52 protein-coding genes, 1 tRNA gene and 3 pseudogenes are annotated in these 44,719 nt (G+C 70.9%); 14 read left to right on the forward strand and 42 right to left on the reverse strand.

Annotation, left to right across the window (positions count from 1 at the left end):
• The 15 genes and pseudogenes from QIT00_RS34630 to QIT00_RS34700 all read right to left on the reverse strand — a co-directional run.
• Nucleotides 1–191, reverse strand: a 191-nt coding sequence (locus QIT00_RS34630) for a helix-turn-helix domain-containing protein (RefSeq protein WP_282539461.1), incomplete at its 3' end; no start/stop codon positions are given.
• A gap of 180 nt (nucleotides 192–371) precedes the next feature.
• Nucleotides 372–1,520 (reverse strand): DUF3631 domain-containing protein, encoded by a 1,149-nt coding sequence (locus QIT00_RS34635; protein ID WP_282539462.1) that lies wholly within the window; start codon nucleotides 1,518–1,520, stop codon nucleotides 372–374.
• Nucleotides 1,517–1,795, reverse strand: coding sequence for a hypothetical protein (locus QIT00_RS34640; protein ID WP_282539463.1), 279 nt, complete (start codon nucleotides 1,793–1,795; stop codon nucleotides 1,517–1,519). Before QIT00_RS34640 ends, QIT00_RS34635 begins: the two co-directional genes overlap by 4 nt.
• Before the next feature lie 80 nt (nucleotides 1,796–1,875).
• Entirely contained in the window at nucleotides 1,876–2,787 is a 912-nt protein-coding gene (locus QIT00_RS34645) for a bifunctional DNA primase/polymerase (RefSeq protein ID WP_282539464.1), read from the reverse strand.
• A 360-nt stretch (nucleotides 2,788–3,147) separates the two neighbouring features.
• Nucleotides 3,148–3,312 (reverse strand): hypothetical protein, encoded by a 165-nt coding sequence (locus QIT00_RS34650; protein WP_282539465.1) that lies wholly within the window; start codon nucleotides 3,310–3,312, stop codon nucleotides 3,148–3,150.
• Nucleotides 3,313–3,323: 11 nt separating this feature from the next.
• Complete coding sequence (locus tag QIT00_RS34655; RefSeq protein WP_282539466.1) at nucleotides 3,324–3,779, reverse strand: hypothetical protein; 456 nt, start codon at nucleotides 3,777–3,779, stop codon at nucleotides 3,324–3,326.
• Nucleotides 3,780–3,982: 203 nt separating this feature from the next.
• The gene (locus QIT00_RS34660; protein ID WP_282539467.1) at nucleotides 3,983–6,103 is read right to left on the reverse strand and encodes an FtsK/SpoIIIE domain-containing protein; all 2,121 of its coding nucleotides are present in this window, start codon (nucleotides 6,101–6,103) and stop codon (nucleotides 3,983–3,985) included.
• Nucleotides 6,104–6,208: 105 nt separating this feature from the next.
• A complete protein-coding gene (locus QIT00_RS34665; RefSeq protein WP_282539508.1) occupies nucleotides 6,209–6,511 on the reverse strand; it encodes a hypothetical protein in 303 nt (100 codons plus the stop codon).
• Between the two features lie 2 nt (nucleotides 6,512–6,513).
• Nucleotides 6,514–6,693, reverse strand: coding sequence for a pRL2-8 (locus QIT00_RS34670; RefSeq protein ID WP_282539468.1), 180 nt, complete (start codon nucleotides 6,691–6,693; stop codon nucleotides 6,514–6,516).
• The gene (locus QIT00_RS34675; RefSeq protein ID WP_282539469.1) at nucleotides 6,687–7,004 is read right to left on the reverse strand and encodes a hypothetical protein; all 318 of its coding nucleotides are present in this window, start codon (nucleotides 7,002–7,004) and stop codon (nucleotides 6,687–6,689) included. Before QIT00_RS34675 ends, QIT00_RS34670 begins: the two co-directional genes overlap by 7 nt.
• A gap of 25 nt (nucleotides 7,005–7,029) precedes the next feature.
• Entirely contained in the window at nucleotides 7,030–7,272 is a 243-nt protein-coding gene (locus tag QIT00_RS34680; RefSeq protein ID WP_282539470.1) for a hypothetical protein, read from the reverse strand.
• Between the two features lie 28 nt (nucleotides 7,273–7,300).
• Nucleotides 7,301–7,684 (reverse strand): RRQRL motif-containing zinc-binding protein, encoded by a 384-nt coding sequence (locus QIT00_RS34685; protein WP_282539471.1) that lies wholly within the window; start codon nucleotides 7,682–7,684, stop codon nucleotides 7,301–7,303.
• A 445-nt stretch (nucleotides 7,685–8,129) separates the two neighbouring features.
• Nucleotides 8,130–8,799, reverse strand: a pseudogene (locus QIT00_RS39095) (protein spdB); the annotation flags it as partial.
• Nucleotides 8,796–9,242, reverse strand: a complete 447-nt coding sequence (locus QIT00_RS34695) for a Pycsar system effector family protein (RefSeq protein WP_282539473.1) — start codon at nucleotides 9,240–9,242, stop codon at nucleotides 8,796–8,798. The pseudogene QIT00_RS39095 and the gene QIT00_RS34695, both read right to left, overlap by 4 nt.
• Nucleotides 9,239–9,508, reverse strand: a complete 270-nt coding sequence (locus QIT00_RS34700; RefSeq protein WP_282539474.1) for a DUF6284 family protein — start codon at nucleotides 9,506–9,508, stop codon at nucleotides 9,239–9,241. The genes QIT00_RS34695 and QIT00_RS34700 overlap by 4 nt, the downstream gene beginning before the upstream one ends.
• Nucleotides 9,509–10,254: 746 nt before the next feature.
• Here QIT00_RS34700 and QIT00_RS34705 point away from each other — a divergent pair.
• Nucleotides 10,255–11,388: a helix-turn-helix domain-containing protein gene (locus QIT00_RS34705; protein WP_282539475.1), complete on the forward strand. Its 1,134-nt coding sequence runs from the start codon at nucleotides 10,255–10,257 to the stop codon at nucleotides 11,386–11,388.
• Here the strand turns inward: QIT00_RS34705 and QIT00_RS34710 are convergent.
• Nucleotides 11,372–12,166, reverse strand: coding sequence for an NUDIX domain-containing protein (locus QIT00_RS34710; RefSeq protein WP_282539476.1), 795 nt, complete (start codon nucleotides 12,164–12,166; stop codon nucleotides 11,372–11,374). The genes QIT00_RS34705 and QIT00_RS34710 overlap by 17 nt on opposite strands.
• Before the next feature lie 387 nt (nucleotides 12,167–12,553).
• Between QIT00_RS34710 and QIT00_RS34715 the strand changes: the two genes are divergently transcribed.
• From QIT00_RS34715 to QIT00_RS34745, 7 genes and pseudogenes are all read left to right on the forward strand, one after another.
• Nucleotides 12,554–13,477 (forward strand): DUF2797 domain-containing protein, encoded by a 924-nt coding sequence (locus tag QIT00_RS34715; protein WP_282539477.1) that lies wholly within the window; start codon nucleotides 12,554–12,556, stop codon nucleotides 13,475–13,477.
• Nucleotides 13,478–13,623: 146 nt separating this feature from the next.
• Nucleotides 13,624–14,001, forward strand: a complete 378-nt coding sequence (locus QIT00_RS34720) for an antibiotic biosynthesis monooxygenase family protein (RefSeq protein ID WP_282539478.1) — start codon at nucleotides 13,624–13,626, stop codon at nucleotides 13,999–14,001.
• 61 nt (nucleotides 14,002–14,062) lie between these two features.
• Complete coding sequence (locus tag QIT00_RS34725; protein WP_282539479.1) at nucleotides 14,063–14,929, forward strand: amidohydrolase family protein; 867 nt, start codon at nucleotides 14,063–14,065, stop codon at nucleotides 14,927–14,929.
• A 158-nt stretch (nucleotides 14,930–15,087) separates the two neighbouring features.
• Nucleotides 15,088–15,834, forward strand: a complete 747-nt coding sequence (locus tag QIT00_RS34730) for a response regulator transcription factor (protein WP_282539480.1) — start codon at nucleotides 15,088–15,090, stop codon at nucleotides 15,832–15,834.
• Between the two features lie 251 nt (nucleotides 15,835–16,085).
• Nucleotides 16,086–16,541, forward strand: a pseudogene (locus tag QIT00_RS34735) (ArnT family glycosyltransferase); the annotation flags it as partial.
• Nucleotides 16,542–16,858: 317 nt separating this feature from the next.
• Nucleotides 16,859–18,334 carry an MFS transporter gene (locus QIT00_RS34740; protein ID WP_282539509.1) on the forward strand — a complete coding sequence of 492 codons (1,476 nt, stop codon included), beginning with the start codon at nucleotides 16,859–16,861 and terminating at the stop codon, nucleotides 18,332–18,334.
• Nucleotides 18,335–18,459: 125 nt separating this feature from the next.
• Entirely contained in the window at nucleotides 18,460–19,239 is a 780-nt protein-coding gene (locus tag QIT00_RS34745; protein WP_282539481.1) for a TetR/AcrR family transcriptional regulator, read from the forward strand.
• Nucleotides 19,240–19,617: 378 nt separating this feature from the next.
• Here the strand turns inward: QIT00_RS34745 and QIT00_RS34750 are convergent, their stop codons facing one another.
• The 3 genes from QIT00_RS34750 to QIT00_RS34760 all read right to left on the reverse strand — a co-directional run bounded on the left by QIT00_RS34750 (nucleotide 19,618) and on the right by QIT00_RS34760 (nucleotide 23,654).
• Nucleotides 19,618–20,436: a YceI family protein gene (locus tag QIT00_RS34750; protein WP_282539482.1), complete on the reverse strand. Its 819-nt coding sequence runs from the start codon at nucleotides 20,434–20,436 to the stop codon at nucleotides 19,618–19,620.
• A 238-nt stretch (nucleotides 20,437–20,674) separates the two neighbouring features.
• Entirely contained in the window at nucleotides 20,675–23,170 is a 2,496-nt protein-coding gene (locus QIT00_RS34755) for an MFS transporter (RefSeq protein ID WP_282539483.1), read from the reverse strand.
• Between the two features lie 13 nt (nucleotides 23,171–23,183).
• Complete coding sequence (locus QIT00_RS34760) at nucleotides 23,184–23,654, reverse strand: MarR family winged helix-turn-helix transcriptional regulator (protein WP_282539484.1); 471 nt, start codon at nucleotides 23,652–23,654, stop codon at nucleotides 23,184–23,186.
• 189 nt (nucleotides 23,655–23,843) lie between these two features.
• On the opposite strand from QIT00_RS34760, the gene QIT00_RS34765 reads away from it, so the two are divergent.
• Nucleotides 23,844–24,071: a hypothetical protein gene (locus QIT00_RS34765; protein ID WP_282539485.1), complete on the forward strand. Its 228-nt coding sequence runs from the start codon at nucleotides 23,844–23,846 to the stop codon at nucleotides 24,069–24,071.
• Nucleotides 24,072–24,081: 10 nt separating this feature from the next.
• On the opposite strand, the gene QIT00_RS34770 is transcribed toward QIT00_RS34765, so the two are convergent.
• The 9 genes from QIT00_RS34770 to QIT00_RS34810 form a co-directional block, all read right to left on the reverse strand.
• Complete coding sequence (locus QIT00_RS34770; protein WP_282539486.1) at nucleotides 24,082–24,822, reverse strand: hypothetical protein; 741 nt, start codon at nucleotides 24,820–24,822, stop codon at nucleotides 24,082–24,084.
• A 125-nt stretch (nucleotides 24,823–24,947) separates the two neighbouring features.
• Nucleotides 24,948–25,799, reverse strand: a complete 852-nt coding sequence (locus QIT00_RS34775) for an RNA polymerase sigma factor SigF (RefSeq protein WP_282539487.1) — start codon at nucleotides 25,797–25,799, stop codon at nucleotides 24,948–24,950.
• Nucleotides 25,800–26,163: 364 nt separating this feature from the next.
• On the reverse strand, nucleotides 26,164–27,024 hold the full coding sequence (locus tag QIT00_RS34780) for an RNA polymerase sigma factor SigF (RefSeq protein WP_282539488.1): 861 nt from the start codon (nucleotides 27,022–27,024) through the stop codon (nucleotides 26,164–26,166).
• 206 nt (nucleotides 27,025–27,230) lie between these two features.
• Nucleotides 27,231–27,395, reverse strand: coding sequence for a hypothetical protein (locus QIT00_RS34785; protein ID WP_282539489.1), 165 nt, complete (start codon nucleotides 27,393–27,395; stop codon nucleotides 27,231–27,233).
• Between the two features lie 463 nt (nucleotides 27,396–27,858).
• A complete protein-coding gene (locus QIT00_RS34790) occupies nucleotides 27,859–28,098 on the reverse strand; it encodes a hypothetical protein (RefSeq protein WP_282539490.1) in 240 nt (79 codons plus the stop codon).
• A 139-nt stretch (nucleotides 28,099–28,237) separates the two neighbouring features.
• Nucleotides 28,238–28,325, reverse strand: a tRNA-Ser gene (locus QIT00_RS34795).
• A gap of 68 nt (nucleotides 28,326–28,393) precedes the next feature.
• Nucleotides 28,394–28,822 carry a tRNA adenosine(34) deaminase TadA gene (gene tadA, locus QIT00_RS34800; protein ID WP_282539510.1) on the reverse strand — a complete coding sequence of 143 codons (429 nt, stop codon included), beginning with the start codon at nucleotides 28,820–28,822 and terminating at the stop codon, nucleotides 28,394–28,396.
• 67 nt (nucleotides 28,823–28,889) lie between these two features.
• Nucleotides 28,890–29,447: a tRNA adenosine deaminase-associated protein gene (locus tag QIT00_RS34805; RefSeq protein WP_282539491.1), complete on the reverse strand. Its 558-nt coding sequence runs from the start codon at nucleotides 29,445–29,447 to the stop codon at nucleotides 28,890–28,892.
• Nucleotides 29,448–29,645: 198 nt separating this feature from the next.
• Nucleotides 29,646–29,825, reverse strand: coding sequence for a hypothetical protein (locus QIT00_RS34810; RefSeq protein ID WP_282539492.1), 180 nt, complete (start codon nucleotides 29,823–29,825; stop codon nucleotides 29,646–29,648).
• 222 nt (nucleotides 29,826–30,047) lie between these two features.
• On the opposite strand from QIT00_RS34810, the gene upp reads away from it, so the two are divergent.
• A complete protein-coding gene (gene upp / locus QIT00_RS34815) occupies nucleotides 30,048–30,683 on the forward strand; it encodes a uracil phosphoribosyltransferase (protein WP_282539493.1) in 636 nt (211 codons plus the stop codon).
• A gap of 24 nt (nucleotides 30,684–30,707) precedes the next feature.
• Here upp and QIT00_RS34820 read toward each other — a convergent pair whose 3' ends face one another.
• Both QIT00_RS34820 and QIT00_RS34825 read right to left on the reverse strand, forming a co-directional pair.
• Nucleotides 30,708–31,334 carry a LytR C-terminal domain-containing protein gene (locus QIT00_RS34820; RefSeq protein ID WP_282539494.1) on the reverse strand — a complete coding sequence of 209 codons (627 nt, stop codon included), beginning with the start codon at nucleotides 31,332–31,334 and terminating at the stop codon, nucleotides 30,708–30,710.
• 343 nt (nucleotides 31,335–31,677) lie between these two features.
• The gene (locus tag QIT00_RS34825) at nucleotides 31,678–31,974 is read right to left on the reverse strand and encodes a type II toxin-antitoxin system VapB family antitoxin (protein WP_003955420.1); all 297 of its coding nucleotides are present in this window, start codon (nucleotides 31,972–31,974) and stop codon (nucleotides 31,678–31,680) included.
• Between the two features lie 390 nt (nucleotides 31,975–32,364).
• Here QIT00_RS34825 and QIT00_RS34830 point away from each other — a divergent pair, with 390 nt between their 5' ends.
• On the forward strand, nucleotides 32,365–33,903 hold the full coding sequence (locus tag QIT00_RS34830; RefSeq protein ID WP_282539511.1) for a helicase HerA-like domain-containing protein: 1,539 nt from the start codon (nucleotides 32,365–32,367) through the stop codon (nucleotides 33,901–33,903).
• A gap of 25 nt (nucleotides 33,904–33,928) precedes the next feature.
• Here the strand turns inward: QIT00_RS34830 and QIT00_RS34835 are convergent, their stop codons facing one another.
• The 6 genes from QIT00_RS34835 to QIT00_RS34860 form a co-directional block, all read right to left on the reverse strand.
• Nucleotides 33,929–34,093 carry a hypothetical protein gene (locus tag QIT00_RS34835; protein WP_282539495.1) on the reverse strand — a complete coding sequence of 55 codons (165 nt, stop codon included), beginning with the start codon at nucleotides 34,091–34,093 and terminating at the stop codon, nucleotides 33,929–33,931.
• A gap of 447 nt (nucleotides 34,094–34,540) precedes the next feature.
• Nucleotides 34,541–35,479, reverse strand: a complete 939-nt coding sequence (locus QIT00_RS34840; RefSeq protein WP_408909913.1) for a 2-hydroxy-3-oxopropionate reductase — start codon at nucleotides 35,477–35,479, stop codon at nucleotides 34,541–34,543.
• Between the two features lie 59 nt (nucleotides 35,480–35,538).
• Nucleotides 35,539–36,132, reverse strand: coding sequence for an HhH-GPD-type base excision DNA repair protein (locus QIT00_RS34845; protein ID WP_282539497.1), 594 nt, complete (start codon nucleotides 36,130–36,132; stop codon nucleotides 35,539–35,541).
• The gene (locus QIT00_RS34850) at nucleotides 36,129–36,788 is read right to left on the reverse strand and encodes a TetR/AcrR family transcriptional regulator (protein WP_282539498.1); all 660 of its coding nucleotides are present in this window, start codon (nucleotides 36,786–36,788) and stop codon (nucleotides 36,129–36,131) included. Before QIT00_RS34850 ends, QIT00_RS34845 begins: the two co-directional genes overlap by 4 nt.
• An 83-nt stretch (nucleotides 36,789–36,871) precedes the next feature.
• The gene (locus QIT00_RS34855; protein ID WP_282539499.1) at nucleotides 36,872–37,420 is read right to left on the reverse strand and encodes a MarR family winged helix-turn-helix transcriptional regulator; all 549 of its coding nucleotides are present in this window, start codon (nucleotides 37,418–37,420) and stop codon (nucleotides 36,872–36,874) included.
• A 17-nt stretch (nucleotides 37,421–37,437) separates the two neighbouring features.
• Nucleotides 37,438–38,136 (reverse strand): TetR/AcrR family transcriptional regulator, encoded by a 699-nt coding sequence (locus QIT00_RS34860; RefSeq protein WP_282539500.1) that lies wholly within the window; start codon nucleotides 38,134–38,136, stop codon nucleotides 37,438–37,440.
• 193 nt (nucleotides 38,137–38,329) lie between these two features.
• On the opposite strand from QIT00_RS34860, the gene wrbA reads away from it, so the two are divergent.
• Complete coding sequence (gene wrbA, locus QIT00_RS34865) at nucleotides 38,330–38,929, forward strand: NAD(P)H:quinone oxidoreductase (RefSeq protein WP_282539501.1); 600 nt, start codon at nucleotides 38,330–38,332, stop codon at nucleotides 38,927–38,929.
• Here the strand turns inward: wrbA and QIT00_RS34870 are convergent.
• From QIT00_RS34870 to QIT00_RS34880, 3 genes are all read right to left on the reverse strand, one after another.
• The gene (locus QIT00_RS34870) at nucleotides 38,907–39,044 is read right to left on the reverse strand and encodes a hypothetical protein (RefSeq protein WP_282539502.1); all 138 of its coding nucleotides are present in this window, start codon (nucleotides 39,042–39,044) and stop codon (nucleotides 38,907–38,909) included. The two genes, wrbA and QIT00_RS34870, sit on opposite strands and share 23 nt — an antisense overlap.
• Nucleotides 39,045–39,118: 74 nt before the next feature.
• Nucleotides 39,119–40,585, reverse strand: a complete 1,467-nt coding sequence (locus QIT00_RS34875; protein WP_282539503.1) for a flavin-containing monooxygenase — start codon at nucleotides 40,583–40,585, stop codon at nucleotides 39,119–39,121.
• Nucleotides 40,586–40,644: 59 nt separating this feature from the next.
• Nucleotides 40,645–41,712, reverse strand: coding sequence for an EamA family transporter (locus QIT00_RS34880; RefSeq protein WP_282539504.1), 1,068 nt, complete (start codon nucleotides 41,710–41,712; stop codon nucleotides 40,645–40,647).
• Between the two features lie 129 nt (nucleotides 41,713–41,841).
• Here QIT00_RS34880 and QIT00_RS34885 point away from each other — a divergent pair, with 129 nt between their 5' ends.
• The gene (locus QIT00_RS34885; RefSeq protein WP_282539512.1) at nucleotides 41,842–42,693 is read left to right on the forward strand and encodes a LysR family transcriptional regulator; all 852 of its coding nucleotides are present in this window, start codon (nucleotides 41,842–41,844) and stop codon (nucleotides 42,691–42,693) included.
• A 14-nt stretch (nucleotides 42,694–42,707) separates the two neighbouring features.
• On the opposite strand, the gene QIT00_RS34890 is transcribed toward QIT00_RS34885, so the two are convergent.
• Together QIT00_RS34890 and QIT00_RS34895 are read right to left on the reverse strand one after the other, a co-directional pair.
• Nucleotides 42,708–43,124, reverse strand: a complete 417-nt coding sequence (locus tag QIT00_RS34890) for a VOC family protein (protein ID WP_282539505.1) — start codon at nucleotides 43,122–43,124, stop codon at nucleotides 42,708–42,710.
• A 186-nt stretch (nucleotides 43,125–43,310) separates the two neighbouring features.
• Nucleotides 43,311–43,634, reverse strand: a complete 324-nt coding sequence (locus tag QIT00_RS34895) for a hypothetical protein (protein ID WP_282539506.1) — start codon at nucleotides 43,632–43,634, stop codon at nucleotides 43,311–43,313.
• A 6-nt stretch (nucleotides 43,635–43,640) separates the two neighbouring features.
• Here QIT00_RS34895 and QIT00_RS34900 point away from each other — a divergent pair, with 6 nt between their 5' ends.
• Nucleotides 43,641–43,868 carry a hypothetical protein gene (locus QIT00_RS34900; RefSeq protein ID WP_282539507.1) on the forward strand — a complete coding sequence of 76 codons (228 nt, stop codon included), beginning with the start codon at nucleotides 43,641–43,643 and terminating at the stop codon, nucleotides 43,866–43,868.
• Nucleotides 43,869–44,494: 626 nt separating this feature from the next.
• Here QIT00_RS34900 and QIT00_RS34905 read toward each other — a convergent pair.
• Nucleotides 44,495–44,719: pseudogene (locus QIT00_RS34905) on the reverse strand (hypothetical protein); the annotation flags it as partial.

Consider the following 44,719-nt stretch of genomic DNA (forward strand, 5'->3'; position numbering starts at 1 on the left):
GCTTCCTCCAATTGATCGCGCAGGAAAGCGCGGACGCTGTCGACCGGGATGCGGCGGGCGCGCCCGATCTTGATGCTGGGGAGTTCGTTCGAGCGGATGAGGTCGTAGACCTTGAAGCGGCTGAGGCGCAGGGCCTTCATGACCTCAGGAACGGTCAGGGCTTCGGGAGTTGTGGGTACGGCGGTGAGCACGCAGACCTCCAGGAGGGGAAGGGGCCCGCCCGGGCCCCTTGAAGTCCGCTACTTCCGCTACCTCCGCTACCTCGCAGGTCAGGGGCCTGTCGGAGGTAGCGGGAAGGGGTAGCGGTAGCGGATGGGTAGCGGCGCGGTAGCGGGAAGCGGGGTCGCTTCCCGCTACCGGATCGCTGCTGGTCAGGCCGTGTTTTCGGTGCCTGGTAGCGGAGGTAGCGGACCTTCCGGGGGCGGCGGGCAGTAGCGCGCCCACGCGTCGGTGAGATCGGCCGCGTAGTAGCCCTTGAGGACGCTCCCGGCGGTCTTGATGTTGCGGGAGGCGATCGGCTCGTTGTCCGCCGTCATGTACTCGGAGAGCATCCGGGACAGACGCCGGTTGTCGAGCGGCTTGCCGTTGAGGTCGGCCCAGGGGGCGTCGTCGAGGGCGTTGAGCCGGTCGAGGATGGCGATGGTGGGCAGGCGGTCGATGCCGACCATGACGTGGTCGCGCAGGTCGGTCAGGAGGCGGATGCCGAGGCTGCCTTTGTCGTTGACGCGGGACGCGTTGACGAACGCGAGGCAAGCTTCCCGGGCGCGGTCGGGCCAGTGTCCACCGGCTGCGTCCGCGACGGCGATCAGGGGTTCCCACACGTCGGCGGGCCGGTCGGCCACGCCGTCGGGCAGCTCCGGGAACACGCTGGTGACTTGTTCCTGAACGCTCTCGGCCCACTTGGCGAGGCGGTCACGGAGCTTGTTCCCCTCGGCCACGTGGAGGCGTGTCCGGAAGGGCTCGACCTTCTCGTTGCGCGCCCGTCGGCGCATCCGGACGATGACGGCCCGGGTCGTGATCGTGTCCGGCAGATTGCCGAGTCCCGCGACGGCCACCGCGCAGAACGAAGGGAAGCCCTGCACCTGCTGGTTGGAGCCGTCCCCGACGCACCGGTACATGGGGCGCCCACGTGAGTGTCCGGCGTTGAGGAACCCTCGGAGTTGTTCGTTCTCTCCGGCCTTTGGGCCGAAGACGGTGTCAATCTCGTCGTACAGGATCGTGGGCCGCCCGCCGTCGATGCCGGAGACAGACCGGAACAGGGCGGCGGCGGACGCGTCCACGGCCGCCATGGAACGCGGCACGAGCGTTTCCACCACTTCCAGGGCCCGAGACTTGCCTGACCCCGGCTCGGGGGACAGGAACGCGAGCCGCGGGGTGGAGTCGAACGCGTCGAGCAGGTGGGCGTGTGCGTCCCACAGGGTGACCGCGACGTATCCGGCTTCGGTGGGGAAGATGTTGAAGCGGCGGTGGAAGGCTTCCACCTCGTCGAGCAGCGCGGCGCCGTCGATGGGGTCGGTCATGCGGCGGCCCTTCCTTCCTGGGGAACGCGCAAGGGGCACGTGCTGCGGTGGGCGGCGTGGTCCTCGATGAGGGCGAGGACGCGGTGTCGGCCGATGGCTGAGCGGTCGCGTCCGCACTCGCAGCGCGAGGTGGCGGTGGGTACGGCGTCGCGTGGGGCGCAGATGTGCAGCCAGGCGACCGGATAACGCCCGTCGGGGCGAGGTGACTTGGCCGGGTGCGGGTCAGGGCGAAGAGCTGGAATGACGCCTTCGGCGCCGCCCTTCGGGGCGCCCACGGCCGCAGTGTCCGCAGGCTGTGGAGCGGCCAGCGGCCGAGTGGCGGTGGAGGTAAGGCTTTTCAGGGGAGGGGGGACGCTCACGCCGCCTCCCGAGGCCGGGCCGTACGGATCGACCAGTCCAGGGCGCTGCGCAGGGTGGAGCGGCACTCGTGCGGCTTGAGGCCCGCCGACTCTCCCGCCACCTGAAAAGCCTCCTCGACCTCGTGACGGGGGATGTCGCCCCAGGCCACGAACCGCCCCATGGCGCGGGCGGACTTGAACAGGGTGGCTTCCCGCTGGCCCTCGACCGCCGCCGCGACGCCCGCGCTCTCCCGTTCCAGGGCGACCTGGGCGCACCGCGAGGCGTTCCGGGCCGGAGCGATCGAGGGCGCCGGGCGGGACGGGGCGGGCGCTCGCAGAGTGACCAGCAGCCAGGCCGGAAGCTCCGTGACCGGGATCGGGGCGATGACCTCGTACGCGCCCTGGGCGGTGATGCTGCCTGAGCCGACGACGTAGCCACCCCACGCTCGCGTGTCGACCAATGCGCCGAGCGAGCCTGCCGTGTTGGCCAGACGGATACCGGTCGGGGCGGTGAAGTAAAGGTGCTCTCCACCACTCGCAGTCCGCACCCGGTAGGTATCGGGCACCGGCTGTCCGACGCGCTCGCAGAGCGCCTTGAAGGTCGTCGCCCCGTCAGGGGCGTCCGAAGTGCCCTTGTCCTTCGGCACGTCGAGGTCGACGACCAGTAGCCCGGAAGGGCCGGTGGCGATGCCGACGTTGAACGCGTCCGTCGACCACGCGGCGCGGATGCGGTCAGGGTCGAGGGTGGCGCGCTGCTCCCACTTCGCGTGCCCGCTGACGCACGGTCCGGTGCGGGGGCAGGTGGCCTCGCCGTGCAGGGCGGGGCGCTTGGTGTCGGGGCGGAGCGGGAAGACGTGCCAGCCGCGCTCGGCGGCGCTCAGGGCGGCGTCCAGGAGGGACGCTCGCGGATTGTCGGGGGATTGGGTCATGCTGGGGACCTCCAACAGGTCTGTGATGGGCTGGTTGGCCGGGGCGACCGCAGTTCTTTGGCGAGAGAGCGGTCGCCCCGGGTGTGTCTGGACATGGGCAGGGCGAGGCAAGGCCGTTCGGCGGCCAGCCGTCGCTTTCTGGTTCCAGGATCTGGAGAATCACCGGTTTCGGTAACCGGGACTTCGCCCCTACAATCCGCCCGCCCTGCGGCCTCAACCAGGCGGCAGCGAGCCGCTGATACGAGGCAACAAGCAGGAGCAAGATGGAGGCTCGGAGTGTCCGAGCAAGTTGTAGGCGAAGACACTCTTCGCCGTGGGGTCTTCGCCCCGGGGGTGGCGAAGGCGGGGCCCGGGCCGTCGCTACGCGTCGGTGCCGGTGGCGTGGGCGGTGTAGCCGGGGCACTCGTACTGCTCGCAGTCGCAGCCGAGGCACTCGTTGCAGATCTCACCGCCGCACTCGTCGCAGCCCTGGTGGCCCCGGCATCCGTAGTCGGCGCATGCGTCGCAGTACGTTTCGTCGTCCATGCGGGTCCCTCTCAGCTGTGGAAGTGGCTGCGCTTGAAGATGGCCTTGCGGATGTTCACGACCGTTCCGCCGTCCTTGCCGCCGCCGAGGACCTGGGCGGCGATCCAGCCGCCGAAGATGACGGCGGCGAGGATGATGAGCTGCTGCACGAGCGCGGCGAGGGCGGTGATGAACGTGGTGAGCACCAGGAGGCCGCCGCAGGCGGCGGCGAAGCCGATGCCGCCGAGTGCGACGTTCACCGCCGTACGCGACACCGCGGGCTTCGCGGAGTGCGGTTCGGGCTTGGCGGGCTCGATGGCGTAGCCGGTGACGGCGCGGCCGTCGGGGAGCACGATGGTCTGCACCGTGGGCACCTGGCCCGGCTGAACGGGCACGAGCGGAGCGGCCTGAACGACGTGGATCGGGGCCGGTTGATGGGCCGCCAGGGACTGTTGGAGCCGGTCGGGCGTGGAGTGTTCGGGGAGCACGCGGAATCCCTTCCGAGCGGGGTTCGGGGAGGTTGAGGCACCCCCCTTGTGGGCATGTGTGGAGGGGTGTTTCGGGGGCTGACCTGGGGTGCCTCCCCGCCTCCCCGCAGTGATGTTTGTGCTGATCAGTGCGGGGAGGCGGGCCTGGGGAGGTGGTTGGGGAGTTCTCCCCGCCTCCCCGCGCCCGGGGCCGTTCCTCCCCGCTACCTGGCGGTGGAAGCGGAACCGTCTGTGTCGCGGTTGGCGAGCGCCCGGGCGACGTCGTCGGCGCGGACGACCATGACCCCGTGGGACTTCTTCGGCTCCTCGCCGTGCTCTTCGAGCAGCCGCTTTAGGCGGCCGTTGTTCCACGCGCGGTAGACGGCCGCGTCCAGGGCGTGCAGCCGCTTCAGGACCTCGTCCGTACGCATCCGCGCGGCGTCGCCGATGACAGCCGCGATGTCGGCGAGCGGGTCGCGCTCATCGCGCTCGATGACGCGCAGGGTCGTTGCCCCGTCGCGCAGGGCCTTGGCACGCTCCGCGATCTCGGCGGCCGGGTCGTCGTCGATGAAGTGCGTGCGCACCGTGATCGATGCCTGTCCCTTGGGCTTGTCGATGCCGTCGGAGGCGACCACGAGCGTTCCCTTGTCCAGGCCCATGCGCAGCAGGTGCGGCGCTGCGCCGCCGTCGATGGCCTTGTCTCCGAGCGCCATGCGGGCCTGGGACTCGGTGCCCAGGACGAGGGAGGCACGGGTGTGGGCGCCCTCGCGGACCAGCTTGGGAAGGTTCTGGTCGGTCGGGTCCTGCGTTCCCTGCCACATCATGACGTCGACCGCGCGGCCCTGGTTGTGGATCCTGCGGACGGCCATGAAGTACCGGGAGGTGGCCTTGGACCCGCCGTAGGGGCGCTTGTCGTCGCCGACGACCGGACACATGAACGCGAGCTGCGCTTCGTCGACCACGACGAACAGCGGCGGGAACACAACGGTGGGATCTTGTCGGCGCGCCTCGATCCGCTGGTTCATCTCCTCCACCGCGTCCTCGACCATTTCGGTCGCCTGGATGACGTGCTCGTCGGAGGGGCCTTCGATCAGGACCTGGGCGATGCCGTCGAACATGGCCCAGTCGCCCACACCCTTGAGATCGGCGATCCAGAACTGCACCGACCGGTCCAGCGCGAGCCACAGCGCGAGAGCACGAAGAGCAGCGGTCTTGCCCTGGTTCGACGTGCCGGTGACGAGCAAGTGGCGCTGGTACAGGCTCAAGTTCGCGCCGTCGCCGCGCAGGTCCTGGCCCCAAGGTGCCTTGCCGGTCTTGTAGTCGGCGGTCATCGTCTCGTCGGTGACCAGTGGGGACGGGCCGATCGGCTCGTCCAGCGCACCCGAGTCAGCGATCCACAGCCTCACCGTGCGGGCGGCCTCGGGGAGGGTGATGAACACCTCGTGCTCGTGCCGGGACAGGTTCTCGGCCAGCTTGCGCCGCCGGTCCTGCACCTCAACCGTCGACACCCCCGACGGGAGCGTGACATCGACTTCGACACCGCATCCGGCCATCCGGATCGGCCCGAGCATGCTCGCCCCGGCGTCGCCCATCTCCTTGATGGCGTTCCTGAGCTGTGCGACGCCTAGGTCGCGCAGGGCCTTGACCACGATCGACGGGGTAATGGGCTCGCCTTCGGTGCTCCGGACGTTGGCCGGCAGGGCCCAGTTCGGGGCGGCCTGCTGCTTGCGGCCGACGGCCCACAGGGCGAGCAGGGCGAGGAACGGGCCGATCGTGATCAGCGGACCCCACACCACCTGCACGATCGTGATGAGGAGCCGGATGAACTCGATCACGGCCATCAGCGGGGTGACGACGTCGGCGAAGTCCTCGTTGGCGATGGCCAGCACGACCCCGAGCGCGATCAGGCCACCGATGCCCATGCCGGTTCCGACCAAGGCGCCCTTGGCGGCGTCGACGGGAGCAGTGAGCAGGTCCATGCGGCGGCGGTGGCGCGCCTCGCGGAAGCGCTGCAACCGCTCTTCCCACTCGGCGCCCACCTCGTAGTTGCCCTGGGCCTCGGCGGCGCGGAGCATGCGCTCGTAGCGGGCGCCGGTACGGCCGTCCCACGCCCGGCGTCCCATGATCCGGGTGCCGCCGACCACGTACATGGAGTGCCGAACCGCCAACCGGCCTGCGTTCGCGGTGTGGTCGTGCGTCGCGGCCCGCTTGATGGCCTTGCCGGAGCGCACCCACAGTGGCACTCGCTTGGCGGGGGCGTCGGGCACCACGGTCAGGGTGGTCACGGACGCCTCGGGGGACGGGGGTTCGGGGGTTTTGTGGAGCTGGACGACGTTCTCACTCATGCTGAGGGTCTCCTGACTGCCCTGAGAGGGGCGGGAGTTAGGGAGGCGTCGGGGTGGCCGGGTCCGTGGCAGGTACGGCCACCCCGACGAGCAGCCGCGGGCAGGTCAGCGGCAGTGCCGTGCGCGGTTCTCCGCGCGGCTGAGCTGGGACAGTTCGGTGCGCGGAGCGTTCTCGTACCAGCAGAACGGGCGGATGCCGTCGGAAGCCTTGAAGACGCGAATGGCGGCACCGGCCGGGGCGTGAGGCAGCGGGTAGACGCGGCCACGTTCCAGGCTGGCCAGGAGGCGCGCGGCGTGGTGCTCGCAGCCGTCCGCCCCCGCGTTCTGCGCGTCCAGCACGGTCACGACGACCGGACCGGCGCAGGCCGTGGGGTCTTCCGGGTGGGCGGCGGGGCAGCGGTGGTCCATGCTCACCACCAGCCCGACGTCTTCTTGGGCACCCGGTTGGGGCAGCCGTTGCGCATGTGGTCGACGCACTGCGGGCAGTCCTCGCGGGGGCCGAGCTGGCGGTGTGCGCGCCGGTCGTGGGCGTGCTGCCAGCACTGCGGGCACTCGCCGGGCGGCGTGGCCGTGGCGGACACGGTCACCACCAGCCCGAGGACTTCTTGGCCGCCTTGGCGGTGGCGGCCTCGGTCACGAGCCGCGCCCGCTCGGTCTGCAGGGCGGTGATCTCGGCGGTGAGGCGGATCTGCGCCGAGTTCCAGGCGGTCTCCGCCTTGGTCTCGGCGCGGCTGGTGCTCTTGTTCTTCGCGACCCGGTACGAGCCGCTGACCACGGCGGACAGGACCTGGCGCCGCTCGGCACCGGTCAACGGCCACAGCTCACGCTCCTGGACCGCTTCGAGCTTGCGCGTCAACGCCTGGATCTCACGGTCCAGACGACGGGTGTTGGGCTTACCCATGGAGTTCTCTCCTCTCGCGGTCTGGTCAGAGCTGGTTGGGCTCGATGGAGAAGAACACGACGTTGGCGTTGGTCAGCTCCGGGTTCTGCCTGGCGACCTCGTCCTTGATGGCCATGAAGGCGTCGTAGCGGGTCCAGTTGGACGGCGGCGTGAACGCCCCGTGCGACGTGGTGGACATCCGGCCGGGAAGCTCCAGGGTGAGGACCCAGCAGTGGGAGCCCTGAGCCTGGACAGCGGTGCCGGTGGTCTTCTGGGTGTGCGTGGGCACGGTCAATCTCCTTGGCTGGTCAGGGGGTTCAGGCGGCGCGCTGTTCTTCGTTCTGGTGGCAGTGCAGGCACATGCCGAGGGAGGTCGGCAGGCAGTAGCTGTAGGTGATCCGGCAGACGGGGCAGGTGCGGCGGGCGAGCATCGCCAGCGCGAGCGCGCCCCACTTCCGCGACGTCATCGGCCGGACCGGCTTGGCGAGGTCGACGCGGTACAGGTAGGCCACGGCGACGCCCGCCTTGCGGCGGCGCGAGACGCGCATGAGCTGCGCCGCTACCGGCTGGCCGCCCGGCCGTAACCCCAGCTCGCGGAGCTGGCGGCGGGTGGCGTAGCCGTCCGGGGCGTACCGCCACGGGTAGGTCGGGATGCCGTGGCGGGCGCCGGTCGGGTCGAAGCACTTGCCGTAGGCGGTCATGAGGCGGTCTCAAGGCCGCGCTCGGCCCGCAGGGTCTCGCGCAGCGTGCGGGCGTTCGCAGGCGAGGTGTGAACCTCACGGCGGATGCCCTCGGCGGTCAGCTTCCCCTCCGGCCAATCGACCGTCGCGGCCCGCGCCTCGGCGAGCAGTTGATCCGGCGTCCGCCGGGGTCGAGGCGATCGGGCGACCTCCGGGACCCGACCGGTCGCCCGACGCGATCGGGTCGACTCGGCGGCCAGCGCACGCGTCTCGATCGAGGCGACCGGGGCCGACTCGATCGTGGGCAGCGGCTTGACCGATCCGGCCGACTTCAGGAAGTCCACCGGCACCGGTCGGGGCAGCCGAGTCAGGTCCACAGTGACCGGCTCGGCGGTCGATTCGCCCAGGTCAGCCGTAGACCGTTTCCTCTCGGTCTCGGTAGATTCCTCCGCATTCGCGTCCGGTGTCGGGACGGTCTCGGTCGGGCCCCAGACCGGCAGGTCCCAACCAGGGGTAACCCGATCCGTGACGCTCGTGAGTGCCCGACTGGTCGACTCGCCCTCACGGGCCTTCTCCAGGGTCGACCACGCCTTTGCCAGATCGCTGGCGGTCTGCGCCTGGACGCGGGCGACGCGCGCTCCGGCCTCGGTAACGGCCGTCAGTCGAGTCTCCTCGGCACCGGCCTGGGCCCGCAGTCGGGCACGGGCAACGGCGGCTTGGTCGCGGGCGTCCTGGCGGATCGATCGGATCGACTCCAGGGCCGCACCGGTCAGAGCGGTGCGCTCCCACAGCCCGTGCACCAGCCACAGCGCCTTAGCGCCCAGCGGCAGCCAGGAGACAGCAAGCCACGCTGCCGTCGACTCCTCGACCGTGAGCGCGTGCGCGACCAGAACGCCGGTCGCGAGCAGGCCGAAGCACCAGCCGACGGCCGTGACCGTGCGGTTGTGGTCGCCCTGGGCGGCGAGGCGGCGTTCGTAGGCGAGATCGGCCAGCCATCCCCCGTCAAGACCCAGGCCGACGACGAGCGCGATCCACCACGGCATCGCACTGCCCAGCCACATCACGACCACGGCGAGGGTGAGCACCATAGAAACTGCCGTCATCGCGGCGGCGGGCAGCATCGTCTTGGCCCTCATGCCGCACCCCCGAGCGCGATCAGGATGGCGAGGATGAGGAGGCCGCCGCCGATACGGGTCAGGTCCACCGCGCGACGCAGGCCGGTGAACTTCCTGACCGCGATCCGGGAGAGACCGGCGATGTCCTCGGCCGGGTCGGTCGCCACGGTGGCGCGGATCTGCTCGGCGTTCAGCCGGGCCCACAGCGGGAAGCCGTGGTCACCGCCCAGGTTGGGGCGGACCGAGGCGAGCAGGAGACCGGCGGCGCCGACGAGGAGCGCCATGCCGACCAGCCCGGGTACGAGCGTGTAGACGGTCAGGGGCAGGTCCTTGCCCGCGCTCCACGTACCGGCGAGCACCGCGCCGATGAACGCGAGCAACAGGCCAGTCTTCGTGTCGGTCCGCGTGATCTCCGCCTTCACCTCAGCGTGCGCGGCCTTCAACTGCGTCTCGGTGGCGCTCACGCCGCACCGCCCAACTGGACCGAGGCGACGGCCGTGTTGGCCAGGTCGCGGCGGGCGGCGAGCACCCGGCGGCGGGCGCGGCGGATGCGGCGCTCGTCCAGCTCGTTCGGGGCGCGGTCGAGGGTGACGATCAGCGCGTCGAGCAGGTCGACACCGGCCAGGATGACCGGCATCTCCCGCTCGACCGCGTTCAGCTCCGCAGCCGTGGGCTCGCGGTCGAGCAGGTCGACGGTAACGACCGTCTGACGTGCAGCGATGTCCTTCATGGGTCGTGTTCTCCCTAGCAAGCGAGCAACGGCCCTACCGCGCCCCCGGAGTTGCAGCTCCGGGGGCGCTCGCCGTTGAGGTCGGACGATCCGGCTCCCCTCAGCCCCGCCCGTACGACTCGCCCCGCAGGGCGGCCGGACGGGCAGAGGAGGCAACCGGCGCGGCGCTAGCCGCCGCGAGTCGGTGGAAGATGACCGGCCGCCCGCCAGGCCCGAGGGCACTGACGCGCGAGGAACTGAGCGGCGCCGCCCTGCCGGTCTGTCATGGCGACGCCCACGTATGTAACTGGCTCACTTCTTCGACTCCTTCAGGTCGCTGAACAGGGGATATGCACTGCAAGGGGGACCTCGTCCCCACTCTCCGGCCGTTGCTCGCGGTCGCCGGGCCACCTCGCCAGTACGGGGCAAAGCCCCTGTTCTGCCTGGCCTTCAGCGGGATTGCAGCGTCCCCGCCTTCTGCGGCTGAGCGGCGCGTGGTGGCCCGCTCCTTTGCACACCGAGAATCGGGAGCGATCCCTCATCTGGTGCGCACCAATAGGTTGACATCTGGTGCGCACCAGAGTCAAGCGGTCTCGTCGATACGAGTGGTGATCGCTCGCCTCGGTGCACATCCAGAAGACCTCTGCGGGCATGGGTCCCGGTAGCCAACAGCCCTTAACACCAGTTGGGTTAAGGGCTGTTGACCTGCGGGGATGTGAGGCATGCTGGGTAAGTCAGCGAGTGGACCTATCCCCGGGCGGTGGCCTGTGAGTTCGGGACTACGAGATGCGCGCAAGGCGCGCGGCTGGTCGCAGGAGCGGCTGATTCACGAGATCGAGCGGTACGCCCGACAGCACGTCACCGACGTTGCTTCGACCGCGAGTTTGCGGGTGTACGTCTCCGAGTGGGAGAACGGCAAGCGCACCATCTCGGACCGCTACGCGGCGATCCTCCGCCCGCTGCTCGGCTGTACGGACGAGGAGCTGCGGGGGCGAGGGGCCGTTGCGCCGGTGCTGCCGATGGCGGACGGGTACGACGAACTCCTGAGCCGAATCGACGCCGCCAGAAGCGTCAGCGCGGACATGGTCGACGCGTTCAACGACCAGACAGAGCTTCTGCGGAAGATGGACCGAAGTAGGGGTGCGGCCCACCTCGTTGACCGCATGACGGCGCACCTCGGCGACCTCGAAGAGGCGCTGAACTTCGCGGTCCTCCCCAATGCGCGCAAGCCCGTAGCCCTGGCGTTGGCTGGTGCCTCAACGCTCGCCGCGTGGCAAGCGATCGACTCGGGTGCCATCGAACGCGCCTGGCAGCATTATGAGTTGGCGAAGCGAGCCGCACACGATGCCGAAGCCCCGATGTACCTGGCCCATGCGAAGGCAGAGCAGGCGTACGTGCTCAGCGAGGCCGGGCGGCCGGCACTCGGGTTGGAGCTGGTTCGGGATGCTCAGCGCTCTCTCGGCTTGGCTGGGTCTCCGCGCCTTCGCGCATGGCTCCATTCCGCCGAGGCTGAGCTGTGCGCTCACGTCGGCCTGGGCGACGACTGCCGCCGCGCGCTTGAAGCGGCGGGGGCGGCCATCCCGGCCGGGCCCGAGGATCGTGACCCGGACATGCTGAGCATCTTCTTGAACGACGCGCACCTCAGCCGGTGGCGCGGAAACGTCCTCGCGCTGCTCGGCGACGGTGAGGCTGTGACCAGCCTGTATGGCGCGCTGGAAGTGGTAGATCCGACGTTCGTGCGCGCACAGGCTGGCCTCCACTCCGACCTCGTCCAAGCGCACCTGGCACGCGAGGAGTACGACGAGGCTCAGACCCACCTGCGACAGGCGCGACTCCTGGCGAGCCGCACCGGTTCGGTGCGGCAGCGCCGTCGGGTCGACATGCTCAGCTCGAAGCTGTGAGTCCCGGCTTGCCGCGGTTCGCCAGGATGTGGAGCAGGGCGACGAGGGTGCCCGAGCCCAGCAACTGGCCACGGGCCATCAGGGCGGGGATGTCGGCCAGCGGCACCCACTCGATGTGCCCGGCTTCCTCCAGGTCGGTCGGTTCGCCGACCTGTTCAGCTCCGTGCGCGACGAAGATGTCGTGAGGCGAGTCGACCATGCCGACCATGGGCTGATACGAAGCGATGCGCTCCACCGACTTCGGGCGCCATCCCGTCTCTTCGACGACCTCGCGCACGGCGGTGTCCGCAGCGTCCTCGCCCTCGTCGACGATCCCGCCCGGAAGCTCCCAACCGAACTGCTGCGGTACGAAGCGGTACCGCCACATCATCAGCACCCGGTCCTGATCATCCAGAACGGCGGTGACGGCGACGTGGTGGAGCTTCACCACGTGGTGCTCGAAGCGCTCCATGCCGGGCGGCTCCACGTCCCAGAGCTGAAGCTTGACCCAGCGGTTGTCGTACAGGTCGCGCTCGCCGTGGATACGCCAGGGTTCCAGCCCCTCGGGCTCGGTGACGCTCACGCCTCCGGGTACCCGGTAGGAACTCCGCCCGAAGACCTCTAGGGCACCCTCGGACACGAGTCGCGCCAGCACCTGCCGCAGCGCCGTACGGCGGACAGGAATGCCGGGATCATCTTCAAGCGTGCGCTCCGACGGGATCTTCTCGCCCGGGGCGTATTCGCCTGAAGCGATGCGCGCGAGGATCGTCTCGTAGGCGGTTGTCGAGTTCGGTCCCATCCGAGGGGCACTCTCCGTCCTGAGGTGGCGCGTACCAGCGTATTGGACCAGCTTCACACAGCCTCCAGGTTGGGCTTCATCTGCGGTAGTAGCGGGGTGCAGCAAGCCCATCGCTGACATCAGCTGCTGACATCAACACGGGCGTACAACGACGCACAGCGGCGACCTTGGCGGCCGTTCCACGGGTGGTGGCGTGCCCGCCGTACGTGACGTTCAAGTGATCCAAAACGACGGCGCACCCGCCTACGGATCAGAAGGTTGCAGGTTCGAATCCTGCCGAGTGCACAGCCTGAGAGGTCCCGGACGAGAGTCCGGGGCCTCTTTTGTTGTCTGCGTCTGTCTGTCGGCAGGTGCTGTGTTGTCAGTGGTGGGGAGCATGCTGGGGGTATGGCGTGGGCTTGTGCGGGGGTTCGGTGGGTTGAGGGGCGGCCGGAGCTGCGGTGGTTCGGGGTGGGGCGGGGTGAGCGGGGGAGTGTGCTCGGGTTCGGGCTGGAGTTGGCGTTCGTGGCGCGGGGGGTGCGGTGCTGTGTCGGGGTGTGGAGAGCGGGGCGGCGTACGCCGTGTCCGACCGGGGCGGAGGTGCCGGGGCGGGGGACGCGGGACCAGTGTGCGGAGTGTGCGCGGATCGACCGCTCGTTCTCCGTCGCGGCGGACACCAACGCCGGGGACCAGCGGCCGTACGCCGTGTATCTGGCGTGGTTCGGGCCCGGGCTGCTGAAGGTGGGGATCACGGGGGTGCGGCGGGGGCCGGCTCGGTTGCAGGAGCAGGGGGCGGTGGCCTTCGCGTGGCTGGGGCGGGGGCCGTTGATGGCGGCACGTCGGGCGGAGGAACTGCTCGGGGCGGCGCTCAAGGTGCCGGACCGGATTCCGTACGCGCGCAAGCGGGCCGCGCGGTTCGTGCTGCCGCCGCTCGACGCGCGCGTGGCGGAGCTGCGGGACTGCCATGCGCGGGCCGTCGCGCTCACCGGCTGGCCGGAGTCCCTGGAGCGGATGGAGTTCGAACCGGTCGACCAGTCAGGGGTGTTCGGGCTCGACGGGATGGGCGAGGCCTCCGGGGTGCGGGTCGTGCGGGAGTTGGTGGACGGGGGTGGGGTCGCCGGGCGGCTCGTGGGCGCGGCCGGGCCCGATCTGTGTCTGCGGCCGAGGGACGGGGGCGGGACCGTGGTCGTGGACGGGCGGCTGCTGAGCGGCTGGCAGCTCGTCGCGGTGGATGCGGAGGGGCCGGAGGGGGCGGCTGGGGTGAGCGTGCCGGTGGATCCGCTGGTCGCGCGGGACGGGGAGAGCGGGGGTGTGCAGGGTGGGTTGTTCTGAGGCCGCCGATGCCGATGTCGATGTCGATGCCGATGCGACGCCGCCGCCGATACCGCCCCCGACCGCCCACACCGCCGACATCGCCGACATCACCAACACCGCCAACACCGTGGACAGATCGGGGGTTGGTGTCGACAGTGGGTGGCATGACCATTGATTTGGGTTCCGTCTCCCCGGAGGCCGGGCCTCTGCCGCCGTTCGAGCCGCCGTACTACGCCGTGATCTTCACGTCACTGCGTACGACCGGGGACAGGGGGTACGGCGAAACGGCCGGGCGGATGGAGGAGTTGGTGCGGGAGGTGCCCGGGTTCCTCGGAGTGGAGTCGGCGCGGACGCCGGGCGGGCTCGGCATCACTGTCGGCTACTTCAAAAGCGAGGACGCCATCGCGGACTGGCGTTCGCGTCTGGAGCATCGCGCGGCGCAGGAGCGCGGCAAGGCGCAGTGGTACGAGAGCTTCTCGGTGCACGTCAGCAAGGTGGAGAGGAGTTACGGCTTTGTGCGGCAGGACGGGCAGGACGGGTAGGACGGATAGCACGGGTAGCACGGGTAGCACGGGTGAGAGTGATCGTCGTGAGCGGGACGAGGTGCGGGCGTTCTGGCAGCGGCTCGGGGTGCCCGGGCTCGTCGACGTCCATACGCACTTCATGCCCGAGCGGGTGCTGCGCAAGGTCTGGGCGTACTTCGACAGTGCCGGGCCGCTCACCGGGATGGAGTGGCCCATCGCGTACCGGCGGGACGAAGAGGAACGGCTCGCGGTGCTGCGGGAGTTCGGGGTGCGGGCGTTCACGGCGATGCTCTATCCGCACAAGCCCGGCATGGCGTCCTGGCTGAACGGCTGGGCCGCCGAGTTCGCCGGGCGTACGCCGGACTGCCTGCACACGGCCACGCTGTTTCCCGAGGACGGCGTGGAGACGTATGTGCGCGAGGCGGTCGAGGCGGGGGCGCGGGTCTTCAAGTCCCATGTGCAGGTGGGGGGTTACGATCCGGCGGACGAGCGGCTCGACCGGGCGTGGGGCCTGCTCGCCGAGTCCGGCACGCCGGTGGTGATGCACTGCGGATCCGGGCCGCAGCCGGGCAAGTACACCGGGCCCGAGCCGGTGGGGCGGGTGCTCGCGCGCCATCCGCGGCTGCGGCTGATCGTGGCGCACATGGGCATGCCGGAGTACGCGGACTTCCTGGACCTGGCCGAGCGGTACGCGGAGGTGCGGCTCGACACCACGATGGCGTTCACGGACTTCAGCGAGCGGCTCAGCCCCTTCCCCGCCGCGGAGCGGGCCCGGCTCGCCGACCTGGGGGACCGGATCCTGCTCGGCACGGACTTCCCCAACATCCCGTATCCGTACGTCCATCAGCTCGACGCCCTGGAGCGGCTCGGGCTCGGGGAGGAGTGGCTGCGGGCGGTGTGCCATGACAACGGGGCGGGGTTGTTCGGGCTCGGGCCCGGACTCTGAGAGGGGGCACGCATCCCTGGGCCAGTCCCGTGCCCCGGGACCCTGGGCCAGTCCGGTGCCCCGGGACCCTGGGCCAGTCCGGTGCCCCGGGACGTTTCTCAGGAAATTCACAGGTTCGCGCAAGGGTGCTCTCAGAGGGCCCGGTCAGGGTGGCGCGTATGACCACGAGCTCCGAACCCCGTACCGAACTGCTCAGGCCCGACGGCAGCCCCGTGCGGGTGCTTGTCGTCGACGACGAGTCGTCCCTGACCGAGCTGCTCTCCATGGCGCTGCGCTACGAGGGCTGGGAGATCCGGACCGCCGCCGACGGCGCGGGGGCCGTGCGGGCGGCGCGCGCGTTCCGGCCCGACGCCGTCGTGCTCGACGTGATGCTGCCCGATATGCACGGGCTCACCGTCCTCGGCCGGCTGCGGCGTGAACTGCCGGACGTGCCCGTGCTGTTCCTCACCGCCAAGGACGCGGTGGAGGACCGGATCGCGGGGCTTACGGCGGGCGGCGACGACTATGTGACGAAGCCGTTCAGCCTGGAGGAGGTCGTGGCCCGGCTGAGCGGACTGATCCGCAGGTCGGGGGCGGCGGCGCGGCGCACCGAGTCCGTGCTCGCGGTCGGCGATCTGACCCTTGACGAGGACAGCCACGAGGTCACGCGGGGCGGCGATTCGATCCACCTCACGGCCACCGAGTTCGAGCTGCTCCGCTACCTGATGCGCAATCCGCGGCGGGTGCTGAGCAAGGCGCAGATCCTGGACCGGGTGTGGAGCTACGACTTCGGGGGCCAGGCCAACGTCGTCGAGCTGTACATCTCGTATCTGCGGCGGAAGATCGACGCCGGGCGGTCGCCGATGATCCACACGCGGCGCGGCGCCGGCTACCTGATCAAGCCCGCGGAGGCGGCCGCGGCATGACCGGCCCCGGGCAGGTCTGACCGGGCCCCGGGCAGGTATGACCGGGCCGCGGACCGGCATGACCGGGCCCCGGAGACCGGCATGACCGCTCCCGGACCGGTACGACCGGCCCCCGCGCCGGCCCCCGCGCCGGCCCCCGGCCCGGTTCCGCCCCCGCTCGCTCCGCACTCGCCTCGTCGTCAGCGCCATCGCGCTGATCGCCCTGGTGTGTGCGGTGATCGGGACCGTCACGACCGTAGGTGATCGCGGTCGTCGCGTTCGCGCTGACGCCGGTCGCCGCGCTGATGTTCCGCTTCAACAACCCGGACGCGCTGCTCGCGCTCCTGATGACGGTCACGGTGTACTGCGTGCTCCGTGCCGTGGAGCACGGCCGCACCAAGTGGATGGTCTGGGCGGGCGTCGCGGTCGGGTGCGCGTTCCTGACGAAGACCTTGCAGGCGTTCCTGATCCTGCCGCCGCTCGCGGTCCTGTACGCGGTGTGCGCCCCGACGACCGTACCCTGGAGGTTCGGCCAACTCGCCCTGTCCGCGCTGGCGTTGCTGGGGTCGGGCGGCTGGTGGGTGGCGATCGTGGAGCTGTGGCCCGCGTCCTCGCGCCCGTACGTCGGCGGCTCGCAGAACAACTCCTTCCTTGAGCTGACCTTTGGCTACAACGGCCTCGGCCGGATCAACGGCGGCGACCAGGGCAGGGGCGGCGGCCCCGGCGGCACCTCAACGTCGGCCCTCACGAGCTGGGTCACGGAGAACTTCACCCAGGTCACCGTCGACGGCGCGACGCTCTACGACCTCACGCGGAAGAAATAGCTGTACGGCGTAAGAGAGTCTCTTGTACGGTGTATGGGAAAGTCATGTACACCGTACAAGAGTTTCCAGGGGGCACCGCCGTGACGCCGAAGACCGACCAGCCAGGTCAGCCAGGTCAGCCAGGTCAGCCAGGTCAGGCCGGTAAGAGAGATCAACCGCCGCGTTCCCCTGCCACCGTCACCGCCACCACCACCGACCCCGGCGGCCACCCGCAGCGCTGGCTGATCCTCGGTGTCATCTGCCTGGCGCAGCTCACCGTGCTGCTCGACAACACCGTCCTCAGCGTCGCGATCCCCTCCCTCACCACGGAGCTGAACGCGTCCACCGCCGACATCCAGTGGATGATCAACGCGTACTCCTTGGTCCAGTCCGGGCTGCTGCTCACCGCCGGCAACGCCGCCGACCGGTACGGCCGCAAGAAGATGCTCACCGCCGGACTCGCGCTGTTCGGCATCGGCTCGCTCAGTGCCGGACTCGCCCAGACCAGCGGGCAGTTGATCGCCGCGCGGGCCGGGATGGGCGTCGGCGGCGCGCTCCTGATGACGACCACCCTTGCCGTGGTCATCCAGATCTTCAGCGAGGCCGAACGCGTCAAGGCCATCGCCCTGTGGGCCACGGTCGGCTCGCTCGGCTTCGCCGCCGGGCCGCTGATCGGCGGCGTGATCCTGAACCACTACTGGTGGGGCGCGATCTTCCTCATCAACATCCCGGTGGCCCTGCTCGGCCTGGTCGCCGTGATCAAGCTGGTGCCGGAGTCCAAGAACCCCCAGGGCGAACGCCCCGACCTGCTCGGCGCGCTGCTCTCCACGATCGGCATGGTCTCCCTCGTCTACGCGATCATCGTCGGGCCCGAGCACGGCTGGGCCTCGGCGCAGGTCCTGGTCCCGGCCGCCGTCGGCGTCGTGGTGCTCGCGCTCTTCGCGCTCTGGGAGCTGCGCACCCCGTACCCGATGCTCGACATGCACTTCTTCCGGAACCCGAAGTTCGTGGGCGCGATCGCCGGTTCGCTGCTCGTGGTCTTCGGCATGGGCGGCTCGCTGTTCCTGCTCACCCAGCACCTTCAATTCGTCCTCGGGTACGAGCCGTTGGAGGCCGGGCTGCGGATGGCGCCGCTGGCCCTCACGATCGTCGGCCTGAACCTGTCCGGGCTCGGCCCGAAGGTCGTCGTCAAGCTGGGCACGCCCCGTACGGTCGTCCTCGGCATGACCATGGTGGCCGCCGGGCTCACCTCCATCGCCCTGCTCGGCGGCGGCACGGAGGGTTCGTACGGCGGGATCCTGCTCGGCCTCGTGCTGTTCGGGGCCGGGATGGCGGTGTCCCAGCCGGCCATGGCCAACGCGATCATGAGCGCGATCCCGGCGGAGAAGGCGGGCGTCGGCGCGGGCATCAACGGCACGCTCGCCGAGTTCGGCAACGGGCTCGGGGTGGCGGTGCTCGGCGCGGTCCTGGGCGACCGGTTCGCGGCGCTCGTCGCGGTGACGGCGGCCTCGCTGCCTGCGGCGCTCGCGGCGGCGGACAGCGCGGCCCAACGGCAGCAGATCGCCGACGCGTTCGCCTCCGGCCTGCAGACCAGCCAACTGGTCGGCGCGGCAGCGGTGTTCGTGGGCGGGCTCGTGGCGGCGGCGATGCTGGCACGGGCGGAGCGGAAGGAGAAGGCAGCCCGTCCGGCGCTTGAGGACGAGGTCGGAGGCCGATGATCCAGCCTGTCCGGCGTTTGAGGACCAGGCCGGAGGCCGAGAGGGAGCGGGGTGTGGGGGCGCAGCCCCAGGTACGGTGCCGAGCAGAAACGGTACTTGCACGACGACGTAAGAGGGGCAAGAGCATGGTCAGCGCAGCGAACCGCGCCAGGAACCCGGCGCGCTCCAGCGTCTGGCTGGAGGACAGGGCCGCCCGGCCGGGAAGCAGCCGCAAGGCGGAGCAGCCGGAAGGGCTCGACCGCGACCGGATCGTCGCGACCGCCGTCCGCCTCCTGGACGCGGAGGGCCTCGGCAAGCTCTCCATGCGCCGCATCGCCACCGAGCTGAACGTCACGGCGATGTCCTTGTACTGGTACGTGGACACCAAGGACGACATCCTTGAGCTGGCCGTCGACGCGGTCTTCGGCGAACTCCCGCTCACCGACCCCGAGGACGGCCAGGACTGGCGCATCCACCTGCGCCGCCTGGCCGCCGACTACCGCGAGGTCCTGGTCCGGCACCCCTGGGTGTCCACGATCGTCAACGCGTATCTGAACATCGGCCCGCACTCCGTCGCCTTCGCGGAGACCGTCCAGAAGATCATCCGCGCCACGGGTCTGCCCCCGCGGGCGCGGTCGGGGGCGACGGCCGCGGTCTTCCAGTTCGCGTACGGATTCGCCACGATCGAGGGCCACTTCATCCAGCGCTGCGCCGCGTCGGGCATGACCCCGGACGAGTTCTACGGCGACGCGATCGATGCCTTCCAGGACGAACCGCAGCTCGCCGGCCAGATCGACGAGGTCAAGGACGTCATCGCGGCGCACTCGGGAAGAACGGTGGCCGAGATCTGGGCGGACGACTTCGAGTTCGCGCTCGATGTGATGGTTGCGGGGGTCGAGGAGATGGTGCGGCGGGCGGAGGGGTAGTCCTCCCGGGGCGCGCGCCCAGCACCGTCGACTCGGTCACCGCGGTCGCTGCGGTCGCCTCGGTCACCGCGGTCGCTTCCCCTCCCCGCCCCTTCCCGAAAGACCAAGCGTCGGGGGGCTCAAGCCTAGCGAGCTCTGGCCACGGGGGACGGGCCCAAGTACAGCGGGATCCTGTGCACGAGGTGGGGCCCTGTTTCACCGGCGTCCGGTGCATGGGAGGTGGGCCGGATTTCAGCCCGTCCGGCGTTTGAGGACGAGCCCGAAGGGCGATCGGGGGTCCAGGGCGGAGCCCCGGCCGAGATGTTCCGGTCAGCGGAGAGCCCTGGGGCGAGCCGTCGGCCCGCCGGGTCAGCAGGATCGCGGGGTGGCGTGGCCCGACTACCCCGCACCCGGCAGCGACTCCCCCCGCACCGCCTGAATGTCCAGCTCCACCCGCAGGGTCGCGCCGATCGCGGAGATCCCCGCCTGCACGACCTGGTTGTAGTTCATCGCGAAGTCCTCACGGCGCAGCTCGGCCGTGGCGTGGAAGGCCGCCCGCAGTCCGCCCCACGGGTCGGGCCCGGTGCCGAGGTAGGACAGGTCCAGGTCGACGGGACGGACCACGCCGTGCAGTGACAGCTCGCCGTGCACGGTCCAGCGGTCGGGCCCCGCGGCGGACACGGACGTGCTCGCGTACCGGATCTCCGGGAACCGCTCCACGTCCAGGAAGTCCGGCGAGACCAGGTGCTTGTCGCGCATCCCGTTGCCGGTGTCCACGGACGCCGAGCCGATCACCGCGTCGACACGGGAGGCCAGCGGGTCCTCGGCGATCTCGATCCGGCCGCCGAACTCGGTGAACCGGCCGTGCACGCTGGAGATGCCCAGGTGCCGGGCGACCGCGCCCACCGAGGAGTGCGCCGGGTCCAGGGTCCACACCCCGGGCGGCGGCAGTTCGAAGCCGCCCTGCCGGGTCAGCGTCACCGTGCCGAGGTCGGCCCGGCCGCCCGCCGAGACCAGCGCCGTGGCGGCCGCGGGGGTGTAGCCGACGGCGGTGACGATCGCCGTGTAGGGGCCGGGCGGGAGCGAGTCGCCGCGTACGACGCCCTCCTCGTCCGCCTCGGCGCGCAGCACCTGGGTGCCGCGCATATCGGTCAGGGTGACGATGGCGTGCTGCACGGCCCACCCGTCACGCGTACGAATCCGTGCGCTGAGTCCCACGTTCCACTCCTCGCCAAAGGTCGGGGGAAAACCCCGCAAACTACGTGCTGTGCCTAAAAGTGCGGGGCCCGGCGGGCCGTCCCCTGCCCGCCGGGCCCCTTTTCCCGCCGGTCGCCGTGCCCGCCTCCGCTCGGAGCGGACACGGCGACCGGAGTCATGAACTCCGCGACCGGAGTCCCGAACTACGCGTGCCGAACTACGCGTCCCGAACTACGCGTCCCGAACTACGCGTCCCGAACTACGCATCGGGGTGCGCGAGTTCGATGTCGTGACCATCCGCGCCGCTACCGCTGACCGTCAGCGCCATCGCCGCCGGCGGGTAGCCGCTCGCCATGACCGTGTACTCGCCGCTGTCCAGGTCGGTGAAGGCGTACGCGCCGTCCTCACCGGTCGTCGCCGTCGCGACCACGTTCCCGGCCGCGTCGACCAGGGTGACCCGCGCGTCCCGCAGCGGTCCGCCCGCCGCGAGCACGGTGCCCTGCACCCGCGCCCCGGCCTGCAGCGCCACCTCGACCCGGGTGACGCCCTGGCCCGCCACGTCGACGGGGAGCGCGAGCGGCCGGTGGCCCTCGGCGTTCACGGCCAGGGTCACGGGGCCCGGGACCAGCTCGCCGAACGCGAACTCGCCCTGCTCGCCGGTCTGCCCGGTGGCCAGCACATCGCCGCGCACATCGGTCACGACGACCATCGCGCCGACCACGGGCTTCGCCCCGTCCGCCGTATGCACCACACCGGCCAGGCCGCTGGTGCCGCTGAGCAGCATGTCGTACGCGAGCGGCTCGGTGGAGATGACGACGGTGGAGGCCTGCGGCTGGAAGCCGTCCGCCGAGGCGATCAGGACGTACGAACCGGCGCCGGGGGCGTCGAGGACGTAGCCGCCGTCGTTCTGGGCGATGGTGCGGCCCAACTGGCGTCCGCCGAGTGAGATCAGCGTGACCGCGGCCCGGGGGACCCCGGCGCCGTCGCCGCCGCGGACGACGCCGCGTACCTCGATGCCGGCCGTACTCTGCACGATCGTCTGCGCCTCCTCGGGCTGCGGGGTCGGGATCGAAACCGGGGTCGGGATCGAAACCGGGGTCGGAGCCGGGGCCGCGGTCGGGGCCGTGTCCGTGGCGGGGGTCTCGGCCGAGGCGGTCTTCGTCAGCGCCGCGCCGGTCTTCAGCGGGACCTCCTTGATGAACAGGGTCAGCAGGAGGGCGAGCAGCGCGGCGGGCGCCGCGAACAGGAAGACATCGGCGACCCCGTGGCCGTACGCGCTCTCCATCACGGTGCGCAGCGGCTCGGGGATCTTGTCCAGGTCGGGGATGCCGCCCCCGCCGGTGCCGCCGTGCGAGGCCGCGTTCGCGGCCTTCGGGCCGAGCTCGGCGATGCCGTCCTTGACGTAGTCGGTGACGCGGGTGGCCATGACGGCGCCGAGCGCCGAGACGCCCAGCGCACCGCCGAGGGACCGGAAGAAGGTGACGACGGAGCTGGCCGCGCCGAGGTCGCTCGGGTCCACCTGGTTCTGGGTGCAGAGCACGAGGTTCTGCATCATCATGCCGATGCCGAGACCCATCAGGGCCATGAAGATCGCGATGTGCCAGTACTCGGTGTCGTACCGCATCGTGCCGAGCAGGCCCATGCCCGCCGTCACCAGGACACCACCGCTGACCAGCCACGCCTTCCACTTGCCGGTCTTGGTGATCACCTGCCCCGAGACGGTGGAGGAGATGAACAGGCCGCCGATCATCGGGATCGTCATGACCCCGGACATCGTCGGCGACTTGTCCCGGGCCAGCTGGAAGTACTGGCTGAAGAACACGGTGCCGCTGAACATCGCGATGCCGACGAAGAGCGAGGCGAGCGAGGCCAGGGTGATCGTCTTGTTGCGGAAGAGCCGCAGCGGAATGATCGGCTCGCGCGCCTTGCTCTCGACGAAGACGAAGATCAGCGCGAGCAGCACCGAGCCGCCGACCATGACGTACGACTGCCAGGACAGCCAGTCGTACTTGTCCCCGGCGAAGGTCACCCAGACCAGGAGCAGCGAGACGGCCGCCGAGATGAAGAAGGCACCGCCCCAGTCGACCTTGACGTCCCGCTTCACGACGGGGAGCTTCAGGGTCTTCTGCAGCACGATCAGCGCGACGACGGCGAAGGGCACGCCGACGTAGAAGCACCAGCGCCAGCCCCAGTGGTCGGTGATGACACCGCCGAGCAGCGGACCGCCGACCGTGGCCACGGCGAAGGTCGCACCGAGGTAGCCGCTGTACCGGCCGCGCTCCCGCGGCGAGATCATCGCGGCCATCACGATCTGCGCGAGGGCGGAGAGACCGCCGACGCCGATGCCCTGCACGACACGGCAGGCGATCAGCATGCCCGGGTCCTGCGAGAGGCCCGCGACGATCGAGCCCGCCATGAAGATGACGAGCGATATCTGGACCAGGAGCTTCTTGCTGAACAGGTCGGCGAGCTTGCCCCACAGCGGGGTCGTCGCCGTCATCGCGAGCAGCGAGGCCGTGACGACCCAGGTGTACGCGGACTGGCCGCCGCCGAGGTCGGAGATGATCTCGGGCAGGGCGTTGGAGACGATCGTCGACGAGAGGATCGCGACGAACATGCCGAGCAGCAGGCCCGACAGCGCCTCCATGATCTGCCGGTGCGTCATGGGCGCGGCATCCTGCTGACCGGACTGTCCGCCGTGGCCTCCATGCTTGGCATGGCTGCCCCGCACACCGGCTGGTGTGGTCGTTGCCATGGACTTCCTTTGCTTACGCGGGTGTACGGGTGGGCGAAGTGTGGGAGCGGGTCTGCCGGCACTCGCCGAAGCTGCCGCGCAGCCGGGCGAGCAGGGCGCTGAGCTGGTCCACGTCGTCGTCGGACCAGTCCCGCAGGTAGTGGGCGAGCGCTGCCGTGTGGCGCTCGGAGAGGGTGCGGAGCATGTCCGAGCCCTCGGCTGTGAGGCGCAGGATGCGGGAGCGCCGGTCGTCGGGGTCGGGGGACCTCTCGATCCAGCCGCGGTCCGCGACGTGCGCGACATGGCGGCTCGTCACCGACATGTCGACGGCGAGCAGCTCCGCGAGCCGGCTCATCCGCATCTCGCCGTATTTGTCGAGGAGGGCGAGGACGGCGGCCGATCCGGCCGGGCACTCGACCGGAAGCGTCCGGGCGAGTTCTCGCTTGACGGCGCCGATGGCGCTCAGCTGGCGACCGAGTTCCTCGTACCGAGGTGGTGCGGCCATGGCCACCCTTCCACTATTTGTTGCTTAGAGCAACGATAGAAGCAGTTGGTTGCCGAAGGCAAATTGAAAGGGGGGCTCACCCGCTAAAAACCTGGCAATGCTCAGGCAAAGGGACGAGCCGTACGCGACGGCGACGGAGAGTCACCCAGGGCTTGGGCGGAACCCCTGGATTCGCTAGGGTCCTGCCCCATGGCACACAACCCCCACGCCCCGCAGGGCCCCCAGGGCGGCAACGACCCCGCGGGCAGCACGCAGATGTTCCGCGCCTTCGTCGAGGAGGGCGAGCAGCAGAGCCCGCAGGCCCCGCGCGGCGGCTGGTCGGCCGGCAAGAAGGCGGCGGTCATCGGCGGCGTCGTCGTCCTGCTGCTGGTGTTCGCGTTCCTGTCCTTGCCGAACCGCCCCTGGACGATCTTCTAGAGCCGTACGCTCAGTCCCACTTCACCGAGACGTCCTGGGTCTCGATATGCATGCCGAGCGGTACGCGCCAGGCGTCCACGCAGAGGTTCCAGGACTCGGTGACGGACTCACCCGGCCCGATGGGCGCCGGAAGCTTGCGTTCCGACTCAAGGGTGGCCCAGTCGACGCCCAGCCCGCCGATGACATGCGTGCCGAAGGTGACGGTCCCCGAACGCACCGGTGAGCCACCGGTGTTGCGGAACTCCACGGTCACCTTCTCGCACCACCGGTCCTTGAGCGCCTTGCGTACGGGCTCGCCGGTTTCGAGCAGGGCGGGGCCGGACGGCTTCTCGCTCTCCTCGCCCGGAGTCGAGGGCTCGGTGGAACTCCCGCCCTCGGAGCCGGAGTTGCCGCCCGCGGGGCCCTGCCCGGGCGAGCCGGGGCCGGACGAGGGCGGGCCGCCGGAGGGGTCGTCCGTGGGCGCGCCGCCCTCCGTACCGCTGCCAGAGCCGGAACTTCCGCTTCCGTCACCGGAGTTGCCGGACTCGGAGTTGCCGGACTCGGAGCCGCCGGGCCCGGAGCCACCGGACCGGGGCGGCTTCTTCTCCCCGTCCTCACCCTCCAGCGGCACCATCCGCACCTCGCCCGTCGGCGGGGCCGCGCGCTGCCCGGTTCTGTCGGGTGTGGCTCCCGCGGCGCCGATCGCCACGTATCCGTCGTCGCCCTCGGACGAGTCACCTCCGCAGGCGGCGAGCAGGGTTCCCAGACACACGACAGCCACCGAGGCCGTAGTCACGGCGCCTCGGCGGCTGCGTGCCCAAGCGATACCGGCTCGTGCTCGTGTCATCGCGCCAGTGTGGCTGACGACCTGTCAAATAAGAACCCCAGGGCGGCTGTTCAGTCTTGGATCAGGCCCTCGCGGAGCTGTGCGAGGGTCCGGGTGAGCAGGCGCGAGACGTGCATCTGGGAGATGCCGACCTCCTCGCCGATCTGCGACTGCGTCATGTTCGCGAAGAAGCGGAGCATGATGATCTGCCGCTCCCTGGGCGGGAGTTTGGCGAGCAGCGGCTTCAGCGACTCGCGGTACTCCACGCCTTCGAGCGCGCTGTCCTCGTACCCGAGCCGGTCCGCGAGCGAGCCCTCGCCGCCGTCGTCCTCGGGTGCCGGGGAGTCGAGGGAGGAGGCGGTGTACGCGTTGCCGACCGCGAGGCCGTCGACCACGTCCTCCTCGGACACGCCCAGGACGGCGGCGAGTTCGGGCACGGTCGGCGAGCGGTCCAGCTTCTGCGCCAGCTCGTCGCTCGCCTTGGTGAGGGCGAGCCGCAGCTCCTGCAGCCGGCGCGGCACGCGCACCGACCAGCTCGTGTCCCGGAAGAACCGCTTGATCTCGCCGACGACGGTCGGCATCGCGAACGTCGGGAACTCCACGCCGCGTTCGCAGTCGAAGCGGTCGATCGCCTTGATCAGGCCGATGGTGCCGACCTGGACGATGTCCTCCATCGGCTCGTTGCGGCTGCGGAAGCGCGCCGCCGCGTACCGCACCAGCGGCAGGTTGAGCTCGATGAGCGTGTCGCGGACGTACGCGCGCTCCGGGCTGTCCTCGTCCAGCGCGGCAAGCCGCAGGAACAGGGAACGGGACAAGGTGCGGGTGTCGATGGCTGTCGAAGGTTCCTGACGCAGCGCGGCAGGTGCACCGGGGTCGCTCTTCGTGAGCGTGAGCACCTTCGAGCTGCCCTGTTCTGCGGACATGCCACCCCCTTGAGGTCGCGGACGGTCGCGGCGGGCGCTCCGTCTTCAGGAACGCAGCCTCCACCTGAATACCGGTCATGAGGCCGCGGCAAACGCGGTTCCCGCAGAATGTCACATGTCGGCAACACGCTGTAGCGCCAAGTCGACAAATCTGTGCAGGAAAAGGCCGGTCTGCGGCATTTCTGTCGGCAAGCCCCAAGATCGGGCTCCACTCTTCCCGGTGGCCGCTCGCTCCCTTGTACGGAACCCCGGCCTGTGCGGGTGTGCCGGAGTATGCCGCGCAGTCGGGGGAGGTGGGAGGGAGTACGAGGGGCGCACGGTGGCAGGCGGAGGGGGAAGCCGCCCGCGCGTCGGCCCCGCAGGGCTACGCGTCGATGCGGTTGGCGGACCGCAGCCGCGCGAAGCTGCGGGCGAGCAGCCGCGAGACGTGCATCTGCGAGACCCCGAGCTCGGCGCTGATCTGCGACTGCGTCAGGTTGTTGTAGTAGCGCAGGAGCAGGATCCGCTGTTCGCGCTCGGGAAGTTGGACAAGCAGGTGCCGTACGAGGTCGCGGTGCTCGACGCCGTCGAGCGCGGGGTCCTCGTAGCCGAGCCGGTCGAGCAGTCCGGGCAGCCCGTCGCCCTCCTGCGCGGCCTCCAGGGACGTCGCGTGGTACGAGCGTCCCGCCTCGATGCAGGCCAGCACCTCGTCCTCGGTGATCCGCAGCCGCCCGGCGATCTCGGCGGTCGTGGGGGAGCGCCCGTACGCCGTGGTGAGGTCCTCCGTGGCCCCGGTCACCTGCACCCACAGCTCGTGCAGCCGGCGCGGTACGTGCACGGTGCGGACGTTGTCGCGGAAGTACCGCTTGATCTCGCCGACGACGGTGGGCATCGCGAACGTCGGGAACTGCACGCCGCGTTCCGGGTCGAAGCGGTCGATGGCGTTGATCAGGCCGATCGTGCCGACCTGGACGACGTCCTCCATCGGCTCGTTGCGGCTGCGGAACCGGGCCGCCGCGTACCGCACGAGCGGCAGGTTGGCCTCGATCAGCGCGGCCCGCACGCGGCCGTGCTCGGGGGTCTTGGGCGTCAGGTCCTTGAGTTGGGCGAAGAGCACCTGGGTCAGTGCTCGGGTGTCCGCGCCCCGCTTCTTGGCGGGAGATGCCTCGGCCGCCCCGCCCGTCGCCCGCGCCCCGTCCTGTGGGGCGTCCTGGGGCGGCACTTGAGGTGCAGTACTGGCCGGCACGGTCAACGCCACCCCTTTTCGCCGCGAACTGTCCTGATCGAACTGGTCCGATCGAACCGTTCCACTCATCCGTCAAAAGCGGTCATAGCATCACAAGACATGTGCACTGTGTGCAAGCACCCGATAACGCCGTGTTGAGGGCAAGTTGGGGTCAAACGTACAAAAGACCCCTCACCGATTCTGGTGAGAGGTCGTACGAGCGTTGCCTACTGCACGAGTTGAGTCATGAAGTCGCCGACGCCCTGAGCGGCGTCGGATATCCCTTGGAAGCCCACCAGGACGAGGTCGGCGGCCCGCTCGGGGGAGGTGATGATGGTGTAGAAGACGAAGACGATCACCACGTAAAGGGCGATCTTCTTGGCGTGCACCACGTCCCGGCCTCCCCTGCCTGTTCCCTGTCCCCGCGTGCAGTCGGGTGAGTCTAACGCGCCGTCCGGATCACGCCAGTGGCCGCACGCCCCGGCGCCCGCGCCCCCGAGCACGCGCCGCCGTCGAGCCGCTCACACGGTATTTAAGGACCAACGACCCGCCTCTCCAGGCCCTTTGCCCGGCCCCGAGCGGCCGCCGGCGCCGCACTATGGAGGAGAGCCCGGCGGATCTGGCAGGAATCCGCAGGGTTAGGGACCCGGCTCCACTGCGGGGTTCACGTCGCGCGCTTCCCCCTGACTGCGACGTGGACTTGAGAGCCCGGTCCTCATCGGGGGAAGCGGCTTGTCCCCCCGATGCCGCTTCCCCCGGCCTCCTCGTACGAGAGCCCCGGCGCACGGGTCATGGCGCCGGGGCTCTTCTGCGTCTTCTGCGTACGTCTGGCGCTTTCTGCGTACGTCTGGCGCGTCAGCTGAGCCTCTCGGCTCGCGCCTGCTCGATCAGCTCCGGGTACGGGTCCTCGTCGTCCAGGTCCGAGCCGTGCAGGACGCGGATCGACCACGGGACGGGGCACGGTGACGCGTGGTCGGGGTCGGGGCAGAGCAGCCGGGTGATCTGCTCCTTGACCTGCTCGGCCTGCCGCTCGGTCGCGTAGATCCCGAGGCGCACTTCCCAGACGCTCGGGTCCTGCTGCGGTTCCTCGGACATCGCTCACCTCTCCGCTGGGCCCGAGCCGTCGGTCCGGCTCGTCGGCTCCCCCCAGGGTGCGGTGCCAACACCCTCCCGCGCGCGGGAAAAAACGAAGGGGCCCTGATCCGTTCGCACGGATCAGGGCCACTTCCCTGAGCGGTAGCGGTGGGATTTGAACCCACGGTGACGGGTTACGCCACACTCGCTTTCGAGGCGAGCTCCTTCGGCCGCTCGGACACGCTACCGAGAGAGACTCTAGCCCAAAGGTGCCCGTGCGCCGAAATCGGTATCTCCGGTGCCGCTCAGGAAGGTCTCAGCGGTCCCGGAAGAAGCGGGTCAGCTGCTCGGCGCAGACCTCCGCGAGGACGCCCTCGATCACCTCGGGCCGGTGATTGAGGCGCCGGTCGCGCACCAGGTCCCAGAGCGAACCGGCCGCGCCGGCCTTCTCGTCCCTGGCGCCGTAGACCACACGCGCGACGCGGGACTGCACGAGCGCGCCCGCGCACATCACGCAGGGTTCGAGGGTCACGACGAGCGTGCAGCCGGTCAGCCGCCACTCGCCGAGCCCAGCGGCCGCGCGGCGCAGCGCGAGCACCTCGGCATGCGCCGTGGGGTCGCCGATCGCCTCGCGTTCGTTGTGGCCGACGGAGACGGTCTCGCCGTGCGGGGAGAGAACCACGGCGCCGACGGGGACGTCGCCCCCGAGTGCGGCCTGTTCGGCCGCTTCGAGAGCGAGTCGCATCGCCGGCTGCCAGCGGTCTCGTACGGGGTCGTTCACTGGGTCGTGCACTTCAGGTGCGGCTCGTTCACTAGCGGACGGCCTCGAGGATGTCCGAGGCGCCCAGGGCCTCGGCGATCTCGTTGAGGGCGTCGGTCCTCAGGGACAGCAGCTCCTTCTCGGACAGGCCGAGGTCGTCGAGGATCGCGGTGTCCCCGAGCGGCCCGGCCGGGACCGATGAGTCGCCGTCGTCGCTGTCGTCGGTGTCGTCGTCGGAAGGGTTCTCCGGCTCGCCGTCCTCAGTGCCGTCGAGGTCGACGAGCTCCTCCAGGCGGGCCGAGTCGTCGGACGAGCCGGGTTCACGGCCGAGGAGCTCGTCCGTGACCAGGATCTCGCCGTAACTGCTGCGGGACGCGGCGGCCGCGTCCGAGACATAGATACGAGGGTCGTCCTCACCCTCCACACGCACGATGCCGAACCAGGCGTCCTCCTGCTCGATGAAAACGAGCACTGTCTCGTCGTCGTACCCCCCCGACGTGGCCTCACGGGCCAGGTCGGCGAGATCCGACAGGGTCTCCACATCGTCGAGCTCTGTGTCGCTCGCTTCCCACCCGTCTTCGGTGCGCGCGAGCAGTGCGGCGAAGTACACCGTGACTCTCCCACTGGTCTTCAGGCGTGCCGGTTGGGGTTCCCCCCGGCGGAGGTTGGCGGGCGGGGAGTCGCGAAGTGCGCCCGCCCATCGGAATCGTGGCAGAAAGCGAGCCGTTGCGAGAGGTCTTCCGCGCGCTGTGTCTGCGGCGAGCCGCGCGCCGGGTCCCGCACGGGGGCCCGCGCCGCCGTCCCCTGACTACCAGCGGAAGGTCCGCATCCGCATCTGCTGGCGCATCCGGGCCGCGCGCGCCTTGCGGGGCTGGACCCGGGCGCGGAGCTCTTTCGCCTCATGCAGTTCGCGCAGGAACTGGGCGCGCCGCCGCCGCCGCTCCGCGTCGGTCTCGGTCTGCTCCGACGCCGCGTCGCTGTCCTGCATCTGGCTCCACCACCCTGCCCAGCGGGGTACCCGGGGTGTTCGTTCCCTCCCACTTTCCCCCGCGTGGCCGGTTTGATGCGACTGTGCGGGTACGGAGAGACAGGTTCAGGGCAAGGCCGGGGAGCGGCGGGCGGGCGGGCGCGTCGGCCGCGGGGCCCCGGTAGCCTGAGGGGCGGGTCGCTGCTGCGGCCGTTGTCGCAGATCAGACCCACGGAGGATCCTGTGCGCTTGCACGTCGTCGACCACCCGCTGGTGGCGCACAAACTCACCACGCTGCGCGACAAGCGCACCGACTCCCCCACTTTCCGCCGCCTCGCCGACGAGCTGGTCACGCTCCTCGCCTACGAGGCCACGCGCGACGTGCGCACCGAGCAGGTCGACATCGAGACCCCGGTCGGCCCGACCACGGGCGTGAAGCTGGCCCGCCCGCGCCCCCTCGTCGTACCGATCCTGCGGGCCGGTCTCGGCATGCTGGACGGCATGGTGCGGCTGCTTCCGACGGCCGAGGTCGGCTTCCTCGGCATGGTCCGCAACGAGGAGACCCTTGAGGCCTCGACGTACGCGACGCGCATGCCGGAGGACCTGTCGGGGCGCCAGGTGTACGTGGTGGACCCGATGCTGGCGACCGGCGGCACCCTCGTCGCGGCGATCCAGGAGCTGATCAAGCGCGGTGCCGACGACGTGACGGCGGTCGTGCTGCTCGCGGCGCCCGAGGGCGTCGAGGTGATGGAGCGCGAGCTGGCGGGCGCCCCCGTGACGGTCCTGACGGCGGCCGTCGACGAGCAGCTCAACGACCAGGGCTTCATCGTCCCGGGCCTCGGCGACGCCGGTGACCGGATGTACGGCGCCGCGGAGTAGTTCTCCTGGCGCGGAGTAGTTCTCCTAGCAGCCGGGACGTGAGGGCGCCGGGGCGGGTTCGGCCAGCTTGGCCAGGGCCTTCTCGGCGTCCGCTTTCTTCGCCAGGGCCGTGAAGGCCTTGCCGATGATGAGGTCGATCTCCTTGCCCTTGCGGGCGTCCGTCTTGCGTTCGGCACCGGCGAGCTGGGTGCCGAGCACGGGCAGGCCGCTCTCCAGGGCGGACTTGGCGCCGAGGAGCACGGCGGTCGCGGCGACCTTCTTGTCGTACTCCTTGGGTGCGTTGGCCACGTCGCCGATCTTGAAGCCACGTTTCTTCAGTTCGTCGGCGGTCTTCTTGGCGAGGCCGGTGCGGGGCGTGGCGTTGAGGACGTTGACCGTGATCTGGCCCGGTTTCGGCAGCGCCTTCGGGGACGGCGACGGCTTCGGCGCGGGCTTGCAGTCGGGCCGGTCCGCCGCGACGGTGCCGCGCTTCTCGTCACCGGAGAACACGTCCACGAGCTGTACGACGCCGTAGCCGACCAGGCCGAGGCCCGCGGCCGACGCGATCACGGCGAGCACGATCCGGCGGTGCCGATTGCGGCGCATGCGCGGGTACTTGTCCCCGGTGATGCGGTATTCGCCGCCCATTCCGGGGGGTGTGAGCATGCTCATGGGCGCAGCGTAATGCGGCGCGGGCGCGATGCCTACTAAATGATCAATCGCCCGGGCGAGAGCCAACCCGAAAGGGCCAATACGGGGCTGATACGGGGCCTCTACGGGCCTGATGCGGGGCCTCTGCGGGGCCTCTGCGGGGCTGATGCTAGGGCCCGACGGGGCCCGACGGGGCCCGACGGGGCCCGACGGGGGTCGACGGGGGCCGACGCGGGGTGGATACGGGCGATACGGGCGATACGGACGAGGCGGGCGGCCTCGGCCGATCGGGGGGCGGAGCGCCGCGCCACGGAACTCCGGGGCGGACTCCGCGGCTTCCGGGGGGGGCGAACCCCTGGGTGGATCAGCCCAGTTCGAGGACGCGGGCGTGCAGGACCTGGCGCTGCTGGAGTGCGGCGCGCACGGCGCGGTGCAGCCCGTCCTCCAGGTAGAGGTCGCCCTGCCACTTCACGACGTGGGCGAAGAGGTCGCCGTAGAACGTGGAGTCCTCGGCGAGGAGGGTCTCCAGGTCGAGCTGGCCCTTGGTCGTCACCAGCTGATCGAGGCGGACCGGGCGCGGCGCGACGTCCGCCCACTGCCGGGTGCTTTCCCGGCCGTGGTCGGGGTACGGCCGGCCGTTTCCGATGCGCTTGAAGATCACACGGAAAGCCTACCGGGCAAGGGGCTCCGGGCGCAGCCACGGCGACCGAGTGCGAGGCTGGAATATGCCGCCGCAAAGCCGACATATCGGTAACAGTCAAACCGGGAACAGGGGCCTGAAATGAGCGAGAGCGAGCCGCAGCAGCCCGCAGGAACGCCGGACCGTTCGGCCCCCATCTCGACCCCCACACCCCCCGCGGGCTCGCCCCCGACGACGCCCGCCGAGTCCGTACCCCCCGCGGGCGAATCCCCGGCACCCGCCGCTGACGCGACCGACACGGCGACGGGCGCCCCCGCGCCCGACACCCCCGCCCCCGCGCCCGCCGCGCACTCCGCTCCGCCGGTCGCGGGGGAGTCGGTGAGTTCCGCGCCCGCGCTGCCGCAGGAGGCCATGGAGATCGCCGCGGGCTACGCCTTCGCCGGTCCCGCCCTGGATCTCGGGGCGCTGCTCTGGGACGGCTCGTGCCTGCCGGACGCGCAGGTACGGATCCCGCTGCCGATGCTCAACCGGCACGGCCTGGTCGCCGGGGCCACCGGTACCGGCAAGACCAAGACGCTCCAGCTGATCGCCGAACAGCTGGCCGCGCAGGGCGTGCCCGTCTTCCTCGCCGACGTGAAGGGTGACCTGTCCGGGCTCGCGGCGCCGGGCGAGGCGAACGACGCGGTGCGGCAGCGGTCGGGCGAGGTCGGGCAGGACTGGCAGGGCAAGCGGTTCCCGTGCGAGTTCTACGCGCTCGGCGGGATCGGCCCGGGCATTCCCGTACGCGCGACCGTGACGAGCTTCGGGCCCGTACTGCTCTCGAAGGTGCTGCAGCTCAACCAGACGCAGGAGCAGTCGCTCGGGCTGATCTTCCACTACGCGGACCAGAAGGGCCTGGAACTGCACGATCTCAAGGACCTGCGGGCCGTCGTGACGTTCCTGACGTCCGACGAGGGCAGGCCGGAGCTGAAGAACATCGGCGGGCTCTCCACGGTCACGGCCGGGGTGATCCTGCGGGCGCTGACCGCGTTCGAGGCGCAGGGCATGGCGCCGTTCTTCGGGAACCCGGAGTTCGACGTGAGCGAGTTCCTGCGTACGGCCGCGGACGGGCAGGGGCAGGGTCAGGTGTCGGTGCTCGAACTGCCCGCCGTGCAGGACAAGCCGCAGCTGTTCTCGACGTTCCTGATGTGGATGCTGGCCGACCTGTTCAACAACCTGCCCGAGGTCGGCGACGTGGACAAGCCCAAGCTGGTGTTCTTCTTCGACGAGGCGCATCTGCTGTTCAACGGCGCGAGCAAGGCGTTCCTGGAGGCGATCACGCAGACCGTGCGGCTGATCAGGTCGAAGGGCGTGGGCGTCTTCTTCGTGACGCAGACGCCCAAGGACGTGCCCGGCGATGTCCTCGCCCAGCTCGGCAACCGCGTGCAGCACGCGCTGCGCGCCTTCACCCCGGACGACCAGAAGGCGCTGCGGGCGACGGTGAAGACCTTCCCGAACTCCGCGTACGACCTGGAGGAGACACTCACGTCGCTCGGGACCGGCGAGGCGGTCGTCACCGTGCTGAGCGAGAAGGGCGCGCCGACCCCGGTGGCCGCGACCCGGCTGCGCGCGCCCGAGTCCCGGATGGGTCCGGCCGACGCGGCCGAGCTCGACGGGGCGGTGAAGGGCTCGCTGCTGTACTCGCGGTACGCACAGGCTGTGGATCCCGAGTCGGCGTACGAGGTGCTCACCGCGCAGCGGACCGAGCGGGAGGCGCAGCAGCAGGCGGCGACGGAGGCGGCCGAGGCGGAGAAGGCCGGGCAGCGGGCCGGGCGGGGCGGCGGCAAGGACGAATCGATGGTGGACCAGGTGATGGGCTCGGGGATCTTCAAGTCCCTTGCGCGCTCGCTCGGTACGCAGATCGGGCGCGAGATCTCCCGGTCCGTCTTCGGCACGCGCCGCCGCCGCTGAGGCGGTCGGCGGCGCGTGGCCTCGGCTACTTCCGGTCGTCCTGTGCGGGCGCCTTCGGGCGGGGCTTGTCGGTCCCGGACTCCTCGTGCTGCTCGGTCCTGTGGGACTTCTCGTTCCGCTCGTTCCGCTCGTTCCGCACGGCTTCCGCGCGCAGGAGGGCGTGCAGGATCGCGTAGGGGTCTTGATGCATGGGTTGTCCTTGCGCTGGTCGCTTGTCGGTCCGGCCTGAGGCACGGGCCTGTCAGCAGCGCAGGACTACGGTGCGGAGGGTGGGGGTGTACGGGTGGGGCGGTGCGGGATGCTGCCACCGTTGTGCCCACCCGTTCCGCAGAGCGGAACGGGTGGGCACAGCCACCGGTGCCGGGCGCCGTTCTGTCGGGCGTCGGCTGCTCGCCGTGCGAGGGGTGGAGACATCCGCGTCATGTACCTCGGCGCAGCTCACGGCGTACGCCGGCGCCTGAACGGAAGGCGGCACCACCAGCGCTGCGGCGAGCAGAGCGGCCAGTACGAGAAGACCCCGGGGGAGCCGGGCAACGTACCGGAGACCGCTCATGGGACGTCATCTGCCCGGCCCCGGACGGAACCCGGCACCGGAGCGCCGAGTTCCGCCCGTAAGGCGTACAGCCCTGGGGAGGCGTTACGCGGACGCGTCGCCGCTGAGCCGCTGGACGCCCCTGAGCAGCACCGAGTGGTCGAGCTCGCCCCAGCCCTGGGCGCGGGCGGCGGCGATCTGCTGGGCGGCGACCGCGCCGACGGGCAGCACGGCGCCGACGGTGCGGGCCGCCTCCGTGACGATGCCCATGTCCTTGTGGTGCAGGTCGACCTTGAAGCCCGGCCGGTACTCGTGGAGCAGGAAGTTCTCCATCTTCCGGGTCAGGACGGCCGAGCCGGCGAGGCCGCCGTTCAGGACCTCAAGGGCCGCCTTCAGGTCGACGCCGGACTTCTCCAGGAACGTGACCGCCTCGGCGCAGGCCTCCAGGTTCACGGCGACGATCAGCTGGTTGGCGGCCTTCACGGTCTGCCCGGAGCCGTGCGGTCCGCAGTGCACGATCGTCGTGCCCATGGCTTCGAGGACCGGCCGCGCGGCGTCGAAGTCGCCCTTGTCGCCGCCGACCATGATCGACAGGACGCCCTCGACGGCGCCCGCCTCACCCCCGGAGACCGGGGCGTCGAGGACGCGGACGCCGTGGTCGCGGGCGGTCTCGGCCAGGTCGACGGAGGTCTGCGGCGTGATCGAGGAGTGGTCGATCAGGAGGGCGCCGGGGCGGGCGTTCTCCAGGATCCCGTCCGGCCCGTACGCCACCGCCTCGACCTGGGGGGAGGCCGGGACCATCGTGATCACGATGTCCGCGTCGCGCACCGCGTCCGCGATCGTGGCGGCCGCGCTGCCGCCCGCCTCGACGAGCGGCGCGGTCTTCTCCGGGCTGCGGTTCCAGCCGGTGACGGTGTGCCCGGCGCGCACCAGGTTGACCGCCATCGGGCTGCCCATGATGCCGAGGCCGATGAAACCGATCTTTGCCATTGCCTGCCTCTGCTTCCAGCTCTGCTTCCAGACGTCACTTCCGTTATGCGGAATCCATGCTCCGTTGACCGAAATCCTCTGTCAAGAAAGCCCTGACCCGGCGGCCGGCCGGGCTACTTCTTCTTGGCCGCGGCCTTCATCTCCTGCTTGTACGCCCGCACCTTCGCCAGCGTCTCCGGTCCCGTGATGTCGGCCGCCGAGCGGAACGCGTCCTTCTCGCCGTAGACACCGGCCGCCTCGCGCCAGCCCGGGGGCGTGACGCCGTACTGCTTGCCGAGGAGCGCCAGGAAGATCTGCGCCTTCTGGTCCCCGTACCCGGGCAGGGCCTTGAGGCGGGCGAGGAGTGCCGTGCCGCTGCCCGCGTCGCGCCAGACGGCCTCGGCGTCGCCGCCGTACTCGTCGACGAGGTACTGGCAGAGCTTCTGCACCCGGCCCGCCATCGAGCCGGGATAGCGGTGCACGGCGGGCTTTGCCTTCATCAGCTCGGCGAACTGCTCCGGGTCGTACGCCGCGATGTCGTGCGCGTCCAGGTCGTCCGCCCGCAGCCGCTCCGCGATGACGTACGGGCCGGAGAACGCCTTCTCCATCGGGACCTGCTGGTCGAGGAGCATGCCCACGAGTGCGGCAAGGGGGCTGCGCCCGAGCAGCGCGTCGGCCTGCGGCTCCTGGGCCAGGTGGATGTCGGCGGGCTTCGGTGCGTTGGTCATGCCTCGATGATCGCGCAGCGTGCGCCGGGCGTCGTCCGGTACGCGCCCGCCCGGGCCGCTGCCGCTGCCGCCCGCGCCGCGCGCTCCGCCGCCTCCTCGTCGAGCGGGGCGCCGGACAGCAGGAACCGGTGGTAGAGGGGCGCGGAGACCGCTCGTACGACCTCGTGGGGGTCCGTGTCCGGGGGCAACTCGCCGCGTTGGGCGGCCAGTTCGACGCAGGGCGCCCACTCGGCGACGCGGATCTCGTAGAAGCGGTGCAGGGCGTGCGCGGTCCGCTCGTCGCAGGTCGCCGCCGCGATCACCGCGCGGAACAGCGGGCCCTGGCGCGGGTCGGTGAGCGTGGTGCGGACCAGATGGGCGTTGGCGCGCAGGTCGTCGAGGAGCGCGCCGGTGTCGCTACGGGGCGAGGACTGCTCGGCCATGTCCGCGAGCAGGTCGGCGACCAGGGCGGTGGTCGAGCCCCAGCGGCGGTAGACGGTGGTCTTGCCGACTCCGGCGCGGCGCGCGACCTCACTCAGGTCGAGGCCCGCGAACCCGCCCTCGGCGAGCGCGTCCCCCGCGGCGTCGAGCACGGCCGCCCGCACCCGGGCGGTACGGCCGCCGGGGCGGACGGTGCCGGGGTCGGGCGTTTCCGGTGAGGTGTTGTCGGAGGCCATGCCGTCAGCGTAACGGGGTTTCTGTTCCCTTAAGGGTGGGACCTAGGGGGTGAGCGGGGCTCCTCAGTGGTGCCAGGCCTTCCTCAGTGGTGCCAGGCCTTGCCGCCCGTGTTGTGGATCATCCGCTGCAGGACCTTCATCGTCGTGAGGAAGTCCGCGTCGGGCACGCCCTCGTGGATGCGCGCGAGGGACTTCCGCTGGCGGGCGGTGGCGCGTTCGAGCAGCTCATGGCCGGTGTCGGTCAGGGAGATGGACTCCTCGCCCGCCGTCGCGAGGACGCCGCGCTCGATCAGCTCGTCGATGTCCGACCGCAGTGCGTCGCCCACGTCGAGGTAGCCGCGCAGCATCGTGAACACGTCCTCGCGCGGCCGGGCCCCGTCCCGTACTTGGTTGATCACCCACCACTGCGGCTGCGTGAGGCCGACCTCGGTGAGGCCCGCGCGGATGTAGTCGATGACCGCCTTGTTGGCGGCCCAACTCCAGTACCCGATCGGCTGGTTGAGCAGCCCGGCGTCGTTGTGGGTGTAGTGGAACTCCTGGTTCGGGTCCTGGTGCTGGTCCTGGTCCTGGTGCTGGTCCTGGTTCTGGTTCTGGTTCTGGTTCTGGTCCTGGTCGTGCTGTGTCGTCGTCATGTGGCGAACTTAGGACCTCAATCGAACTTGAGGTCAAGGGTGAGGAGTTGGTCGATCGCGGCCTTGATCCGCAGCGCCGAGTAGCCGCGTTCGGCGCGCAGGTGGTGCAGCAGGCTCGGCGCCATCGGGGCGAGCAGCAGATGCGCGAGCACCGGCGCGTCCGCTTCCGGGCGCGCCTGCCCGACGAGCATCGCGACGTGCGTGTGCACCGTCGCGTACGGCCCCCCGCGGAACCTGGCGCCCGGATCGGCCGCCTCCGCGGCGAGGCTCACGGCGTGCTGCTCGTCGATGTGGTCGGCGAGCGCGTGCAGGAAGGCGCGCAGCCGCTTGGCGGGCGGGGCGTCCGGGCCGAGCGGGGGCGGGCCACTGAGGAAGGCCTCCTGGAGCCGCATCTCGCGGTCGTTGAGGAGGGCGATGAGCAGCTGCGCGACGGTGCCGAAGCGGCGGTAGACCGTGCCCACGCCGATGCCGCTGGCGTGCGCGACGGCGTTCATCGTGACCGCGTCCGCGCCCCGTTCCGCGACAAGTCGGGCCGCGGCGTCCAGGATCTTGCGCCGGTTCCTGGCCGCGTCCGCGCGCTCGGGAGGCGGCTGATCCACGAGCGGCAGGGCGAGGTGCGGCTGGGCGAGGTGCGGCTGGTCGGGGTGCGGCTGGTCGGGGTGCGGTGGGTCGGGTTGAGGCCGGTCGGGGTGCGGCTGGTCGGGGGTGGCGCTCATGTCCTGAGCGTACGCGCGGTGCGGTGCACCGGAAAGTTATCCGGTTCCATTCCCGTACGCCCTTGCGAAGTGGATAGCGATCCGCTTCACTGGACTCGTACGGGAAGCGGATAACAGTCCGCTTTCTCTGGGTGAGCCCGCAGGGCCGCCTTCGGTGAGCCTCGCCAGGGGCCGCGAGCGAAAGGGATCCACCATGAGCGCCAAGATCGCCGTCATCTACTACTCCGCCACCGGCACCGTGCACCAGCTCGCCCAGGCCATGGCCGAGGGCGCGGAGAAGGAGGGCGCCGAGGTCCGCCTGCGCCGCGTCGGCGAGCTCGCCCCGGACGCGGCGATCGACGCCAACCCGGCCTGGCGCGAGCACGTCGACGCGACCAAGGACCAGGTGGAGGTCGCCACGCTCGACGACCTGACCTGGGCGGACGGGTACGCACTCGGCTCCCCGACCCGGTACGGCAACATCGCGTCCCAGCTCAAGCAGTTCATCGACTCGACCGGCGGGCTGTGGGCGCAGGGCGTCTTCCAGGACAAGCCCTTCACCGGTTTCAGCAGCGCGCACAACCTGCACGGCGGCAACGAGTCCACGCTCCTCGCCCTCTACAACACCGCGCACCACTGGGGTTCGCTGATCGTCTCGCCCGGCTTCACGGACGAGTCGGTGTACGCCGCCGGCGGCAACCCCTACGGCACGGTGCACCCCGGCGCGGCCGGCCCCGTCACGGACGCCGCGCTCGACGCCGCCCGCCACCAGGGCGCCCGCCTCGCCCGCCTCACGGCCAAGGTGGCGGCGTAGGCACGCGCAGGGCGAGGACGTGCAGGGCAAGCACGTGCAGGGCGAGGACGTGCAGGGCGAGGACGTGCAGGGCGAGGACGTGCAGGGCAAGCACGGGCAGGGTGAGGGTGGGCAACGCCGGGGACAGGTGGCGGCGTACGGACGGTCGGGGGCGGCTGCGTAAGGACGGGCAGGTCCGGGCCCCGGGTGTCACGCGCGCTCGAACCGGACGCCCCGGTCCTCCACCGGTCCGTGGCGCAACAGCCGTACGTCACGCGGATAGTTCTGGTTGAGCCGCCACGGCGCCGTCGCCCCCTGCTTCGGCAGCGCGTCGAGGGAGCGCAGCACGTACCCCGCGGCCAGATCGATGAGCGGCCGCAACTCGCCGCCGTCGTCCGGGAGTCGGGGCGTGCAGCTGCGGTAGCCGTGCCGGTCCATGTGCGCGAGCAGCCGGCAGACGTACGTCGCGACGAGATCGGCCTTCAGGGTCCAGGAGGCGTTGGTGTAGCCGATGGTCAGCGCGAAGTTGGGCACGCCGGACAGCATCATCCCCTTGTACGCGACGGTGTCCGCGACCTCGATCTCCTCGCCGTCGACGGCCAGTTCCATCCCGCCGATCGCCAGCAGGTTCAGGCCCGTCGCCGTCACGACGACATCGGCCTCCAGCTCCTCGCCCGAGCCGAGCCGAACCCCGGTGGGTGTGAAACCGGCGACCGTGTCCGTCACCACGGAGGCCCGGCGCCTGCGGATCGCCGTGAACAGATCCCCGTCTGGGGCGATGCACAGGCGCTGGTCCCAGGGCCCGTACTCCGGCCGGAAGTGCGTGTCCACGTCGAACCCGCTGGGCAGTTGGCGGCGCGCGGCCCGGCGCAGCGCGCCCGCGACGAACCTCGGGGCGCGCCGGCTGAGCTGGAAGTTGGCGAGGGCGAGGAGCGCGTTCTTCCAGCGCAGCGCGCTGCCCGCGGTGCGGCGCGGCAGGAGCCGGGCCAGCGGGCGCGCGAGCATGTCGTTCGACGGCAGTGCCAGGACGTGGCTGGGCGAGCGCTGCACCATCGTCACGTGCTCCGCGGTCCCGGCGAGCGCGGGCACCAGCGTCACGGCGGTCGCGCCGCTGCCGATCACCACGATCCGCTTGCCGGTGTGGTCCAGATCGGCCGGCCAGTGCTGCGGGTGGACGAGCCGCCCGCCGTACTCCCCGATGCCGGGGAAGTCCGGTGTGTACCCCTTGTCGTAGCGGTAGTAACCGGCGCAGACGAAGAGGAACGTGCAGGTCAGTCGCGTGACGGTGCCGTCCGTACGGCTCGCGGCCACCGTCCACCGGCCCTCGGCCGAGGACCATTCGGCCCGCGTCACCCGGTGCCCGAACCGGATCGCCCGGTCCACGCCGTAGGCCCGCGCGGTCTCCTGGATGTACGCGCGGATCGAGGCGCCGTCGACGATCGCCCGCTCTTGAGTCCACGGCCGGAACGAGTAGCCGAGCGTGTGCATGTCCGAGTCCGAGCGCACCCCGGGGTACCGGAACAGGTCCCAGGTCCCGCCGATCGCGTCCCGCCCCTCCAGCACGGCGAAGCTCTTGCCCGGAGCGCTGCGCCGCAGGTGACAGGCCGCGCCGACGCCGGAGAGGCCGGCCCCGACGATGAGGACGTCGACGTGCTCGGGCTGCGCTGCTTGCGGCATCTCGTCTCCCGGCCGGAAGGGGGTGGGACGCCAGTTCACCGGGTCGACGGGCGCTTGCGCTACCCCTTGTCCGGCTGGGCGCCGGGCTCGCGGTCGAGTTCGGCCACGTCCGCCTCCGCCGTCCGGACCACGTCCTTGGTACGCGTACGCCGCCCCGATCCCGTCCGTACCGCCCCGATGCTCGCCGTGACCACAAGCGCGATGGCCAGCCACTGCGTGAGCGCCAACCGCTGCCCGAGGACGAGGAGTCCGGCCAGGGCGGCGACCGCGGGCGCGAGGCTCATCAGGACGGCGAAGGTCGACGCGGGCAGCCGGCGCAGCGCGAACAGCTCCAGGGAGTACGGCAGTCCGGACGCCAGCGCGGCGAGCGCGAGCCCGAGCGCCAGCGTCGACGGCACGATCAGGGCCGCGCCCGCGCTCGCCACCCCGATCGGCAGGCTGACCAGGGCCGCCACGCTCATCGCGAGCGCGAGCCCGTCCGCCCGCGGGAACCGCGCCCCGGCACGCGCGCTCATCAGGATGTACGCGGCCCACATCGCACCGGCGCCGAGCGCGAACCCGACACCCGCCAGGTTCAGCTGGCCGAAGCCGCCCTCGCCGAGCAGGAACACCCCGACCAGCGCGAGCGCCGCCCACAGCAGGCTGGCGAGCCGCCGCGAAGTGAACACGGACAGCGCGAGTGGACCGAGGACCTCCAGCGTCACCGCCGGGCCCAGCGGGATCCGCTCGATGGACTGGTAGAACAGCGTGTTCATCCCGCAGAGCGCGAGGCCGAAGCCGCACACCACGGCCCAGTCCGACCGCCCGTGCCCGCGCAGCCGCGGCCGGCACACGACCAGCAGCAGCACGGCCGAGAGCACGAGCCGCAGCGTGACGATCCCGAGGGCACCGGCCCGCGGGAACAGCAGCGCGGCGACCGCCGAGCCGAACTGCGTGGACAGCGCCCCGGCCACCACGAGCCCCACCCCGACCAGCCGTCCGGGACCTCCCGACGAAGCGAGACCTCCCGACGAAGCCGGACCTCCCGACGAAGCTGGGCCTCCCGATGATGCGGGACCTGTCGCCGTGGCGGGACCTGTCGCCGTGGCGGCGGACGGGGCAGCGGAGTGCGAGGCGGTCGTCGTCATGCCCTCCACGCTACGGAGCGCCCCGTTCCAGGTGAAATGCACAACAGCCGGTGGTTATGCTCGACACGCATGACCGTGCCCACGTCCTGTGAGACGGGCACGCTGGTGAGAGGAGAGGGCGGGAAGACGATGGCCGTAGAACTGCGCCACCTGCGCTGCTTCCTCGCGATCGCCGAAGCGGGCACGATCACGCGCGCCGCGGCCCGCCTCCACATGAGCCAGCCCGCGCTCTCCCGCACCCTGCGTGCCCTCGAGGAACACCTCGGCGCACGGCTCGTCGACCGCTCGACGCACCACCTCGAACTCACCCCGGAAGGCCGGGTGTTCCGCGACCGCGCGGCCGCCGCCGTCGCCGCCGTGGACGCCGCGCTCGATCCCGGCGCCCTGGCCTCCTGGCCGCTGCGCCTCGGCCACACCGGCCCCGCGCTCGGCGAGCACACCTCGGAACTCCTGCGCCGCTGGGACCGGCGGCACCCCGAGACGCCCCTTGAGCTGCTCCGTATCGACGACCGCACGGCCGGGCTCACCCAGGGCAGGTCGGACGCCGCCCTGCTGCGCGCGCCGTTCCTCGCCCCCGGATTCGTCAGCGAGACGCTGCTCACCGAGCGCCGGGTCGCCGTCATGGCCGCCGACAGCCGGCTCGCCGCGTGCGCCGAGCTGACCCTTGCGGATCTCGCGGACCAGCCGGTCGCGATCAACACCGTCTCCGGCATCACGAACCTCGACCTGTGGCCCGCCACCCGGCGGCCCACGTCCGTGGTGTCGGTGACCAACACGGACGACTGGCACGCCGCGATCGCCGCGGGCCGCGCCATCGGCGTCACCCCCGAATCCACTCCCCGTATGAACGCGCACCCCGCCGTCGCCTACCGCCCCCTCGTCGACGCCCCCGACGTACCGGTCCTGCTCGCCTGGCGCGAACACGGCGGCCATCCGGCGATCCCGGATCTGGTGGCGCTGGCCCGCGAAACGGTCGCTTGACAGGGGCTCTCCGCTCAGCTCTGCGGTTCGCCGATGTCGACCATCCACGGAACGCCGAACTTGTCCGTGCACATGCCGAAGACGTCCCCCCACATCTGCTTCTCCAGGGGCACGCTCACGGCACCGTCGGCGGAGAGCTTCTCCCAGTACCCGCGCAGCTCGGCGTCGTCGTCACCGCTGAGGCTCACCGAGAAGTTGCTGCCCGACTTGAACTCCATGCCGGGCGGGGTGTCCGCGCCCATCAGCGTGAAGCCGGTCGGGGTCTCCAGCATGCCGTGCATGATCTGGTCGGCCTCGGCGCCGCCGGCCGTGCCGCCGAAATCACCGAAGGTGTGCAGCGAGAGCTCGCCGCCGAAGACCTCCTTGTAGAACTCCAGGGCCTGCCGGGCGTCACCGTCGAAGCTGAGGTACGGGTTGAGGCGCGAAGCCATGAGAACCTCCTGAAACAGGATCAATCGGGATCAAGCCGCTGATGACTTCAGGCTAGTCGCGCCCACTGACAACGGCTCCTCGGCACAGCTCGGGCGGCTGGGGGCAGCTCGTGCGGCTGGGCAGCTCATGCGGCTCGGGCCCTCACCCGGTTCACCCGCTCACACGGCGCACGCGGCGCACACGGCTCATGGCGCGCACGCGGCTGACGCGGCCGTGAGCGCCACCGTGACCGCCCAGCCCACATAGCCGACGTTTACCGCGAGCCGCGCCACCACCCCGGCCGGCCGCCACAGCACGCCCGGCCGACCGCGGTGCACGGACCGCAGCGCGTCGAGATGCGGCAAGAGATACACGACGAACAGCCCGGCGGCCGCCCACACCAGGGCCCCCCGGCTCGCAGGCAGCAGCACGAGCGCCCCCACGAACACCTCCACCACCCCGGACGCCCCCACCAGCAGCCCACCCCGCCGCCCGAGCCAGTCCGGCACAAGCGACCGGAAGTAGTCCATGACGCGATGGTCGACTCAACCCGCACCTGGACGCTTGAACAGAACGATCGGCACCGGACGTTCGCGACCGGCCCCGAGGCGAGCCTGTTCGCCGAGTCCGGGCCGTTCGCCGTCACCCGCCACCGCCACCGCCACCCGGCCTGGAAGCTGGTCCTCCCGACCTCCGGCCACGCCGTACGACGACTACTCGTGGCCCTCGGTCCGGTCGACCCGGCGCGGTCCCGCCCGACCTGACCGCCGCCCACACCGAACTCCTGGCCCTGCTGCGCACGCACACCGGAACGGCACCCACCCTGGACGCGCGCGTGCTGCACGCTGCGCGCGAGGCCACCCGCCCCACCTCGCACGCACCCCTGGACGAGATCGCCGCCGACGTCGCCCTGTCCCCACCCCGACTACGCACCCTGGTCCGGGAATCGGTGGGCATCCCCTGGTCCTCCTGCGCCGCTGGTCCCGCCTCCGGGAGGCGATCACGCCCCTCCCGCACACCTCCCCGGCCACGGCGGAGTTGACGACGGAACAGGGAAGAGCGGGAGAAGGACGGCCTGTACGGCGGGAGGTCCGGCCGACCTGGCGGCGGACAACGTCGAAGGGCCCCACCGCGAACGGTGGGGCCCTTCGACTTCGTGCCCGGTGAGGCATTGGCGGAGGATACGAGATTCGAACTCGTGAGGGGTTGCCCCCAACACGCTTTCCAAGTCTTCGTCTGGGGATCCGGAGGGAGCCGTGGACGTCCTGACCTGCGGTGGAGCGTTCGGCGTGGCTTGGTCTGTACGGTGCTGGACGGGGGTGAATGAGACCGGAACTGAGACCAGGCTGTGCTGGCCAGCCGCGACCACTGTGCACGGGGAACGGACCGGTTAGGTGAGCGTGGAATCTGGCTTCTGGAGCGCTTGTCCCGTGATGGCCGAGATGCGTCCGAGGTGCTCTCGCGGCCGGGCGAGCTCCGTGGCCTGCTGCCGGACGGCCACGACGTCCCGCAGAGCGGTGGCAACGGTTTCCTGCGGGGCGCAGGTGCCCAGTAGCTGGGCGGCGCGACGGAGCAGAACCTTGTCCACATCAACCGAGCAGTTCGGCTCAGGTTT

This window comes from Streptomyces luteolus (assembly GCF_029968015.1).
GTDB classification, from domain to species: Bacteria; Actinomycetota; Actinomycetes; order Streptomycetales; family Streptomycetaceae; genus Streptomyces; species Streptomyces luteolus.

Excerpts from the sequence above, each read along its gene's own strand:
- QIT00_RS34810 (WP_282539492.1), bottom strand. The coding sequence starts at position 29,825 with ATGCAGGACAGCGACGCGGCGTCGGAGCAGACCGAGACCGACGCGGAG.
- QIT00_RS34855 (WP_282539499.1), bottom strand. The coding sequence starts at position 37,420 with ATGACGACGACACAGCACGACCAGGACCAGAACCAGAACCAGAACCAG.
- QIT00_RS34730 (WP_282539480.1), top strand. The coding sequence starts at position 15,088 with ATGACCACGAGCTCCGAACCCCGTACCGAACTGCTCAGGCCCGACGGC.
- QIT00_RS34760 (WP_282539484.1), bottom strand. The coding sequence starts at position 23,654 with ATGGCCGCACCACCTCGGTACGAGGAACTCGGTCGCCAGCTGAGCGCC.
- QIT00_RS34850 (WP_282539498.1), bottom strand. The coding sequence starts at position 36,788 with ATGGCCTCCGACAACACCTCACCGGAAACGCCCGACCCCGGCACCGTC.
- QIT00_RS34830 (WP_282539511.1), top strand. The coding sequence starts at position 32,365 with ATGGAGATCGCCGCGGGCTACGCCTTCGCCGGTCCCGCCCTGGATCTC.
- QIT00_RS34665 (WP_282539508.1), bottom strand. The coding sequence starts at position 6,511 with ATGGACCACCGCTGCCCCGCCGCCCACCCGGAAGACCCCACGGCCTGC.
- QIT00_RS34880 (WP_282539504.1), bottom strand. The coding sequence starts at position 41,712 with ATGACGACGACCGCCTCGCACTCCGCTGCCCCGTCCGCCGCCACGGCG.
- QIT00_RS34745 (WP_282539481.1), top strand. The coding sequence starts at position 18,460 with ATGGTCAGCGCAGCGAACCGCGCCAGGAACCCGGCGCGCTCCAGCGTC.
- QIT00_RS34710 (WP_282539476.1), bottom strand. The coding sequence starts at position 12,166 with ATGGGACCGAACTCGACAACCGCCTACGAGACGATCCTCGCGCGCATC.
- QIT00_RS34875 (WP_282539503.1), bottom strand. The coding sequence starts at position 40,585 with ATGCCGCAAGCAGCGCAGCCCGAGCACGTCGACGTCCTCATCGTCGGG.
- QIT00_RS34845 (WP_282539497.1), bottom strand. The coding sequence starts at position 36,132 with ATGACCAACGCACCGAAGCCCGCCGACATCCACCTGGCCCAGGAGCCG.
- QIT00_RS34660 (WP_282539467.1), bottom strand. The coding sequence starts at position 6,103 with ATGAGTGAGAACGTCGTCCAGCTCCACAAAACCCCCGAACCCCCGTCC.
- QIT00_RS34645 (WP_282539464.1), bottom strand. The coding sequence starts at position 2,787 with ATGACCCAATCCCCCGACAATCCGCGAGCGTCCCTCCTGGACGCCGCC.
- wrbA (WP_282539501.1), top strand. The coding sequence starts at position 38,330 with ATGAGCGCCAAGATCGCCGTCATCTACTACTCCGCCACCGGCACCGTG.
- QIT00_RS34835 (WP_282539495.1), bottom strand. The coding sequence starts at position 34,093 with ATGCATCAAGACCCCTACGCGATCCTGCACGCCCTCCTGCGCGCGGAA.
- QIT00_RS34675 (WP_282539469.1), bottom strand. The coding sequence starts at position 7,004 with ATGGGTAAGCCCAACACCCGTCGTCTGGACCGTGAGATCCAGGCGTTG.
- QIT00_RS34775 (WP_282539487.1), bottom strand. The coding sequence starts at position 25,799 with ATGTCCGCAGAACAGGGCAGCTCGAAGGTGCTCACGCTCACGAAGAGC.
- QIT00_RS34790 (WP_282539490.1), bottom strand. The coding sequence starts at position 28,098 with ATGTCCGAGGAACCGCAGCAGGACCCGAGCGTCTGGGAAGTGCGCCTC.
- QIT00_RS34890 (WP_282539505.1), bottom strand. The coding sequence starts at position 43,124 with ATGGCTTCGCGCCTCAACCCGTACCTCAGCTTCGACGGTGACGCCCGG.
- QIT00_RS34860 (WP_282539500.1), bottom strand. The coding sequence starts at position 38,136 with ATGAGCGCCACCCCCGACCAGCCGCACCCCGACCGGCCTCAACCCGAC.
- QIT00_RS34715 (WP_282539477.1), top strand. The coding sequence starts at position 12,554 with ATGGCGTGGGCTTGTGCGGGGGTTCGGTGGGTTGAGGGGCGGCCGGAG.
- QIT00_RS34765 (WP_282539485.1), top strand. The coding sequence starts at position 23,844 with ATGGCACACAACCCCCACGCCCCGCAGGGCCCCCAGGGCGGCAACGAC.
- QIT00_RS34885 (WP_282539512.1), top strand. The coding sequence starts at position 41,842 with ATGGCCGTAGAACTGCGCCACCTGCGCTGCTTCCTCGCGATCGCCGAA.
- QIT00_RS34895 (WP_282539506.1), bottom strand. The coding sequence starts at position 43,634 with ATGGACTACTTCCGGTCGCTTGTGCCGGACTGGCTCGGGCGGCGGGGT.
- QIT00_RS34755 (WP_282539483.1), bottom strand. The coding sequence starts at position 23,170 with ATGGCAACGACCACACCAGCCGGTGTGCGGGGCAGCCATGCCAAGCAT.
- tadA (WP_282539510.1), bottom strand. The coding sequence starts at position 28,822 with ATGCGACTCGCTCTCGAAGCGGCCGAACAGGCCGCACTCGGGGGCGAC.
- QIT00_RS34700 (WP_282539474.1), bottom strand. The coding sequence starts at position 9,508 with ATGAAGGACATCGCTGCACGTCAGACGGTCGTTACCGTCGACCTGCTC.
- QIT00_RS34635 (WP_282539462.1), bottom strand. The coding sequence starts at position 1,520 with ATGACCGACCCCATCGACGGCGCCGCGCTGCTCGACGAGGTGGAAGCC.
- QIT00_RS34820 (WP_282539494.1), bottom strand. The coding sequence starts at position 31,334 with ATGAGCATGCTCACACCCCCCGGAATGGGCGGCGAATACCGCATCACC.
- QIT00_RS34720 (WP_282539478.1), top strand. The coding sequence starts at position 13,624 with ATGACCATTGATTTGGGTTCCGTCTCCCCGGAGGCCGGGCCTCTGCCG.
- QIT00_RS34685 (WP_282539471.1), bottom strand. The coding sequence starts at position 7,684 with ATGACCGCCTACGGCAAGTGCTTCGACCCGACCGGCGCCCGCCACGGC.
- QIT00_RS34900 (WP_282539507.1), top strand. The coding sequence starts at position 43,641 with ATGGTCGACTCAACCCGCACCTGGACGCTTGAACAGAACGATCGGCAC.
- QIT00_RS34650 (WP_282539465.1), bottom strand. The coding sequence starts at position 3,312 with ATGGACGACGAAACGTACTGCGACGCATGCGCCGACTACGGATGCCGG.